General features: G+C 69.3%; 39 protein-coding genes and 1 tRNA gene. 25 read left to right on the plus strand and 15 right to left on the minus strand.

Annotated features, from left to right (window positions below; translation table 11 throughout):
• Positions 1-63: 63 nt before the first annotated feature.
• Positions 64-1,224 carry an esterase-like activity of phytase family protein gene (locus D5S19_RS05830; RefSeq protein WP_120022331.1) on the minus strand — a complete coding sequence of 387 codons (1,161 nt, stop codon included), beginning with the start codon at positions 1,222-1,224 and terminating at the stop codon, positions 64-66.
• 65 nt (positions 1,225-1,289) lie between these two features.
• Between D5S19_RS05830 and D5S19_RS05835 the strand changes: the two genes are divergently transcribed.
• Complete coding sequence (locus D5S19_RS05835; RefSeq protein ID WP_120022290.1) at positions 1,290-1,712, plus strand: SdpI family protein; 423 nt, start codon at positions 1,290-1,292, stop codon at positions 1,710-1,712.
• 94 nt (positions 1,713-1,806) lie between these two features.
• On the opposite strand, the gene D5S19_RS05840 is transcribed toward D5S19_RS05835, so the two are convergent.
• The gene (locus tag D5S19_RS05840; RefSeq protein WP_170069778.1) at positions 1,807-2,388 is read right to left on the minus strand and encodes a YqgE/AlgH family protein; all 582 of its coding nucleotides are present in this window, start codon (positions 2,386-2,388) and stop codon (positions 1,807-1,809) included.
• A gap of 357 nt (positions 2,389-2,745) precedes the next feature.
• Between D5S19_RS05840 and D5S19_RS05845 the strand changes: the two genes are divergently transcribed.
• The 4 genes from D5S19_RS05845 to D5S19_RS05860 all read left to right on the plus strand — a co-directional run bounded on the left by D5S19_RS05845 (position 2,746) and on the right by D5S19_RS05860 (position 8,693).
• On the plus strand, positions 2,746-3,054 hold the full coding sequence (locus D5S19_RS05845; protein WP_120022291.1) for a YbaB/EbfC family nucleoid-associated protein: 309 nt from the start codon (positions 2,746-2,748) through the stop codon (positions 3,052-3,054).
• Between the two features lie 12 nt (positions 3,055-3,066).
• Positions 3,067-4,449, plus strand: a complete 1,383-nt coding sequence (locus tag D5S19_RS05850; protein WP_120022292.1) for a TNT domain-containing protein — start codon at positions 3,067-3,069, stop codon at positions 4,447-4,449.
• A complete protein-coding gene (locus D5S19_RS05855; protein WP_120022293.1) occupies positions 4,450-6,687 on the plus strand; it encodes an ADP-ribosylglycohydrolase family protein in 2,238 nt (745 codons plus the stop codon). It abuts the gene before it with no gap.
• Between the two features lie 107 nt (positions 6,688-6,794).
• Positions 6,795-8,693 carry a TNT domain-containing protein gene (locus D5S19_RS05860; RefSeq protein WP_120022294.1) on the plus strand — a complete coding sequence of 633 codons (1,899 nt, stop codon included), beginning with the start codon at positions 6,795-6,797 and terminating at the stop codon, positions 8,691-8,693.
• On the opposite strand, the gene D5S19_RS05865 is transcribed toward D5S19_RS05860, so the two are convergent.
• The 3 genes from D5S19_RS05865 to D5S19_RS05875 all read right to left on the minus strand — a co-directional run bounded on the left by D5S19_RS05865 (position 8,679) and on the right by D5S19_RS05875 (position 12,419).
• Entirely contained in the window at positions 8,679-9,533 is an 855-nt protein-coding gene (locus D5S19_RS05865; protein ID WP_120022295.1) for a methyltransferase domain-containing protein, read from the minus strand. The two genes, D5S19_RS05860 and D5S19_RS05865, sit on opposite strands and share 15 nt — an antisense overlap.
• On the minus strand, positions 9,518-10,843 hold the full coding sequence (locus D5S19_RS05870) for a sensor histidine kinase (protein ID WP_120022332.1): 1,326 nt from the start codon (positions 10,841-10,843) through the stop codon (positions 9,518-9,520). Before D5S19_RS05870 ends, D5S19_RS05865 begins: the two co-directional genes overlap by 16 nt.
• A gap of 130 nt (positions 10,844-10,973) precedes the next feature.
• Complete coding sequence (locus D5S19_RS05875; RefSeq protein ID WP_120022296.1) at positions 10,974-12,419, minus strand: CCA tRNA nucleotidyltransferase; 1,446 nt, start codon at positions 12,417-12,419, stop codon at positions 10,974-10,976.
• Between the two features lie 101 nt (positions 12,420-12,520).
• Between D5S19_RS05875 and D5S19_RS05880 the strand changes: the two genes are divergently transcribed.
• Together D5S19_RS05880 and D5S19_RS05885 are read left to right on the plus strand one after the other, a co-directional pair.
• On the plus strand, positions 12,521-13,027 hold the full coding sequence (locus tag D5S19_RS05880) for an NUDIX hydrolase (protein ID WP_120022297.1): 507 nt from the start codon (positions 12,521-12,523) through the stop codon (positions 13,025-13,027).
• Positions 13,028-13,041: 14 nt separating this feature from the next.
• Positions 13,042-15,213 carry a DUF6049 family protein gene (locus D5S19_RS05885; protein WP_120022298.1) on the plus strand — a complete coding sequence of 724 codons (2,172 nt, stop codon included), beginning with the start codon at positions 13,042-13,044 and terminating at the stop codon, positions 15,211-15,213.
• Positions 15,214-15,329: 116 nt separating this feature from the next.
• Here the strand turns inward: D5S19_RS05885 and D5S19_RS32350 are convergent, their stop codons facing one another.
• The gene (locus tag D5S19_RS32350; protein ID WP_199730366.1) at positions 15,330-15,731 is read right to left on the minus strand and encodes a hypothetical protein; all 402 of its coding nucleotides are present in this window, start codon (positions 15,729-15,731) and stop codon (positions 15,330-15,332) included.
• A 265-nt stretch (positions 15,732-15,996) separates the two neighbouring features.
• Between D5S19_RS32350 and murJ the strand changes: the two genes are divergently transcribed.
• From murJ to D5S19_RS05925, 7 genes are all read left to right on the plus strand, one after another.
• Positions 15,997-17,781 (plus strand): murein biosynthesis integral membrane protein MurJ, encoded by a 1,785-nt coding sequence (gene murJ, locus D5S19_RS05895; protein WP_233573743.1) that lies wholly within the window; start codon positions 15,997-15,999, stop codon positions 17,779-17,781.
• An 82-nt stretch (positions 17,782-17,863) separates the two neighbouring features.
• Positions 17,864-19,456 (plus strand): protein kinase family protein, encoded by a 1,593-nt coding sequence (locus tag D5S19_RS05900; protein ID WP_120022299.1) that lies wholly within the window; start codon positions 17,864-17,866, stop codon positions 19,454-19,456.
• A gap of 31 nt (positions 19,457-19,487) precedes the next feature.
• A complete protein-coding gene (gene sigM, locus D5S19_RS05905) occupies positions 19,488-20,150 on the plus strand; it encodes an RNA polymerase sigma factor SigM (RefSeq protein ID WP_120022300.1) in 663 nt (220 codons plus the stop codon).
• Positions 20,147-20,938: a hypothetical protein gene (locus tag D5S19_RS05910; RefSeq protein WP_120022301.1), complete on the plus strand. Its 792-nt coding sequence runs from the start codon at positions 20,147-20,149 to the stop codon at positions 20,936-20,938. Before sigM ends, D5S19_RS05910 begins: the two co-directional genes overlap by 4 nt.
• An 83-nt stretch (positions 20,939-21,021) precedes the next feature.
• A complete protein-coding gene (gene trxB, locus D5S19_RS05915; RefSeq protein ID WP_120022302.1) occupies positions 21,022-21,987 on the plus strand; it encodes a thioredoxin-disulfide reductase in 966 nt (321 codons plus the stop codon).
• 51 nt (positions 21,988-22,038) lie between these two features.
• Complete coding sequence (gene trxA / locus D5S19_RS05920; RefSeq protein WP_098512426.1) at positions 22,039-22,362, plus strand: thioredoxin; 324 nt, start codon at positions 22,039-22,041, stop codon at positions 22,360-22,362.
• Between the two features lie 273 nt (positions 22,363-22,635).
• Positions 22,636-23,784: an N-acetylmuramoyl-L-alanine amidase gene (locus D5S19_RS05925; protein ID WP_098512425.1), complete on the plus strand. Its 1,149-nt coding sequence runs from the start codon at positions 22,636-22,638 to the stop codon at positions 23,782-23,784.
• Positions 23,785-24,677: 893 nt separating this feature from the next.
• Here the strand turns inward: D5S19_RS05925 and D5S19_RS05930 are convergent.
• A complete protein-coding gene (locus tag D5S19_RS05930) occupies positions 24,678-25,322 on the minus strand; it encodes a GNAT family N-acetyltransferase (protein ID WP_120022303.1) in 645 nt (214 codons plus the stop codon).
• A 190-nt stretch (positions 25,323-25,512) separates the two neighbouring features.
• On the opposite strand from D5S19_RS05930, the gene D5S19_RS05935 reads away from it, so the two are divergent.
• Positions 25,513-26,832, plus strand: a complete 1,320-nt coding sequence (locus D5S19_RS05935; protein WP_120022304.1) for an aminotransferase-like domain-containing protein — start codon at positions 25,513-25,515, stop codon at positions 26,830-26,832.
• Positions 26,833-26,862: 30 nt separating this feature from the next.
• Entirely contained in the window at positions 26,863-27,813 is a 951-nt protein-coding gene (locus D5S19_RS05940) for a D-alanine--D-alanine ligase family protein (protein WP_120022305.1), read from the plus strand.
• 139 nt (positions 27,814-27,952) lie between these two features.
• Here D5S19_RS05940 and D5S19_RS05945 read toward each other — a convergent pair whose 3' ends face one another.
• The 8 genes from D5S19_RS05945 to rpmH form a co-directional block, all read right to left on the minus strand.
• Positions 27,953-28,963, minus strand: coding sequence for a ParB/RepB/Spo0J family partition protein (locus D5S19_RS05945; protein WP_120022306.1), 1,011 nt, complete (start codon positions 28,961-28,963; stop codon positions 27,953-27,955).
• Complete coding sequence (locus D5S19_RS05950; protein WP_120022307.1) at positions 28,960-29,886, minus strand: ParA family protein; 927 nt, start codon at positions 29,884-29,886, stop codon at positions 28,960-28,962. Before D5S19_RS05950 ends, D5S19_RS05945 begins: the two co-directional genes overlap by 4 nt.
• Before the next feature lie 86 nt (positions 29,887-29,972).
• The gene (gene rsmG, locus D5S19_RS05955; RefSeq protein ID WP_120022308.1) at positions 29,973-30,653 is read right to left on the minus strand and encodes a 16S rRNA (guanine(527)-N(7))-methyltransferase RsmG; all 681 of its coding nucleotides are present in this window, start codon (positions 30,651-30,653) and stop codon (positions 29,973-29,975) included.
• A 259-nt stretch (positions 30,654-30,912) separates the two neighbouring features.
• Positions 30,913-31,464, minus strand: a complete 552-nt coding sequence (locus tag D5S19_RS05960; RefSeq protein WP_120022309.1) for a Jag family protein — start codon at positions 31,462-31,464, stop codon at positions 30,913-30,915.
• A gap of 30 nt (positions 31,465-31,494) precedes the next feature.
• Complete coding sequence (yidC, locus tag D5S19_RS05965; protein WP_120022310.1) at positions 31,495-32,682, minus strand: membrane protein insertase YidC; 1,188 nt, start codon at positions 32,680-32,682, stop codon at positions 31,495-31,497.
• Between the two features lie 4 nt (positions 32,683-32,686).
• The gene (yidD, locus tag D5S19_RS05970) at positions 32,687-33,013 is read right to left on the minus strand and encodes a membrane protein insertion efficiency factor YidD (protein WP_120022311.1); all 327 of its coding nucleotides are present in this window, start codon (positions 33,011-33,013) and stop codon (positions 32,687-32,689) included.
• Between the two features lie 6 nt (positions 33,014-33,019).
• Positions 33,020-33,451, minus strand: a complete 432-nt coding sequence (rnpA, locus tag D5S19_RS05975) for a ribonuclease P protein component (protein ID WP_120022312.1) — start codon at positions 33,449-33,451, stop codon at positions 33,020-33,022.
• Between the two features lie 20 nt (positions 33,452-33,471).
• Complete coding sequence (gene rpmH / locus D5S19_RS05980) at positions 33,472-33,615, minus strand: 50S ribosomal protein L34 (protein WP_120022313.1); 144 nt, start codon at positions 33,613-33,615, stop codon at positions 33,472-33,474.
• 596 nt (positions 33,616-34,211) lie between these two features.
• On the opposite strand from rpmH, the gene dnaA reads away from it, so the two are divergent.
• From dnaA to D5S19_RS06025, 9 genes are all read left to right on the plus strand, one after another.
• Positions 34,212-35,885 (plus strand): chromosomal replication initiator protein DnaA, encoded by a 1,674-nt coding sequence (gene dnaA, locus D5S19_RS05985; RefSeq protein ID WP_120022314.1) that lies wholly within the window; start codon positions 34,212-34,214, stop codon positions 35,883-35,885.
• A gap of 1,016 nt (positions 35,886-36,901) precedes the next feature.
• Positions 36,902-38,035, plus strand: a complete 1,134-nt coding sequence (dnaN, locus tag D5S19_RS05990; protein WP_120022315.1) for a DNA polymerase III subunit beta — start codon at positions 36,902-36,904, stop codon at positions 38,033-38,035.
• A 45-nt stretch (positions 38,036-38,080) separates the two neighbouring features.
• Positions 38,081-38,971 carry a phosphogluconate dehydrogenase (NAD(+)-dependent, decarboxylating) gene (gene gnd / locus D5S19_RS05995; RefSeq protein ID WP_120022316.1) on the plus strand — a complete coding sequence of 297 codons (891 nt, stop codon included), beginning with the start codon at positions 38,081-38,083 and terminating at the stop codon, positions 38,969-38,971.
• Positions 38,972-38,992: 21 nt separating this feature from the next.
• A complete protein-coding gene (gene recF / locus D5S19_RS06000; RefSeq protein ID WP_120022317.1) occupies positions 38,993-40,147 on the plus strand; it encodes a DNA replication/repair protein RecF in 1,155 nt (384 codons plus the stop codon).
• 181 nt (positions 40,148-40,328) lie between these two features.
• Complete coding sequence (locus D5S19_RS06005; protein WP_120022318.1) at positions 40,329-40,898, plus strand: DciA family protein; 570 nt, start codon at positions 40,329-40,331, stop codon at positions 40,896-40,898.
• 197 nt (positions 40,899-41,095) lie between these two features.
• Positions 41,096-43,063 (plus strand): DNA topoisomerase (ATP-hydrolyzing) subunit B, encoded by a 1,968-nt coding sequence (gene gyrB, locus D5S19_RS06010; protein WP_120022319.1) that lies wholly within the window; start codon positions 41,096-41,098, stop codon positions 43,061-43,063.
• Between the two features lie 128 nt (positions 43,064-43,191).
• Positions 43,192-47,040, plus strand: a complete 3,849-nt coding sequence (gene gyrA / locus D5S19_RS06015) for an intein-containing DNA gyrase subunit A (protein ID WP_120022320.1) — start codon at positions 43,192-43,194, stop codon at positions 47,038-47,040.
• A 35-nt stretch (positions 47,041-47,075) separates the two neighbouring features.
• On the plus strand, positions 47,076-47,702 hold the full coding sequence (locus D5S19_RS06020) for a DUF3566 domain-containing protein (RefSeq protein WP_120022321.1): 627 nt from the start codon (positions 47,076-47,078) through the stop codon (positions 47,700-47,702).
• A gap of 50 nt (positions 47,703-47,752) precedes the next feature.
• Positions 47,753-47,826: transfer RNA gene (locus D5S19_RS06025), tRNA-Ile, on the plus strand.
• Positions 47,827-47,946 lie beyond the last annotated feature (120 nt).

Raw genomic sequence — 47,946 nt, forward strand, 5'->3', positions numbered from 1 at the left:
AGCTCAGCGCGGCCGGCCAAGGAGCAGCCGAGCCATGTTCATGGGTGCAGTCTAACGGCCAGGTCAAAGCCGTTCCGACGGGACCGCCACGGCGATGAGCTGAGTCACCTGAGACGCGGAGAAGTTGTTGTCGCTCACGAAGATCAGGCTGCGTTCGCCGCCGGGCAGCCGCGGCCCCCAGGTGAGTCCCTCCACGTTGTCCACCTTCGATACCGGCAAGCCGGACAAGTCGAGCAGCAGCTTCTTCTTGACCGGCTTGATCTTCGCCGTGGCCAGCGAAGGAGTGTGCACCACGTTCGTGGCGCCCTTCGTGTCCACTTCGAACACCCGTACCTTGTTGCCGAAGCCGGTCACGAAGGAACGCTCCATCATCAGGAACTTCGTGGGGTCGGCCTGGTCCACCGCGAGCATCGAGGACACCCCGGTGTCGGCGAACCCGTTGGCGGGCACCGGCGTGGCGAACAGCTTTTCCTGCGGATAGGCGTACTGCGCGAGCACCTGGCCGCCGCGGGTCTGCAGCGTCATCCGCGAAAGCGCACCCGACGTCGGCGTGGGCGGCGGGCCGTCCTGCAGCAGCGGAGCCTCGACCTCGCTGGCCAGCAACGTGCCGAAGCCGGTGTAGGCGAGCCCTTCGAGCACGTAGTTGCGGCGCGGGCCGGCGTCCGGGGTCATCCGCTCGTTCGCGGGCAGCGGCAGATCCCGCAGGTAACGGCCGTCGCTGGTGGCTTCCCGGATGGACGGCTGGATCAGGTTCGGGGGATCGGTCAGCCGGTCGCCTTCCTGCGACCACACGTAGTGCCCGGTCCACGGGTCCACGCGCAGCTCTTCGGGGTCGATCGTCTGCTCGTTCTGCGGCGCGGACGGGTCGTTCTGCGCCAACGGCGGGTAGGGCGTGCCGTCCGGGCGCAGCAGCGGATGGGTGCCGGTGAAGGTCATCGGGCCGAGGCCATGGCGGTTGACGGAGAACTTCGCGGTGTAGAAGCGCGCGGGATTGATCGCGGAACGGTCGTCGCAGATGAACGCGTACTCGCCGGTCCGCGGGTCGTAGTCGATCGAGGACAGCCCACCGACGGTGGTGCCCTGGAACTGGAGGTTGTGCGGCACGATCTGCTCGCCGAGCAACCGGATCGGACGTTCGGCGGCGCTCGCCGCGGGAGCCGTCAGCAGCGCGCCGGCGAGCAGCCCGGCGGTGACCAGCGCCCGGCGGCGCGTGGAGGAGGACATGGTCTGCAGCACAGCCGACGAGGGTATCCACCACGTTGCCAGGAGGTCACGCTTATCCTTTGCGGGTGTTCGCAATCGCGCTCGTCCCGATCGTGCTCGGTGCCGTCGTCGGCTGGGGTGGCTTCCTCGGCGTCCGCGAACGGCTGACCCGCGCCGGTGGGACCGGCGTCCGCACGGCGGCTTCGCTGCGCAGCGAGGCCGCGTTCAAGCTGGCGAACCGCGTGGCCGGCATCCCGACGCTGGCCGGCGGCGCGGTCGCGATCGTCGCCGGGCTGGCCGGGCTGGCCATGCCCACCACCGCCGGGCTCATCGCGGCCGCCGTCGTGGGCCTGCTCGGCCTCCTGGCCATGGTCGTCGCCGGTGCCCGGCTCGGCGCCCGCGCCGCGCTGAGCGTGCCCGCCCCCGCGCCGGCCACCCCGGCCGGATGCAGCGGCTGCGCCTGCGGTGCCGGCGGCTGCGGCGTCCTGTCGAAAACCGACGGATCCTGAGTTCCTCGGGATCCTGAGTTCCTCGAAGTTCCGTGAAGGGTCCCTTCACGGAATCAGAGTCCGTGAAGGGTCCCTTCACAGCCTTGTGACGAGGTCAGTTGCGCTGGAGGTCGCCGGGGTGAGTGGCCAGCAGCGCCAGCGGGACGCCCTGCCGACGCAGCACCTGTCCCCACAGATCGTGGTCCGGCGAGGCGAGGATGTCGCTGGGCAAGGCGGGCACGATCACCCAGTCCTCCCGTTCGATCTCGCTCGCCAGCTGGCCCGAGTCCCAGCCCGCGTAGCCGGCGAACACCCGCACGCCACGCACCTTCGGCACCAGCACGTCGGGGTCGGTGTCCAGATCCACCAGCGCCACCGGGCCGCGCACCGCGATCACCCCGGGCACGCTCGCCGCGGTCTCGCCGGTCCGCAGCGCGGCCAGGCACAGCGCGGTCTTCTTCTCCACCGGCCCGCCGACGAACACCGACTGCGGCTGGGCGACGTGCCCGCCCCAGCCGGGCAGCACGTCGTGCACCGGGACGTCACTCGGGCGGTTCAGCACCACCCCGAGCGTGCCCTCGGCACGATGATCGATCACGAACACCACGGTCCGCTTGAAGTTCGGGTCGAACATCGTGGGGGCGGCGACCAGGAGCGTTCCCGGTTCGACCTCGGCGTCCGCTGGCACGCCTGCCATGATCCCACTCCCGGTGCCGGGAAATCCGCCCGGCACGGGAACACCAGCCACATCGGCCTCGTTGGGCACAGTGGACCGGCGCACTTCGTGTCCCCCGGGCTCACTGAAGAACCGCCTTTGTGGAATACCGTCCGGCTGGAGCCACACTGCGCAAAGCCGCCGAGAGGCGATCGAGTGCGTCGGTTCGCCTTCTCCGGCCGCCCGCGGCCGGTCGGCGGCGCGGTGCCGGCGGAGAGGATTCGCTGCCGCAAACCGTTGGACCGGAGCCCGGGTCATGACCCGGTGCCAGGCCTTACGCTGACCGCGCCACTCGAAAGAGTGACAATCGGCCCAGTTGACCACACCCGAGGGGACGCCGTGACTACTGCGGGCGACGACCATGGGCACCTTGAGGTCACACCGCACGTGCTGACCTCACCGGACGGGTTGGTCCGGGCGACGGTGAGCGGGGTGGGCACGCTCGGCAGGCTCGAGTTCACACCGGACGCCTTCGAACGCACCACACCGGCGCAGCTCGCGGCCACCGTGCAGACACTGGTGCAGCAGCTGACCGGAATCCCGGACCGGCCGGAGAGCGGTGGGTACCCGATGCCCGCGCCACGGCCGACGCCCCGCCGGGTACGCCCGCGGGGGGCCGTGCCGCAGAATCGCCGGCGCGGTTCCTGAACCCTGATTCGCGTGGAATCGACACTCACCGAGAGCGAGCGGCACACCTTGCTGGCCGAGATCGGGCGGCTCGTACGCGCCCGGCAGTCCGCGCCGGCCACCCCGGCCGGCATCGGGTTCGCCCAGCTCGGCGACTACCTGGAGGTGCGGCCGGGCAACACCGAGGCGAGCACCGGGATCATCGAGCGATTCGCCATCCTGCGGGCCGGGATGTACCGGCACGGCCGCGGTACCTGGCTGCAGGCCCGGTACGTGCTGTCCCCGGACGGCTCGTTCGACTTCGACTTCTATTCCGACGTCGACCCGTCGTGGACAACCCCGCCCCCGTCGTCGGTCTACCGCGACGAGCTGGCCACGTTTCCGCGCGAGGACGCGTACATCCCGGACTGGTGGCGGCTGCGGGTCGGCTTGCCGCTCACCTTCGAATTCCGGCACGCCCGCCCCGCCACGGCCTTGATGCAACGCCCGGCGCTCGCGCCCGAGGAACGCCCGCTCGTGCTGCAGTACCTGGAACGCGAGGCCGAGGTCGGCGGGGGACACCGAACCGACGGCACCTGGATCTGGCCGGCCGAAGTGGCCGGCCAGCTTCGCCGGCACGGCATCCCGCCGGAACCGGCGTTCCTGACACACATGCGGGAGCAGGGCTTTCAGCCCCCGCATGTGGCGCCTTTGCTGCGCCGCACCGCGAAAGCGGATCTCGCCGGCCGTCCGCGGCCCCGTCCGGAGCCGGCCGAGGTGGCGCCGACCGCCGCCGATCTGGCCGCCGAGCTGGAGACGGACCCCGAGCCCGAGCTGACCGACGAACAGCTGCTGGCCCAGCTCGAAAACCGGCTCGACGCGCTCGGCGTGTGGCCGCGGGCCTACCGGATCGGGACGCCCGAGCCCGGCGCCTGGAGTCTGTACCGGGGCGGCTCCGGCTGGCTGGTGACCGCGCCGGACGGTGCCGCGCACCAGTTTCCGGACCTCGCCTCGGCCGCGCAGCAACTGCTCGGCGCGCTGCTGCTGTATCCGGCCCGTGCGACCGGCGGACGCGAGACCCCGCTGGAGACCGCGAAGGAAGTCGGCGACTGGCCCATCCAGCCCACCCCGGGTGACCCTCCCCTCACGCTGCTGAGAAACAAGAGACTCACCCGATTGGGGACAGGTACCGTCGTCCTGCGATTCGGGGAAGAGCCCGGCAACCTGGTCCATCAGCAGGAGGTACGGTTCGCCACAACGTCACTGCCACTCGAACGAGAGCGAGTGACCACCACTTTTCGGCTTCGACGATCACTTTACGTGATTACCGGAGTCACGGTGCCCTGGGCGAACCTGCCGGGTGGCGCGGTGGCGTACGTACTGCCGAAGCCGATCGCGGAGCACGAGTCCGACGGGAGCCTGGAAAGGATCGAGTAGGTGGAAGCGGCGGAAGCGATGGAGAAGGTCGGCGACTGGCTGCGCGCCGTGCACGGCCCCACGGTCGCCGGCCCCGGTGGCCTGCGCGTCGACCACGACCGCGTGCTGCGGGTCCCGGAAGGCTGGTCCATCCCTTACAACACGGTCGCTTTCCTCGACGACGGCCGTCCGGACAAGGAACTCTTCCCAGCGCCGTCGGTGGTCGTGCGCGAGCCGGACGGCGAGCTGCGCCAGGCACATCCGTCGCCGGGCGGGCTCAGCACCCCGGTGGCCTATCCCGGCCAGGAGAGCTGGCGCGAGGTGGTCGACCCGGAGTACGTGAAGGCCGGATTCGGTGAGCTGGGCGTGCCGCTGCCCGCGGTGGCCGGCTGGGTGAAGGTGGACAACGACGGCCAGCAGACCGGGCAGGAACGGGAGAACCCCGCCTACCGCGCCGGGCCGATCCGCCGCGGTTACCCCAAGCCGGAGAACATCCTGGAGACCCTGCTGGCCTTCGCCGGCGTCGGCTGGCTCTCCCGTGAGCAGCTGCTGATCGGCCTGTTGCGCTGCACCGTGTACGTCCCGCTGGACGTCGAGACCGGTTCCACCGACCGGTTCTACTTCTCCGAGGAACGCAACGAGCTGCGCGTGTTCAGCTCGACCCGGCACCTGCCCGCCCGGGAACACGCCTGGTGGCACGTGGATCTGGCCACCCTCGCCGAGTTCGAGCACCCGCCGAACCTGGTGATCAACGGCGGCCCGGCCACCTTCGAGGACGTCACCGGGCCGGAACTCGCGGACGTGGCCCGGCGTTTCCCGCGCGGCGAACCGCGGGTGGACCGGCACGGCCGCTGCCCGGAGGCGGAGGAGGACCTGGCACGGCTGGCCGCGGACACCGCGGCGCAGATGGGGCTGGCCGCGCCGGTCGATCCGCCCACCACCGCCGCGGAACGCGCCCGCCGGCACGGTTTCGAGCTGACCACCGAGGAATGCCGCCGGACGGTCCTCGGCCAGTCCTGGCTGCGGCGGCTCGAACAACCCGAGCCGGTGCCCGGCACGCCGAACGAACTCGGCGCCGACGGACTCGCCCCGTGCTGGGACAACGAGGGCCGGGTCGTACCGCGGTTGGACACCTTCGGCAAGTACCCGCTGCCGGAGCTGGAGAACTTCCGCTACGGCTGGCAGCGCGTCGTCGGCGCGTACGCCGGGTTCGCGCTCGGCGAGGCGCTGGGCACCGCGGTGGACCGGATGCGGCTCGACGAGCTGGTCGCCCGGTTCGGCCCGGACGGCGTCACGGACCTGCCGATCGCGTTCGACCAGCCCGGCCGGATCGGCTCGCTGACCCAGCGGCTGCTGTTCTACACCGAGGCGGTGATCCGCAGCCCGCACCGGGAACAGCCGGAATCGCGCAACATCGAGCAGCTCTTCCCCGGCGTCGTGCGCGGTGCGCTGCTGCGCTGGCTGCACACCCAGGGCGCGCCTCTGGAGCACACCGACGGCTGGCTCGTGAAGGTGCCCGACCTGCACGTCCGCCGCGGTGCCGACGACGCCGAGCTCAACGCGTACCACGCACTGGTCACCCAAGCACCACAGGCCGCTCCGATGGTCGGTCCCGCGGCGCTGATCGGCGCGCTGCCCGCGGTGCTCACCGCAGCCGGACCCGGCACCGGCTTCAGCGGCGGCGTCGCGCAGGTCGTGTACGACTTGGTGACGGTGACCCACCGGCAGGAGGAGGACCTGGCCGCGGCCACCTTCCTGGCCTGGCTGTTCGAGCTGGCGCTGACCAAGGACTCGTTCAGCTACCCGGTGTGGAACCTGACCCGGGAGGTGCTCACGGATCACCCGCAGGCCGGTCCCGGCTGGGCGGCCGTGCAGGCGATGGTGGCCGAATCGGTGCCGTTCTTCGGCGAACACGGCCTGCCGGACCTGCGGATGCCCGAGCTGATCGGCGACGGGCTGGGCACACTGGCGGTGCTCGGCCGCGCGTTCGCCGCGCTGTCGGGCTTCGAGAACTACCCGGAACAGGCGTTGCTGCGCGGGGTGAACCACTCCGGGCGCAGCGCGCTGACCGGGGCACTCACCGGGGCGCTGCTCGGCGCCCGGGTCGGCATCCCCGGCCTGCCCGCCAAGTGGATCGAGCAGCTGGAGCTGCATCACCTGATCGAACAGCTGGCCACCGACGCGCTGTGGCATTTCGACCGTCGATCGGCCTTGCAGCAGCTCGGCACGACCTGGTCGCAGCGCTACCCGAGGCACTGACCCGCGCACCGGCGGCAGCCGCCCGATTCGACCACCTCGTCGGCGTGCGGCGGCGGACTCGGCTAAGTTCGAGGCCGCTCACACTGGGGTTTCGGGGAGGAAGCAGAGTGCGCTACCGGGTAGAGGCGAGCGAACGCCCTGACGGTCTGTACGTCCAGCTGGAAGATCGCACTTTTGCGGCCCAGCGGTCGACCACCGACGGGACGCTGCTGCTGACCGTGCTGCCGGACGAGGAAGTACCCGAGGACTTCGACCGCGACCACGAGGGACGTCCGGCCCGGCTGGTGCTCGCGAACGAGGTGCCCGCGACCTTCGATCTGCGCAGCCACGGCGAGTACGAGGACGAGCTGTTCGAGATCGCGCCGGGCGACCAGACCGAGCTGACCCTGCGCTGGACGCGGCACGATCCGGCGCGCGCCGCGCAACTCGGGCTCACCGAGTTCTCGGTGACCGTGCCCGCGAAGCGGCTGACCGGCCTGTGGCAGACCCGGCACGACTACGCGGAACCGCAGCCGGCGACCGAGGGCGGCGACCACACGAAACTGCTGCGCGCGATCGGCCGCACGCTGCGGGGGGTGCCGGGCGGATGGACCAAGGTGGCCGCGCAGTTCCGGCAGGTCGGCTCGTACGCCGAACTGGAGGTACGCGCGGTCGGCGACGAGAACGGCCCGGTGTCGGTGGCGCTGTCCGCGTCACCGCGGCTCAGTTCGCTGTTCGCGCAGTTGCGCGCGGCGATGTACCAGCCGGACAGCGGAACCTGGTTCCAGGGCACCTTCACCCTCGATGCCGAATCGCAGTTCGATTTCGACTTCGACGCCGACCGCGAACCCGACTGGCGGCTGCCGCCGATCGACGGTGACCGGCCCGCGCAGCAGGCCTATCAGGCCGAGCTGACCCGGTTCCCCCGCACGCCGAAACACCTGCCGGACTGGCTGGCCACCAAGGCCGGGCTCCCGCTGGAGCACACCTTCCGCCAGGCCCGCGTGGTGGACGGGCACAACGAGGGGGAGCGGCCGGTGATCAACCGGCCGCCGGTGCCGCCGGATCAGCTGCGCGGAGTGCTCGACTATCTGTTCCGCGCGCCGGTCGTGCTGCACCGGCCTGCCCCGCAGGCGGACCTGTTCGCCCCGCCCGGCGCCCCACCGGACGTACCGCAGGCCTTCCACACCGACGGCAGCTGGATCTGGCCCGCCGCGGTGCCGCACTACCTGCGCAAATACGGCGTGCCGCCGGAGCCGGAGCTGGTCGAGCACATCCGCGCCACCGGGTTCCGTCCGCCGCTGGTGCGGGAACTGGTGCGGGCCACCGCCGAGGCGGATGTGCTCGGCAGGCCGCGGCCACCGCGTTCGACGGCCGACCTGCCGGACGACAGTCGGCTCGCCAAGGCGCTGCGAGAAGGCGACCCGGCGCGGCCACTGCGTGCGGCCGAGACCCTGGTCCTGCTGGAACAGCGGCTCGCCGAGTACGGGGTGCCCGCGTCGGCTTACCGGATCGGCGCGAGCGAGGTGCCTGCCGAAGGGGTGTGGACCCTGCGGCGAGCGGACAACCGCTGGGAGGTTTCCCGTCCGCCGTCGGTGGAGCCGGTGCCGTTCGGCACGCTCGCGGATGCGGCGCGATACCTGCTCGGCACGCTGCTGCTGCTCCCGGTGCCAGGCACCGACGAATCCGACCAGCCCGCCGACTGGCCGATCCTGCCGTTGCGCGGGGAGCCGCCGCTTTCGTTCTACCGAGCCAAACGGCTGGTCGCACTGCCCGCGGGTACGAAGGTCGTCCGGTTCGGCAATGAGCACGGCAACCTGGTGCACGCGGCGGACACGCGGTTCGTGGAGACCTCGCTGACCGCGGACCGGGAGCGCGAACGGCACGAATACCGCATGCAGCGCACGCTCCGGGTGCTCACCGGAGTCACCGCGCCCTGGGGACCGCAGCCCGGTGGCGCGACCGCGTACCTGCTGCCGCGGCCGATCGCACAGCACGCGGAGGCCGGGGCGCTATCCCGACTGTGAACCGCGGGCGGTGAGCAGCACCGCGGGCGACCACCAGTAGTCCGAGAGCGGGGTGATGGTCACCTCGGTGAACCCGGCGGCAGTCAGCTGCCCGGCCCAGTCCGTGGCCGGGTGCTCCCAGTTCGTGCGACTCTCCCCGGTCACCACACCGAGCAGCACGGGCAGCAGAAACCCTTGCGCGACAAAGGAAGCCTGATCGGTGTACTCGGCGAGGCCCCGTTCGTACCGCTCGGCCAGGGAACGCAGGCGCCCCGCCTGGTCGGCCGGTTCCGCCGGGACGTCGAACTCGGCGAGCAGCAGCCGGCCGGTTCGCGGGCACAGGGCCCGCAGCACGTCCGCCCGGTCGTCCGGCGGGATCGACTGCAGGGCGAAGGTCGATTGCGCAAGGTTCCACGTGGAACCATTCGCGGCGAGGAACTCCTGCGCGGTCGCCGCGAACCGGTGCGCACCAGGCACTTCGACCGCGGACAGCAGCGTCGCCGAGGGCTCGACCAGGTCGATCCGCGACGGCCGGAACCGCGTGCGGGACAACGCGGGCGAGACCGCGAGACCGTCACCGCAGCCGAGATCCAGCACCGCGGCCGGGCGCAGCTCGTCGTACATCGTGGCCAGTTCCTCACTCAGCCGCTCGTACAACCGCACGTTGCCGCCGCCGCGGATGAACGCGGTGAACGCCGCGGGCTGGTCGTAAACCGAACCGGCCCCGACGCGGCCGAGGTAGTGCGCCAGCTCGGCCCCGAGCCGGGTGCCGGACCGGCCGGCGAGCCGCGCGGCCGTCATCGGATCCCCGTCGCGACAGGCGGCCAGCGCACCGGCGACCCCGCTCAGTTCGGCACCCATAACGTCACCCTCGTTCCGCTGCCCGGACTCGATTCCACCCCCGCGGTGCCGCCCACCTCGGCCAGCCGGGCGGTGATCGACTCGCTGATACCGAAGCCAGCGGGCCGGTCCCGCGCGCTGAACCCGGTGCCGTGGTCCCGGATGATCACCGCGATCCCGCCGTCGCGTTCCTCGACCCGGACCACCACCTGGTCGGTGCCGGAGTGCTTCATCGTGTTGCGCATGGCCTCCCGGACCGCGTCGCGGATCGCGATCTGCCGGACCTCGGACAAGGTGTCCTCATCCAGTTCCGAGACCACCAGCTGTGCCCGCAGCCCGTCGCGCGCCATCTCCGCGGCCAGCGCGGTGAGCTTCGCGCCCAGCGGCCGCGAACGCTCCTCGGTCTCGTGCGCGGCGGCCGCCTCGATGGCCTGCCGCAGCTGCATCGCCTGCACGCGGGCCAGCCGCTGCACCTCGGCCAACCGGCCCGGCGCGTCGCCCGGACCAAGTGAGATGGCCTCCAAGGTCTGCAGCACCGTGTCGTGCAGCATCCGATGCTGCCGCGCGCGTTCAGCGAGCCGCCCGTTGCGGATGCCGTAGGCCAGCGCGAGCCGTGTACCGAGACCGAGCATGATCAGCGCGCCGGCCGCGGTGAACAGCACCCCGAGCATCGGCGGGTACAGCGATCCGGCCTGCGCGAGATCCGCCGTCCCGCTGTTGATCACGCCCACCAGCAGCCGCACCGGGAAGCTCAGCACAGCCAGCCCCAGCCCGGCCGGAATCCCGAGGGCGAGCGTCAGCAACGCGATGTTGCCGAGGAGGTGCTTGTCCGCGACGGCGAGCGCGTCGTGGAACGCCCCGCTCGGCACGGTCGCGCCGATGACCAGCTCGAACACCAGCGTGGCGACCAGATCCCCGGCCAGCAGCCAGGCGGTGCGGTCGCTGCGGAACGGCGCTCTGCGCAGCATCCAGTAGACGCCCAACAGGCTCAGCGCGACCGAGCCGGCGGTGACCACCGCGACCGGTGCCAGCCCGGCCGAGCCGCGCGTGGCGAGGTAGCCGAAGAACTGCCCGGACACCGCGATCAGCCGATAGGCCAGCGGGACCAGCGCCACGTAGCGGGCCGCGCGCAGCAGCAGGTTGTCCTGGAAACCGGGATCGACCGGACCGGCCATCCGGGAGATCCGCCGCAAGGCCCGCACCGGGGTCGGATCGGCGACCTCGTCGGACAGCCCGGTGGTCGCGGTGGCCAGCGCGGGCGTGCCCCGGCGCAGCAGGGTGACCAGGAAACTCGGGCCACCATCGGGCCGCTCGCGCTCCTGCGCCGTCATCGATTCCCCCCGATCGCCGGGCACCCCCGGCCCGCCGGACGAGCAAGTATCGCCGGTGCGCGAGGCAGCGACCAGGGCCGAACGGAGATCGTGCGCCATCAGCCACCGGCCGCTCATCCACGGCCGGGAGTCAGCCGGGCGGGGTGATGCCCTGGTCCCGCGCCCACTTCTTCAGCTCGGCCACCGCGTCGTCGTGCTCCAGCGGACCGCGGTCCAGCCGCAGCTCCTTGAGAAACTTCCAGGCCTGCCCGACCTGCGGACCGGGGGAGAGCCCGAGCAGCCGCATGATCTCGTTGCCGTCGAGATCCGGGCGGACCCGGTTGAGGTCCTCCTGCTCCTTGAGCCGAGCGATCCGCGCCTCAAGCTCGTCGTAAGTGGCCTGCAGGGCGGCCGCCTTGCGCCGGTTGCGCGTGGTGCAGTCGGCACGCACGAGCTTGTGCAGCCGGGGCAGCAGCTCACCCGCGTCGGTCACGTAGCGCCGCACCGCCGAATCGGTCCACTCACCCCCGCCGTAGCCGTGAAACCGCAGGTGCAGGAACACGAGCTGGGCGACGGCCTCGATGGTTTCCTTCGGGTACTTCAGCGCCCGCAAACGTTTGCGGGCCATCCGCGCACCGACCACCTCGTGGTGGTGGAAGCTGACCCCGCCACCGGGCTGGAACTCGCGGGTGGCCGGCTTGCCCACGTCGTGCAGCAGCGCGGCCAGCCGCAGCACCAGGTCCGGCCCGGAAACAGGCTCGTGCCGCTGTTCCAGGTCGATCGCCTGGGCCAGCACGGTGAGCGAATGCTGGTAGACGTCCTTGTGCTGGTGGTGCTCGTCGATGGCCAGCCGCATCCCGGGCAGCTCGGGCAGCACGTGCTCGGCGAGCCCGGTGTCCACCAGCAGCTCCAGCCCCGGCCGCGGATCGGCGGCGAGCAGCAGCTTGGACAGCTCGGCCTGCACCCGCTCGGCGGTGATCCGCTCGAGCTGCGCGGCCATCGAGGTCATCGCGGCGACCACCCGCGGGGCCGCGGTGAAGCCGAGCTGCGCGGCGAAGCGGGCGGCCCGCAACATCCGCAGCGGATCGTCGGCGAAGGACTCCTGCGGGGTCGCCGGGGTGTCGAGCACCTGGAGCCGCAGCGCGTCCATCCCGTCGTGCGGATCGATGAAGGTCTTGGTGACCAGGTCGATGGCCATCGCGTTGACGGTGAAGTCGCGGCGCAGCAGATCACCCTCGATGGTGTCGCCGAAAGTGACCTCGGGGTTACGGCCGACGCGGTCGTAGCTGTCCGCGCGGAAGGTGGTGATCTCGAGCGTCATGCCCTTCTTGGTGACGCCGACCGTGCCGAACGCGATGCCCACGTCCCACACCGCGTCGCCCCAGTCGTTGACGATCGCCAGCACCCGGTCCGGCCGGGCGTCGGTGGTGAAGTCGAGATCGGCCGACAGCCTGCCGAGCAGCGCGTCGCGCACACTGCCGCCGACCAGGTACAGGCTGTGGCCGGCGCGCGCGAAACGTTCCGCCAGCTCATCGGCAAGAGGGGACACTCGCATCAGTTCCGTCACCGCGTTCTGCTGGGCGACCAGGTTGCTCACTTGAATCCCACCACGAAACGGGTACCACTACTACGGGCACCACCGGACACGGACACGGAGAGCCAGAGTACCCGGGCAACCGTTTGCTCTAGCATCGCAGCATGTCTGGATCCGCCGGCCGGGCCGGAGCGCCGAAACCGCGCAAGCGGCGCCGGCGCCCGCGCGGCAGGCGGCTGACCACGGTCGACGAGACCTCGGCCGGTGGGCTGGTGCTCGACCACGAGCGGGAACACGCGGCGCTGATCGGCCGGCTCGACCGGCAGGGCAGACTGCTGTGGTCCTTGCCGAAGGGGCACATCGAGGACGGTGAGACAGTGGAGCAGACCGCGGTGCGCGAGGTGAAGGAGGAGACCGGTATCTCGGCACGGGTGCTGCGCCCGCTGGGCACCATCGACTACTGGTTCGTGGCCCAGCAGCGAAGGGTGCACAAGACCGTGCACCATTTCCTGCTCGAGGCCACCGGTGGCGAACTTTCCGACGAGGACGTCGAGGTCACCGAGGTGGCCTGGGTTCCGGTGGCCGAACTGGAGACCATCCTCGCCTACGCGGACGAGCGCAAGCTGGTCCGCAAGGCGGCTGACCTGATCGCCCCCGACAAGCTCGCCTGAGACGGAGCACCCGAGTGAAGCGGCCCGCCGCGTTCTTGCTGTCCTTGCTGGTCCTCGCCGCCGCCGCACTGTTCGGCGCACCGGCGCAGGCGCAGCAGGAGCCGTCCCCGGAACCGCCGCGGCTGCGGGTCGACCTGGACCACCTCGCCCCGCGTGTGCTCACCGGCACCAGCACGCAACTGCAGGTGTCGGGCACGGTGACCAACATCGGCGACCGGCGGATCGACCGGCCGCAGGCCCGCCTGCAGGTCGGCGACCGGATCAACGGCACCCGGGCGATGTCCGGCGTGCTGAACGGGGAGCCGGTCCAGGACATTCCGCTGACCGACTTCACCATCCTCGCGCCGGCCCTGGAACCCGGCCAGAGCACCCGGCTCGACCTGCAGGTCCCGCTCACCGGGCAGCGGGCCGGGGTGTTCGCCCGGCCCGGCGTCTACCCGCTGCTGGTGAACGTGAACGGCACCCCGGAGTTCGGCGGGGCCGCCCGGCTCGCCGCGGTGAGCCTGCTGGTGCCGGTGCTGTCCGGCCCCGGCCGCGGTGGCAGCGCGACCCCGCGGAACGCGAAGGTCACCATGCTGTGGCCGATCGCCGACAGCACGGTGCACGTCGCCTCGGCCGCATACGGCAGGCAGCTGAACCTCACCAACGATTCCCTGGCCAAGGAGCTTGCTCCGAACGGACGGCTGGACGCGCTGGTCTCCGCGGCGCGCGCGGCGCAGTCGAACCCGGTCGGCAGCTCGCTGTGCTTCGCCATCGACCCGGACCTGCTGCGCACCGTCGATACGATGAGCCGCGGCTACCTCGCCGCTGGTGCGCAAGGCACCGGCGCGACCGTCGCCCGTGACTGGCTCAGCTCGCTGCGTGCGCTGGTCAAGGACCGCTGCGTGGTGCCGATGCCGTTCGGCGACGCCGACCTGACCACGCTCGGCAAGGTCCGGGACGCGGCCGGCAATCCCGATGCCGGGCTGATGACCACCGCGCTCGGCGGCGCGTCGGCGATCAAGGATCTGCTCGGCGTCGAACCCCAGGCCGACGTGCTGTGGCCGGGCGGATCACTGGACGATCAAGCGCTGTCGGCGGCATCCGCGGCGGGCTATCGCACCGTGCTCACCGACGGGTCCCTGCTGAAGGCGAGCCGTGACGCGGGGACCCTCAGCGGCGCGGTGACGCTGCCCGGCAACGTCCGGGCGCAGCCGACGGACGGGATCATCGCGAACGCGCTCGCCGGGTTCACCCCCGGCCCGCAAGCGCCGACCACCCTCAGCGGTGCGACACAGCGTGCGGTCGCCACCCAGAACGGGCTCGCCGCGATCGCCTTCGAGGCCGGGCTCGGCCGTACCGAAGCGGCGAACGGGGTCAGCCTCCTGGTCGCCCCGCCTCGCCGGTGGGATGTGCCGGCCGAGGAGCTGAACACCTTCCTCACCGGACTCGGCGAACTGGACGGCCACCAGGTCATCAACAGCTCGTCACTGAACCAGCTGCTGCACGTGACACCCACCGGATCCGCGTCCTTCGCCACCGAACGGCACGCGCCCGGGGACGGCGGGGCCGCGATCGCCGAGCAGCTGTCCGGCCTGAGCACGAAAGCCACCCGGATGATGTCGGCGATGCGGATGGACACCACCCACCGCGTCGAACCGAAGTCGATCATCGCACCGGTTCGCGACGCCCTGGTCCGCGGCAGCTCGACGGTGTTCGACGGTTCGCCGCCGGCCTCCGCCGCGGCGAACGCCACCTCCGAACTCGCCGCGATCAGCGATCAGGTCACCGTGGAACAGCCGAGGCAAACGATTGCGCTTGCCTCCGGTGCCGCGCCGCTGCCGGTGTACGTGAGCAATGAACTGCCGGTCGGCATCACCGCGCGGATCTCGCTGACCGACAGCATCGGAGTACGGGCCGATCCCTCTCAGCTGCAGAATCGGTCTTTTCCGGCAAAGGGCGGGAAGAACGAATATCTGCAGATCGAGGCACTGCGAGCGGGCAAACTCAGCGTCGATGTGTCCTTGACCACCCCGGCGGGTGCCGTGCTCGGCTCGACCGCGCGTTTCGAGATGACCTCCACCGAGTACGGCTCGATCACCATCATCGGCACCGTCGTGGCTGGTTGCGCACTGCTGCTGCTGTCCTCCCGGCGCATCTACCGGCGGGTCAAGGAGAGCCGGGCGGCACGCGGCCGTTCGGGCTGAGTACCGGCCGGGCCGGGTGCATCCGGCCGTTCCCGCCTACCCTGAGCAGACGCTGCCACAATGACAGCGGACCAGGGGTAGTCGAGGATTGGGCGCGCGTTGGACAAAGAGCCGGGTCAACCACCCGAGCGTGCGGGCCGTCCTCGGCGTGACGGTGCGCCGCCCCGGCGCGAGGAGCGCGGCGGCCAGCCGCGCCGCGCGGTCCGCGACGCACGGCGCCAGCCCCCGCCGGAGGGTCCGGCCTCCGGTGAACTCCGCCAGCCCCCGGCCAGCGGCACACGGCGGATGCCGGTGTCCGGCCAGCCCTCCGGCGAACGGCCGATGCCCACCGACCGTTCGCAGCGCCGCCAGCCGCCGCCGAACGGACGGCCGCAGTCCACCCGCAACGGGGTGCCGCCGAACGCGGCGCCCGCACGTCGCAGGCCGTCGCCGACGACACAGCAGCCGATGCCGCCAACCGGGCCGCACACGTCGCCGCCCGGCGGACCGCATACCCCGCCACCGGGTGGGCAGCGCACGCCCCCTCCAGGTGGACCACATACCCCGCCGCCCGGTGGGCCGCATACTCCGCCGCCGGGCGTACCCGGTGGGCCGCACACTCCGCCGCCGGGCGTACCCGGTGGGCCGCACACTCCGCCGCCGTCGGGCCGTTCGCCGTTGCCGCAGCCGGGCACGCCACCACCGGCGTCCGCCCCGGCCTCCGGCCCGCAGCAGATCCCGCCGGTGCACCGCGGCCGCGGACCGCGCCCCGGCGCGCCGATCCGGCCGTGGCAGGAAGAGGCGATGCGGGACCCGGAGGCCACGCGGTTCATCCCGCGCACCGCCGGGGTACCGATGCCCGCCTCGCGCTGGCCGACCGCCGACCCCGACGTGATGCGCCCGTACGACGCGCTGGCCACCCAGGTCATGCCGCGGATCAAGGACCTGGCACCGGCCCGTCCGGCCGAACCGGGCGAGGCCGAGCAGCCGGCTCCGGCGAAGGCGCCGTCGGTGGCCAAGGCCAGTGGCCGGATGGCGATCGCGTCACTGATCAGCCGCATCACCGGCTTCCTTTGGAAGCTGCTGCTCGCGGTCGTGATCGGCACCGGCGTGGTGAACGACTCGTTCAACGTCGCCAACACGATGCCGAACATCATCTTCGAACTGCTGCTCGGCGGCGTGCTGACCAGTGTGGTGGTGCCGCTGCTGGTGCGCTCGCAGGACGATCCGGACAAGGGGCAGGCTTATGCGCAACGGCTGCTGACCGTCGGGGTCACCGTGCTGCTGGGCGGCACGATCATCGCGGTGGCGGCGGCGCCAGCGTTCACCTCGCTCTACATCGACTCGTCCGGTCAGGCCAGTCCCGGCCTCACCACCGCGCTGGCCTACCTGCTGCTGCCGGAGATCTTCTTCTACGGCGTGTTCGCCCTGGTCTCGGCGATGCTGAACGCCAAGCACGTGTTCGGCCCGACCGCCTGGGCCCCGGTGATCAACAACATGGTGGTCATCTTCACCATCCTGGTGCTGTGGGTGATGCCGGGTTCGATCGACGCGGAGCACCCCTCGATCACCGATCCGAAGGTGCTCACGCTGGGCATCGGCGTGACCGCCGGGATCGCCGCGCAGGCGCTCATCCTGATCCCGCCCCTGCTGCGCTCCGGCTTCCGCCCGCGCTGGCGCTGGGGTCTGGACAAGCGGATGAAGGAGTTCGGCGGCCTCGCGCTGTGGGTCGTCGGGTACGTCGCGGTGAGCCAGGTCGGCCTCACCATCACCACCCGGGTGCTCACCAAGGGCACCGCGGGCGGTGTCACCGCCTACAACTACGCCTGGCTGCTGTTCCAGCTGCCCTACGGCGTGCTCGGGGTCTCCCTGCTGACCGCGATCATGCCGCGGCTGAGCCGGGCGGCCGCGGACGGGGACACGAAGAAGCTGATCGGCGACCTGTCCTACGCCTCCCGCATCTCCACGGTGACGCTCATGCCGATTTCCGCGGTGATGACCATCGTCGGCTCCTCGATCGGTGTCGCGATGTTCACCCTCGGCAAGGGCTCGCTGGAGAACGCCGAGCGGCTCGGGCAGGCGCTGGCCATCTCGGCCTTCGCGCTGCTGCCCTACGCGCTGGTGATGCTCCAGATGCGGGTCTTCTACGCGATGAAGGACGCCCGCACGCCGACGTTGATCATGATCGTGATGACCGTGGTCAAGGTGCCGCTGCTGTTCCTGTGCCCGGTGGTGCTCAACGGGGACAGCGTGGTGCTCGGCGTGATGATGGTCAACGCGCTGACCTATGTGATCGGCGCGATGCTCGGCCAGGTCTGGCTGTGGTTCACCCTCGGCAACCTGCGCAGCAAGCGGGTGATCGGGGTGATCCTGTTCACCGTCGTGGCCAGCCTGCTCGGCATCGGCGCGGCGTGGCTGGCCGGGCAGGTCGTGCCCGGCTCGCTCGGCCCGACCCTGAGCGCCTGGGTGAAGCTGATCCTGCAGAGCCTCGTGGGGACCGTGGTCTCGTTCGGGGTACTGATCGCGCTGAAGGTCGAGGAACTCAAGCCCGCCACCTCGCGGTTGCAGCGGTTGATCAAGCGCGGGTAACGATTGATGCACGACTCACGACCCTTCCCGCGGGCCTGATCCGGGTACCCTCGGTTCCGGGATCGCGACGCAGGAGAGAAGCGTGGACACGAGACGAAACGTTCAGGCGGGGGAGGCGGACCGCGCGGGCATCCGTGCCCGGGGCGGCTCGCTGGCCCCTGGGCGGGTCGTGGGAGACGGCCGGTATCGCCTGCTCGCCCAGTTCGGGGTGGACGAACGGGCCGCCGCGCATCTGTGGCGGGCCCGCGACGGGCAGCTGAAACGGGATGTGGCGCTGACCCTGCTGGTCGGCGATCCGGCGGATCCGGAGGCGGCCCGGCAGGCCCGGCGCACGCTGGAGCGGGCGGCGCACGCGTCCAAGTTCGGCCACGGCGGGGTCGCCCGGGTGCTGGACGTGCTCAGCCTCGGCAGCGGGGTCACCTCCGGCGAGGGGCTGCTCGGCGTCGTGGTCGCCGAGTGGACCAAGGGCAGTGATCTGGTCGATCTGGTCGCGCAGCGGCCGGTCGCACCGGGTGCGGCCGCACGCATGGTGCAGGCGCTCGCCGAGGCGGTCGACCATGCCCACCAGAACGGTCTCGTGCTCGGTCTGGACCATCCGCAGCGGCTGCGGCTCACCCCGGGTGGTGCGCTGAAGCTGGCGTTTCCCGGACCGTTGCCCGAAGCCACCCTGCGCGACGACGTCAAGGCCCTCGGCGCGGTGCTGTACCTGCTGCTCACCGGCCGGTGGGCGCTGCCAGGCGGACCACCCGCCATCCCGGCCGCACCGCTGACCCCGCAGGGCCACGTGGTCCCGCCGCGGTCGCTGGTGCCCACGGTGCCGGCGGAGCTCTCGTCGCTGGCGGTGCGCACGATCGAGGACGGCGGCAGCGGCGGTATCCGTACCAGCTCGGCCATCCTGCGGGTGCTCGACCAGGTCGCCGAGAACGAGGAACGCACCCAGCTGATCCAGGCCGTCGGCCAGCCCGAGGGCGAGTCGGACGGCACGATCTGGACCACGAAGAAGCCGGTGAAGGACGTCGCGCGGCGACGGAAGCTCGCCTTCGGCGTCACCGTGCTGGTCGTGGCGACCGTGGTGATCCTGGCCTGGGGCGGGTTGATGCTGATCAACCTGTTCCAGGGGGACAACAAGGCCGCCGGGCCCACCCTGAACGTCGCGGCCACGCCCACGACCAGCGCCCCGGCGCCGAACCAGCCGGCGCCGCCGCCCTCCTCGCCCGCCGCGCCGAAGGTGGGCGATCCGGTCAAGCCGGATTCGGCGAGCGTCTACAACCCGGAGGGCCAGGGGGACAACCCGGGCCGGGCGAAGAACGCCATAGACGGCGACCCGGGCACGGTCTGGCGCACCGACGTGTACCAGCAGCAGTTCCCGGCGCTGAAGCCCGGCGTGGGCATCATGGCGTCGTTCGGTGACCCGGTGAAGCTCGCGCAGGTGAAGATCACCGCGGACAGTCCGGGCACGAAGGTGGAGATCCGCAGCGCGGACAGCAAGACCGCGAAACTCGCCGACACGAAGGTGGTCGGCAGCGGCGAGCTGAAGGGCACCGAAACGAGGATCGACCTGCAGCAGCCCGCGGAGGGCAAGTTCTTCGTCGTCTGGATCACCCAGTTGGGGCAGAACGACGGCAAGGGCTTCCTCAGCGAACTCGGGGATGTGAGCTTCCTGCCTGCACAGTGAGCCTGCGGCGGGACTCAGTAGGCTCTCGCGGGTGACGGCTGCAGCTCCCACGGATGCGGACCTGATAGCGGCGCATGCCGCCGGTGATCCGCAGGCGTTCAGTGAACTGGTCCGACGGCACCGGGACCGGATGTGGGCGGTCGCGCTACGCACCCTGCGTGATCCGGAGGAGGCCGCGGACGCCTTGCAGGAGGCGTTCATCTCGGCCTTCCGCGCGGCCGGCAAGTTCCGCGCCGAATCGCAGGTCACCACGTGGCTGCACCGGATCGTGGTGAACGCCTGTCTCGACCGGATCCGGCGCCGGCAGGCCCGCCCGACCGTGCCGTTGCCCGAAGCCGGCTTCAACGAACCGGCCGCGCCCGGCGATTCGATGGCGCAACGGGAGACCAGCCTGCTCGTGCGGCAGGCGCTCGACCAGCTGCCCGAGGATCAGCGCGCCCCGATCGTCCTGGTCGACGTGGAGGGCTATTCGGTGGCCGAGACGGCGAAACTGCTCGGGATCGCCGAGGGCACGGTGAAGAGCCGGTGCGCGCGCGGAAGGGGCAAACTCGCGAAGGTTCTCGGGCACTTGCGGAACCCGGATGGCGCGGCAGGCGTCTCAACTAACGAAAGCAAACGCAAGCACGCCACTTCGGAGGAGTCCCGAAGTGCCGGGCGGGCCAAGGGCTCACCGGGGAACGGGGAGGGACGATGACCGACGAGAGCCGGGGAGCAGGGGGGATCGTCGGGCCGCCCTGGTCCGTGGACCTGCTCGCCGACCTCCACGCCGGGGTCCTGACCGAGGACGAGGCGGCCCTGCTGTGGCCGCGCGTCGATGCCGACCCCGAGGCGCGCGCGATCATCGAGGCACTCGAAGCGACCACCGCGGACCTGTCCGCACTGGCCACCGAGCCCGTGCCGCCGATGCCTGCGGAGTACGTGGCCCGTCTGGACGCCGCGCTGGCCGCGGAATCCGCCACGCACCGGCACCCAAGCGGCGAAACCCCGGCGGGAGCCACGTTTCCGGAGCCCGCGGCGGTTGCCCCGGTGGTGGACCTGTCGGCGGCCCGGCGGCGGCGCAACCGGCGGCTCGGCTGGGCAGGCGGGGTCCTGACCGCGGCCGCCGCCGCAGTGGTCGCGGTGGTGGTCGCCGTGCCGGGCTCCGAGAGCGGCACGCCGAACGTGGCCACACCGGCGGCGAGCGGCCCGTCCGTGTCCGGCGACGGCGGTGGAGCCGAGGCTTTGCTCGGCGGTGGCGTCGGGGTCCGCGATTTCGGCCCGTTGCACGACGAGCAGCGGCTCGACACGTGCGTCGCGGCAGCCGGGCTGGACCCGAAGGTGCGGCCCGAGGGCGTCCGCCCGGTGAATGTGGCGGGCAAGGCGGGGGTGCTGGTCATCTACACCACCGGCAAGCTCGCCCAGTTCCGGCTGGTCGCGTTCGGCGCGGACTGCGGACCGGCGCGTCCGGACAAGCTGTTCGACCGGATCGTCGGCGGCCGGTAGTAGCGGGCGTCACCGCCGGGAACACCGGCCCCTACCATCGTGTTGAGCCAGAAGCACTGGTCGCTACGAGCGGAGGTTGACGGGTGGCGGGCGAGGAAATCAGGGACCTGATCATCGTGGGTTCGGGTCCGGCCGGATATACCGCCGCGGTGTATGCGGCGCGGGCCGAGCTGGCCCCTTTGGTGTTCGAGGGCACCCAGTTCGGTGGTGCGCTGATGACCACCACAGAGGTCGAGAACTTCCCCGGCTTCCGCGATGGCATCCAGGGCCCGGATCTGATGGAGGAGATGCGCAAGCAGGCCGAGCGCTTCGGCGCCGAGCTGCGTGCGGAGGACGTCGAGTCGCTGGAGCTGACCGGCGACGTGAAGTACGTCGTGTCGAACGGCAAGCGCTACGCGGCGCGGGCAGTGATCCTGGCGATGGGCGCGGCCGCGCGGTACCTGAACGTGCCGGGCGAGCAGGACCTGCTCGGCCACGGCGTGTCCGCGTGCGCGACCTGTGACGGCTTCTTCTTCCGTGACCACGACATCGCGGTCGCCGGCGGCGGCGACTCGGCGATGGAGGAGGCGACGTTCCTCACAAAGTTCGCCAAGTCCGTGACGATCGTGCACCGGCGGGACGAGTTCCGGGCGTCGAAGATCATGCTTGAGCGCGCGCGGGCGAACGAGAAGATCAAGTGGCAGCTGAACACGCAGGTGACCGGCGTCGAGGGCGAAGGCACCGTGCGTGGCCTGCGGGTGGAAGACACCAAGACCGGGGAGAAGAAGACCCTTGAGGTCACCGGTTTCTTCCTGGCCATCGGCCATGATCCGCGCAGCGAGCTGGTGCGCGGGCAGGTCGAGGTGGACGAGGACGGGTATGTGCGCACCCAGGGCCGCACGACCTACACGAACCTGCCCGGCGTGTTCGCGGCCGGCGACCTGGTGGACCGCACCTACCGGCAGGCGATCACGGCCGCGGGTTCGGGCTGCAGCGCCGCGATCGACGCGGAGCGATGGCTGGCCGAGCACGCAGAGGTGCCCGAGCTGGTCGGCAGCGGCGAGCACTGACCTTTCGCAAGTTTTCCCCCACTTCCCACCGCAGGCGAAGGAGACAAACCCATGGGCAATACCGTCAAGGTGACCGACAAGTCGTTCGTGGACGACGTGCTGACCAGCGAAAAGCCGGTCCTGGTGGATTTCTGGGCGACCTGGTGCGGACCGTGCAAGATGGTCGCGCCGGTGCTGGAGGAAATCGCCGCGGAGAACGGCGACAAGCTGACCGTCGCGAAGCTTGACATCGACGAGAACCCGAACACAGCGCGTGACTACAAAGTGATGTCGATCCCTACGCTGATCCTCTTCCAGGGCGGCAAGCCGGTCAAGGAGATCGTGGGCGCGAAGGCGAAGGCCGCGCTGTTGTCGGATCTGTCCGACGTACTCTGAATCGACCATCCGGTGAGAACCCGGGCCTGCGGGAACCAGCCCACAGACCCGGGTTCTCACCCGTTCGAGCGGCCCCCACATGGTGATGATCACGCAGACGTGCCAAGGGTCTCTCCCCCACGGGGGCTCCCCCACGAGAGCGGCATACCGGCCGGGCCTACGTCCTCACCCAGAGTTCGCAGGGCACAATGGATGCCTGGGCTTACCCCCCAGCCACAGATTTTTGTTTTCGCATCGAGTCTGTTTCGGTGCCCGAGGAAGAGCGAGGAGTGCATGCGGGTACTCCGCCGCGGTGACACCGGTTCGGAAGTCGCCGAGATCAGGTCGATTCTCGCCGGGATGGACCTGCTGCCGCCGGTGGCGGGGACCGACCGTTATGCGACCTTCGACGGTGCCGTGGAGCAGGCCGTGCGGGCCTTTCAGCAGCGACGCGGGCTCATCACCGATGGGGTGGTGGGCGCGGCGACCTTCCAGGCGATGAAGGGCGCGAGCTATCACCTGGGGAGCCGTCCGCTGCAGTACCTGCTTTCGTCCCCGGTCAACGGGGACGACGTGTTCGCGTTGCAGGAGCGGCTCACCGAGCTGGGTTTCGATGCCGGGCGGCCGGACGGCTACTTCGGCCCGCAGACCGAACGCGCACTGCGTACCTTCCAGCGCGACATGCGGCTGACCCCCGACGGCATCTGCGGCCCGGCGACCATTCGTGAGCTGCACCGCCTGTCCTCTCCGCGCGCCCGCGGCGGCCGCCCGGTGTTCCTGCGCGAGCAGGAGCAGGTACGCCGCGCCGGCCCGCGCCTGCGCGGCAAGCGCATCGTCATCGACCCCGGTCATGGCGGCGAGGACCTCGGCGTGGTCGCCGGCGGCCTGCGCGAGGCCGATATCGCCTGGGACCTGGCCCGCCGCCTGGAGGGCCGGATGCAAGCCACCGGCATGGAAGCCCTGATCTCCCGCGGCCCCAACCACAGCCCAAGCGATTTCGAACGCGCCCGCTTCGCCAACGACGCCGGCGCCGACCTGTTTCTGTCCCTGCACAACGACGCGAACCCGTCTCCGCGGGCCCAGGGCATCGCCAGCTTCCACTTCGGCACCGGCAACGGCACCACGTCGACGGTGGGCGAACTGCTGGCAGGCTTCATCCAGCGCGAGGTAGTCGCCCGGACCGGCCTCCGAGATTGCCGCACGCACTACAAGACGTGGGAGATCTTCACCCGCACCCGCTGCCCCGCGGTCCGCGTGGAGATCGGCTACCTGACCAACCCGGACGACTCCGGCAGGCTGGCTTCTCCCGCTTTCCGTGACGTCGTGGCCGAAGGCATCCTGATCGCCGTCAAACGCCTCTACCTCCTCGGTGAAGGCGACCAGCCGACCGGCACCTTCACCTTCGCCGACGTCCTGGCCCACGAGCTGGCCCGGGCTGAATAGCCGGCGCTCTCGGGCGTTTGTCCTGGGTTCCGGTGGGGCCCGTTTCGGCTTTGGCCTGCATTCGCCGGGGGAGCTGCTGGTCTCAGGGCGGCTCGGGCTTGGCTGGCTCTCGGCCTCGGTGGTCGAGCGGCTTCGGTCCGTCCTGGTGGCTTTCGGCCAGTCTTGGCTCAGAGCTACTTTTTCGCAGCTACGTTTCGGTACGGCTAGCTCCGGCGCAGACGTCTCGGCGCACCTCAGTTCTGCAACGCGGGCAGTGGACAACTTCTGCTCGATACGCGAGGGCTCTGCACCACCGGCGGTGGGCTCAGGGAGTTGACCACCGCCTGTCTCCTCATCCTCACCGGCCTCCCAGCCCGATTACCCAGAGCAACAATCCACCACCCCGCACCCCACGCAACCTGCCCAAGAACCCCGACCTCCACCCCAACATCCACACCCCACCAAGCCCCCACCCAACCAGAGTCCTTCCACCACTTACCCGCCCTCACCACCCAGCCACAACCGCTTGCGCCCCACCACTCCGACACCCACCACACCTGGTGGCAGCCCCCACCCACCACGGGGGGCGTCCCCGAACCCAGTCTAGTCGTCCACAGGTTTTCCGCGGCGCCTATCAGCGATCTGTGGATAACTTCGGGGTTCATCCACAGCTGTGCACAGGTGCGGGATTGTGGGTATTGCGGGGTGGAGGGGGACCTGCGCGAGTGAGGTTGCGGACAGGTTGGGTGCTGCGTGGGTGGGGGTGGGTTGACCTCGGGCGATACGGGTGGGCAGCACGAGAAAAGGAGGGGAGGCAGGGCGTGGCGGGGGAGGGTTTCGGAGGCATGGGGGTAGCGGGATGGCGAGCACGGAGAGTGACCGAGCAGCGGGGGTGGCGGCTGGGGAAACCAGAGTCAGGCGCGGCCGAGGCTGGGTTCGGCGGTGGTGATGGTTACCTGGCCCAGGAGGCGTTCGAGGGCGGCTTCGACGTCTTCTTTCCAGGTGATCGCCGAGCGGAGTTCCAGGCGGAGGCGGGGGTACCGCGGGTGCGGGCGCACGGTTTTGAAGCCGACGCTCTGCAGGAAAGCTGCCGGGAGGACGCAGGCATGGCCGCCCAGTGGGTCCGGGTCGTCGGGCTGGGCGTCGCCGAAGGCCTCGATGGCGCGGACGCCTCGTTTGGTCAGGTCCTTCGCCACGGCCTGGACCAGCATCCGGCCCAGGCCGCCGCCGCGGAATTCGGGGAGGACCTGGAATGCAGTGAGCAGGACAGCGTCGGCGCTGGGCGGCGACGTCGGGAAAGCCAGTGCGCGGGGGACCGCGTTCGGCGGCGCGTAGAGCACGAAGCCGACCGGGAGCGTGTCGCTGTAGACGATCCGGCCGCAGGAGCCCCATTCCAGCAGCACGCTGGACACCCAGGCCTCTTTCTCCACCTCAGTGGCGCCGTACTCCTCGGCCTGTTCCTTCAGGTGCGGCGCGACTTCCCAGTAAACGCACTGCCGGCAGCTCTTGGGCAGGTGCTCAAGGTTGTCCAGTGTGACGCCCACCACGCGACGCGACACCCGAAACCTCCCTTGACCCTGTTCGGAGCACGAATCCCGTCTCGACGCCGGCGAGAGCGCAGGCGGCACCGGAAGAACCACCACGAGGATAGGCCGATGTGACAAGAGCCGGAAGACCGGGGATCCGGAAGAGGTCGCCGTTACACTCGATGGATCTACCAGCAGGTACCGCCGAGCCCTCAGGTGTCCGATGACCGAGAACCGCCCCGCCAAGCCGCAGACCGGCCGTCACAATCTCGACCCGCACCTCGAGCGGTACGCAGCACGCACCGCCGGGATGACCGCATCCGAGATCCGCGCGCTCTTCGCAGTGGCCAGCCGACCGGAGGTCGTCTCGCTCGCCGGTGGCATGCCGAACCTGGCCGCTCTTCCGCTCGACACGCTGTCCGCGCAGGTCGGCGAGATCATCGCGGAGGAGGGGCTCGTCGCGCTGCAGTACGGGTCCGCGCACGGTGTGCCTGCGCTGCGTGACCAGATCTGCGAAATCATGGCGCTCGAGGGCGTCAAGGCACACCCGGACGACGTCGTGATCACGGTCGGTTCCCAGATGGGCCTGGACATGGTGACCCGGCTGTTCTGCGATCCGGGCGACGTGGTGATCGCCGAAGGCCCTTCGTATGTCGGCGCGCTCGGTTCGTTCTCCGCGTACCAGGCCAACGTCGTGCACGTCGCGATGGACGATCAGGGGCTCGTGCCCGAGGGGTTACGGGAAGCGCTGCGGCAGGCGGAAAAGGCCGGCCAACGGGTCAAATTCCTTTACACCATCCCGAATTTCCACAATCCGGCGGGCGTCACGCTGGCCATCGAGCGGCGGGCGGAGATCGTGGAGATCTGCCGCGAGCACGGTGTGCTGATCGTCGAGGACAACCCGTACGGGCTGCTCGGCTTCGACGGGCAGATCTACCCCGCGCTGCGTTCGCTCGACCCCGACAACGTGGTGTACCTCGGTTCGTTCTCCAAAACGTTCGCCTCGGGGCTGCGGGTCGGCTGGGTGCTCGCTCCGCACGCGGTGCGCGAAAAGCTCGTGCTGGCAGCGGAATCGGCCACACTGTGCCCGCCGACGTTCAACCAGATGATCGTGTCCCGCTACCTCGCGTCGCACGATTGGAAGGGCCAGATCAAGAAGTTCCGCGAGAACTATCGCGAGCGCCGCGACGCGATGCTGTCCGCGCTGCAGCAGTACCTGCCCGCGGGCTGCTCCTGGACGCAACCTGAAGGTGGCTTCTACGTCTGGGTCACCGTGCCGGAAAGTGTTGACACCAAAGCAATGCTGCCGCGGGCGGTCACCGCGCGCGTGGCGTACGCGTCGGGCACCGGCTTCTACGCCGACGGGCTCGGCTCGCGCCAGATGCGCCTGTCCTACTGCTACCCGACGCCGGAGCGGATCCGGGAGGGCGTGCGACGCCTGGCCACGGTGCTGGAGTCCGAAATGGACCTTGGCCGCACTTTCGGTAGCGTGAGGGCACGCACCATCCCGGGCCCCGAGACCCCGTCTCCGGACACGGTCTGACCGGCCCCGCAACACTAAGGAGTTCCCACGGTGGTCGACCGTACCGTTGCCGTGCTCGCCGGCGGGCTTTCCCACGAGCGGGACGTCTCGCTCCGTTCCGGACGGCGGCTGTCGGCCGCGTTGCGTGCCGAAGGGCTCACGGTGGACGAGTGGGACACCGACGCCGGGTTGCTGGAGCGGCTGCGCACCCAGCGGCCGGACGCCGTGGTCGTCGCGCTGCACGGCGGGGAAGGCGAGAACGGTTCGGTGCAGACCGTGCTCGAGATGCTCGACGTGCCGTTCGTCGGCACCAGCTCGCAGGGTTGCCGCCGGGCCTGGGACAAGCCGACCGCGAAGGCGTTCGTCCAGCAGGCCGGGTTCGCCACACCGGAGTGGATTGTGTTGCCGCACAGCACTTTCCGGGAGCTGGGTGCACAGTCGGTGCTCGACGCGATGGTGGACCGGCTCGGGTTGCCGCTGATTCTGAAGCCCGACCAAGGTGGTTCGGCGCTGGGCACGCAGGTCGTACGGGAAGCCTCGGAGCTGCCGGCCGCGATGGTGGGCTGCTTCGCCTACGGCGACACGGTGCTTGCCGAGCGGTTCATCGACGGCGTCGAGGTGGCTGTCACGGTCATCGAGGGCGAGGACGGAGCCGAGGCGCTGCCGGCGGTCGAGATCGTGCCGGAGAGCGGCATCTACGACTACGCCGCGCGCTACACCGCCGGCCTCACGGATTTCTTCACACCGGCCAGGATCTCCGACGAGGCGGCAAAGGCGGTCAGCAAACTCGCGGTCGCCGCGCACCGGTGGCTCGGGCTGCGCGACATCTCCCGCACGGACGCTGTGATCACTTCGGACGGCACCGTGCACTTCCTTGAGGTAAACCTGTCACCCGGGCTCACCGAGACGTCCACGGTCCCGATGGCGGTCGAGGCGGCGGGCAAATCGCTCGGCTCGGTGTTCGCAGACCTCGTTGCGCGCGCGGTCGCGCGGAGCCACTGACCCTGACGGCACGACGGAACTAGTCCGTCGTCCCTCTGCTCCGGGGCCGAATTTCGCGACCACCGGAGCAACCACGCAGCGTGTTGCCAGGCGCGTCGCTGCGCAATCATCACCGTGACGAAATGACCGTGGGTGTTCCCTAGTCGGTTTTCTCGTCCTTTTTCGCCGGTTTTTCCCGCGAGTTCGCATCGATGAGCCCGACGATGCGTTCGAGATCATCGACCGAGCCGAACTCGAGCACGATCCGGCCCTTCCGGCGGCCGAGGTCGACCTTCACCCGAGTGTCGAAACGATCCGAGAGCCGGTTCGCGAGTTCCTGCAATCCGGGCGCCTGGATCGGCTTGCGGGGAGCGGCCTTCGGTTTGGCCGGCTTCTCGCTCTTCTTCAACGTGACGGCTTCTTCGGTGGCACGCACCGACATGCCTTCCGCAACGATCCGGGCGGCCAGTTCTTCCTGGCTTTCCGGATCATCCAGGGACAGCAAAGCCCGAGCATGCCCGGCCGACAGCACCCCGGCGGCCACCCGCCGCTGGACGGGCAAGGGAAGCTTGAGCAACCGGATGGTGTTCGTGATGACCGGACGGCTCCGCCCGATCCGGCCAGCCAGCTCTTCGTGCGTCACCGCGAACTCGTCGAGCAGCTGCTGGTACGCCGCCGCTTCTTCGAGTGGGTTCAGCTGGACCCGGTGGATGTTCTCCAGCAACGCGTCGCGCAGCATCGACTCGTCGGCGGTCTGCCGGACGATCGCGGGGATCGCCTCCAGCTCCGCCTGCTGCGACGCACGCAGCCGCCGCTCGCCCATGACGAGCTCGTACTCGCCGTCGCTGAGCTCGCGCACGACGATCGGCTGCATGAGCCCGAACTCCCGGATGGAGTGTTCGAGCTCGGCGAGCGCTTCCTCGTCGAAAACCTGGCGGGGCTGCTTCGGATTCGGTTTGACCGAGCTGACCGGGATCTCGCGGTAGACCGCACCGGCGACCTCGCCGCCGTGCGAACTCGCCGCGCCGTTCGCCGCGAACCAGCCCTTGTCCTCATGGGACTCTGGTGCGGCGGCAACGGCCTTGTCACCGGGGGAGGGGGCCGGGGTAGGCGGCCCGGTCGGGATCAGGGCCGCGAGGCCACGCCCGAGCCCTCCTCTGCGCTCAGTCATGCGCTGGTACTCCTCTTCTCATTCGCGCCACGCTCCGCGAGTTCCTTCGCCGCATCGAGATAGCTCATCGCCCCCCGCGAGCCCGGGTCGTACGAGAGCACGGTCTGGCCGTAGCCGGGCGCCTCGGACACCTTCACGCTGCGCGGGATGACGGTCTTCAGCACGGTCTCCCCGAAGTGGTTCCGGACCTCGTTCGTCACCTGGTCGGCCAGCTTCGTGCGGCCGTCGTACATGGTGAGCAGAATCGTGGAGACGCTGAGTTCACGGTTGAGGTGCTGCTGCACGAGTTCGATGTTGCTCAGCAGCTGCCCCAGACCTTCCAGCGCGTAGTACTCGCACTGGATCGGGATCAGCACTTCTTGTGCGGCCACCATCGCATTGACGGTGAGCAGGCCAAGGGACGGCGGGCAGTCGATGAGGACGTAGTCGACGCCGATCTGGTCGAGCACCTCCGCGGACAGCGCTTCCTTCAGCCGGGTCTCCCGGTTCGCCATGGAGACCAGCTCGATCTCCGCGCCGGCCAGATCGATCGTCGCGGGGACGCAGAAGAGATTCGGCGACTGCGCACTGTTCGCGGCTGCCTCGGCGAGCGACACCTCACCGATCAGCACCTCGTAGATCGACGGCGTTCCGGACCGGTGGTCGATGTCGAGCGCGGTGCTGGCGTTGCCCTGTGGGTCGAGGTCGATCACGAGCGTCTTCAACCCGTGCACCGCCAGCGCGGCGGCGAGATTGACGGTGCTCGTCGTCTTGCCGACGCCGCCCTTCTGGTTGGCGACCGTGAGCACCCGGCGACGTGCGGGTCGAGGGAGCGCGCCCTCCTTGGGGTGCAGCACGCTCGCAGCTCGGACGGCTTCCTCGGCAATCGGGGTCCAGCCCAACTCATGGCCGGTCTCCGCGGGGTCGGACGGCGGGGGATTCACCGGTCTCGACACCTCCTCCTGATAGACGATTCGTGGGCGTTCGAACCGCGTTGTTTCACGTGGAACTTCGCGGCTGTTCTCGTTCGCTAGCGCCGCCTGCCACGTGGCCGAGTCGGCTTCGGCGATAGACGACGAATGAGCACCACCGTGCTGGGCACCTCAAGTACTGCTTTCCCGCACTCGGCGAGCACTGGTTCGGCACCGCCGGCCTTACGTACTGCGTCGCGGTCCCGTTCGATCTCTTCGGCAGCGCTGGCACCTTTGAGGGCGACCAGCCTGCCTTCGGCTCGAACCAGGGGAAGGCACCAGCCCGCAAGCCGAGCCAGAGGAGCGACCGCGCGAGCGGTGACGACGTCGGCGCCGTCCAGCTGCTCGCGCACGGATCGTTCCTCCGCGCGTCCACGGACGATGGTGATCGGGAGTTCCAGCTTCTCGGCGACCTCGGCCAACCAGTCAACCCGGCGAGCCATGGGTTCCAGGAGAACGATAGCGAGGTCCGGTCGGGCAATCGCCAGCGGCACGCCCGGAAGCCCCGCACCCGAACCGACATCGACCACCCGGGCGCCCTCCGGGATGTGTTCACCGATCACAGCCGAGTTCAGCACGTGCCGATCCCACAGCCGTTCGACCTCGCGCGGCCCGATCAGGCCGCGCTCCACGCCGTGGGTCGCCAGCAGATCGACATACCGGGCGGCTTGGTCGACGCGCTCTCCGAACACCTCCACCGCCGCGGTCCGGACCGTCCCGGTGGCGCCGTCCAAGCTCACTACGTTCACTCCTCGCTCTGCGCGTTTCACGTGAAACGCACCCCGTTGATTGTCCCTGATGCCCGGGGCAAATCGAGCCGACAGACCGCATCTGTGGACAAGTCCACTCGGCGAGCTGAGCTGTCCACACCCGTTTCACGTGAAACACCATGCGTGTAATTCGCCTCCGCCGAAGCGACCGCGCCTGGTGCACCGAACACAAAGCGGCCCACCGGATTCAACCGGTGGGCCGCTTCGGCTCAGTGCTTCGCGCTGACGATCAGTCCTCGGGGAAAATCACCACTCGGCGCTTCGGGTCCTCGCCCTCACTCTCGCTCGTCACGCCGTCGACCGTGGCGACCGCGTCGTGCACGACCTTGCGCTCGAACGGGCTCATCGGCTGCAGGCGAACCCGCTCACCGTTCGCCTGCACCGACTCCGCCGTGGACCGGCCGAGCTCCTTCAGTTCCGCCCGGCGGTCGGCTCGCCAGTTCGCGATGTCCAGCATGAGCCTGCTTCGTGAACCGGTCTCCTGCTGCACCGCCAGCCGAGTCAGCTCCTGCAGCGACTCGAGCACGGTGCCGCGCGGGCCGACGAGCTTCTCCAGATCCTCACCGCCGTCGATGCTGACTATCGCACGTCCGGCTTCCACATCGAGGTCGATGTCGCCGTCGTAGTCGAGCAGGTCCAGCAAGCGCTCCAGGTAGTCCCCGGCGATGTCTCCCTCCCGCACGAGAGAGTCGTCGTCACCGCCCGGCTTGGCTTCGGCCGCTTCCGCCGCCTCGGCTCCGTCCTTCTGTTCGGCGTCGATCGTGTCGACCGTCTCCGACATCTTTCGTCTCCTCTCCGAACCGGTTCGGCGTCAGCGACGCTTCCGGCCCGACTTCTTCGTCGAGTTCTTGATGAGCCCGGGTGCGCCGTTCCCGTTGGCTCCGTTGGTCTGGTTCGCCGAGGTCTGGTCCGCCGGCTTTGCGCTGACCTTCGACTCCGAGGTCTTCTCCTCGGGAGTGCCACCGGTCGCCTTCTCCGCGGGCTTGGTGTTCGAGCCGCCGCCGGACTTGTCGCCGGAGGGCGCGGTCTGCGCGAAACCGTGCGCCGATCCGGCCTTGGTCACCTTGCGCTGCTGACCTGACTGCTGGCCCTTCTTCTGCTGCACCGGCTTCTGCCCGACCTTCGGTGCGGTCGGCTTCTGTCCCGGCTTCGGGCCGAGCGAGGCACGTTTCTCCGCTGCCTCCGCCTTGCGGGTCGCCTCTTCCTTGTCGATCCGGGTGTAGACCAAGCGCTGCTGCATGAGCGTCCAGCCGTTGTTCGCCAGCCAGTAGAAGAGCAGGCCGAGCGGGAAGAACGCACCGAAGACGAGCACGCCGAAAGGAAAGACGTACATCGTCAGCTTGTTCATGATCGCCGTCTGCGCGGTACCGGTGGCCGCGGCGCTCTGCCGGGCGGCCGAGTGCCGGGCGGTGAGGTGCGTGGCGATCGAGGCGATGATCATCAGCGGCAGGGCGACCGGAAGCACGTTCCAGTGCCAGCCGCCGTTGGCGATGCCACCGGAAATCGCGCCGACACCGTTGTTGACCGCTTCACCGAGGTTGACACCGAAGAGCTTGGCGCTCACATACGAGTTGACGTCGTGCTGGCTGAAGAAGTAGTTCTCGGTCTTCGGCCCGCCGCCGGGCGGAGGCATGGTGAACGCCCTCAGCACGTGGTTCAGGCCGATGAACACCGGGATCTGCAGGACCATCGGAAGGCAGCTGCCGAGCGGGTTCACGCCGTGTTCGCGCTGGAGCTTCTGCATCTCCTGCGCTTGGCGCTGCCGGTCGTTCGCGTACTTCTTCTGGATCTTCTTCATCTCCGGCGCGAAGTCCTGCATCTTCTTCATCGACCGGACCTGGTTCACGAACGGCTTGAACATGATGCCGCGGACGGTGAACGTGAGGAAGATGATGCCGAGGATCCAGGCGACCGCCGACGACTCCCCGAAGACGAACCCGAAGACCTTGTGCCAACACCACAAGATGAAGGACACAGGGTAGTAGATGAAATCGAGCACTGAGCTACTCCTCGATCGGTGTTTCAGGCTTGCGGCGTCGCCACGAGAACTTCTCGGGCACCGGGTCGCGGCCGGGCGGGGTCCACGGGCCGCAGCGCAACAACCGGCGCAGCGCGAGGTAGGAGCCGCGGGCCGCGCCATGACGGGTCAGGGCTTCGACTGCGTACGCGCTGCAGCTCGGGTAGAACCGGCAAGCTGGTGGGAGATACGGCGAAATCGCCTTGCGATAGAACCGGACGGGCAGGAGAAGCACCCAGGCGACCGGTCCGGGTCGGGGAGGGCTGGCCTCCTCGGTACCTCCGGTGGCGTCGTGCTCGGGGGTGGCGTGCATGGCCGGTTACACCGCTGATCCGTGTTCGGGGCCCGCGCCCTGCTGACGCGGCTGCCGGGGAGCACCATCCCGGGCCGGGCCGCTGGACGGCCCGAGGCCGAGCCGGCGCAGCGCCGCATCGAGATCGGCGCCGAGTTCCGCGCTCGAAGCGGACGCCGCCGGAGGTAATGCCCGTACGACCAACGTGCTGCCCTCGGGCAGGGTTCCGAGCCGGGCCGAAACGAGATGTCGCAGCCGGCGGGTGACGCGGTGGCGGACCACCGAGTTGCCGACGGCCTTGCTCACCACAAAACCCGCCCTGGCCACAGCAGGTGTGGCCACGGGCGGGTCCGTGGTCAACGCATGGACGACGAGGCGGCGTTTGCCTGCCCGGGATCCCCGGCGGAGGACGACCCGGAAGTCCGCACTCCGCCGCAGACGTGCGGCAGCGGGCAGCACGGCGCGTCTCGGCGGCCGGATCAGGCGGACAGCGCGGCGCGGCCCTTGCGACGGCGAGCCGCCAGGATGGACCGGCCCGCACGAGTGCGCATGCGCAGGCGGAAACCGTGGGTCCGCGCGCGACGACGGTTGTTCGGCTGGAAGGTGCGCTTGCCCTTGCTCACTGCTTCTCCTGTGTCTCGGCCGTCGGGCGACGGTCATTTCCCCGGCGCCCGGCATGTCGTGCGGGTCGCACGGCAGTCTCTGGTGTCTCCTACCAACGTGTGGCCTCGTCACGACGAGCGACGACATACGTGGGCACGCGAAACGCACCCGTCGCTTACGGGAGACCTTACGAGGGTACGCACCCCCTTCGAGAGTCATGCAGCCACCCCCTCCGCCACGCATTGCGACCAGCGCATCGCGCCAGGGCTCCGGCACACCGCGGTACCGAATGGCAACACGCCGTACACCGTGAAATGCTTGCGCGGCACCACGCCTTGTGGCAACGACGGGGGCTTGTTAGCGTGCCTCTTTCAGGCCGCCGGACGGGGTGAACGCCAGGTCGTCACCGACGCTCGGCGCCATGGGTGTGGAGGCACCCGGCGTGAACGTCGAGCCCGTAAGTGGCGTGGCTGCGGGCAGCCGTACATTAGTGCACAGCTGTGGACAACTATGTGGATATCGCTGTGCCGTCGTGCGGACCGGGCCAGGATGACGCTCGAGGGCGTGCTGGGGCTGGACCGGGCGTAACGCCGACGAGGGGAGGGGAGTCAGACCGGTGTCCGAGCACCAGCACAATCTAGGTGTCATCTGGGAGCAGGTGGTGCGGGAGCTGTCCGACGGCACGCTCTCCCCGCAGCAGCGGGCCTGGATGCGAGTGACCCGGCCGATCGGCCTGCTCGACGGCACCGCGCTGCTCGCCGCGCCCAGTGATTTCGCGAAGGAAGCCATCGAGCGCGCCCTGCGCACATCGATCACCGACGCGCTGTCGCGGCGGCTCGGGCGGCCCGTGTCGCTCGCGGTGAAGGTGGACAGCACCGAGACCGTCGCGCCCGCACCCCGCTATGTACCGTCACCCGCGAGGGTGGAAAACGAGACCAACGGCCATTTCGACGGTCCTGGCCCCGATCAGGTGCGCCTCGACAGCGTGCGTCCGGACAACGGGCGCGTCGACGCCGTACGCCCGGAGAGTCCCGCGCCGTCGGTGGTGCCGCCGCGCGCGCCGGTTGACGGGAATGGCCTGCCTCCGTCGCGGCACGAGCCGCCGAAGCCGTCCCCGGAGGACGCCGAGGACACCGACGAAGAAGTGGACGAAGAGGGCGAAGCCCTCGCCGCGGTGCACGAGATCTGGCCCACGTTCTCCGGGCAGCCGATCGCCGGGCAGCCCTACACCGCGCCCGCGCAGCCGCAGACGTCGAAGACGAAGTTGAACGAGAAGTACACCCTCGACACGTTCGTCATCGGAGCGTCGAACCGGTTCGCGCACGCCGCCGCGGTGGCTGTGGCGGAGGCGCCGGCGCGCGCGTACAACCCGCTGTTCATCTGGGGCGAGTCCGGGCTGGGCAAAACGCATCTGCTGCACGCGGTCGGGCACTACGCGCAGCGGCTGTTCCCCGGGATGCGGGTGCGGTACGTGTCCACCGAGGAATTCACCAACGACTTCATCAACTCACTGCGGGACGACCGCAAGGTCGCCTTCCAGCGACGCTACCGGGACATCGACATCCTGCTCGTCGACGACATCCAGTTCCTGGAGGGCAAGGAAGGCACGCAGGAGGAGTTCTTCCACACGTTCAACACCCTGCACAACGCGAACAAGCAGATCGTGGTCTCCTCCGACCGGCCGCCGAAGCGGCTGGAGACGCTGGAGGACCGGCTGCGTACCCGGTTCGAGTGGGGTTTGATCACCGACATCCAGCCGCCCGACCTGGAGACGCGGATCGCGATCCTGCGGAAGAAGGCGGCGCAGGACCGGCTCGCGGTGCCGGGCGACGTGCTGGAGTTCATCGCCTCCCGGGTCGAGGCGAACATCCGGGAGCTGGAGGGCGCGCTCATCCGCGTCACCGCGTTCGCCTCGCTGAACCAGCAGCCGGTGGACGTCGGTCTCTCCGAGATCGTGCTGCGCGAGCTGATCCCCGATTCGCACGCGCCGGAGATCACCGCGCCGACGATCATGGGGGTCACGGCCGAGTTCTTCGACGTGACGCTTGAGGATCTGTGCGGGCCGGGCAAGACGAAGGCGCTGGCCACCGCCCGGCAGATCGCGATGTACCTGTGCCGCGAGCTGACCGATATGTCGCTGCCGAAGATCGGGCAGACCTTCGGCGGCCGGGACCACACCACGGTCATGCACGCGGACAAGAAGATCCGCAAGGAGATGGCCGAGCGGCGGCGGATTTACGACCAGGTGCAGGAGCTGACCTCCCGGATCAAGCAGCGGGCTCGGCAGTAGCTCGCTGGTCGCTACTGAGCTGCTGGATCCGTCGTATACGGCTCCAGCAGCTCTTTTTTGTCCATGAGTCAGTAGCTCCGTAACCCGGCCGGCGGCGGCTGTGGTGACGCTTGACCGGTTCGATCTCAACCCATCCCCAGCGAGCGCCGTGTCATATCCGGCCGCCGTACGCGCGCCTAGACCTGTTGCAACTCGACGCGCCGTGAAGGCGCTTTTCCTTTGCTCACAACAGCTTCGTGCTGCGTACGTACACGAAACTGCGTACGCGCGCGTACGCAGCACGAATCAACCGGCCGAAACCCATTGATACACAAGGGGTTTTCCCCAGGGTGTGAGTAGATTGCCCACAGCTTCAACGGATCCGTCACCAGCACGGATTGAAATCCGTCCACATTGCACCCACACTGAATCCACAGGTTGTCCCCAGCTCTATCCACCGGGAATCCCCAGGTTGCCCACATTTTGTCCCCAGCTGTGGCCTGTCACTCACCAGGGCGATTCGGACCGCGGTGGACACCCACAGAGCCTGGGTACAACTCGGCACACACCTGGGGACAACCATGGGGACAACTTGGCCAGACTGTGGATGAATCGGGGGAGGCCCGAAACCATCCACCGGTCGGCCGATTCATCCACCGATCCACCACCAGGGAACTCCACAGCCCGACGCGCCCAGCCACCTGCGCGAACGAGCTCTGTCCACACAATCCACAGCCCCTACTACTGCTACTGCTCTTAGATCTTGTGAAAGAGAGAACAGAACAAAAACAGGCGATGGACGAAGTTGGGGACAAGTCGGCAGGGCTGTCGTCTTGTCGACAAAGTCAAGGGGAGGCCGAGGTGACGCGGGGCCTGGGGACGGCCTAACGTGGATGCCTGCAGCCGGTCCGTCCCACGCGTGGGGGCAGGCCGGACCGGAGGGGACCCGGTCGAGCACGCCTTCCGCAGGTGCTCCCGGCCGCTGACCCACCGACCCTTCACGAGCCGCGGGGCTCGGTTGCCGAAAGGATGCGCGCATGAAGATCCGCGTCGAGCGCGACGGGCTCGCCGACGCCGTCGCGTGGGTGGCCAGAAGCCTCCCGTCCCGGCCTCCGGTGCCGGTGCTGGGCGGAGTCCTGCTCGACGCGGGTGCGGACGGCGAATCCGACGTGCTCACCGTCTCCGGCTTCGACTACGAGGTGTCCGCCACCGTCGGCGTCCCCGCGACCATCGCCGACGGCGGACGGCTGCTCGTCTCCGGCAGGCTCCTGGCGGACATCACCAAGGCGCTGCCCGCCCAGCCGGTGGAGATCTCCGTCGACGGCGCCCGCGCCACCATCACCTGCGGCAGCGCGCGGTTCAGCCTGCCCACCATGCCGGTGGAGGACTACCCGCAGCTGCCGTCCCAGCCCGCGCACGCGGGTGAGCTGCCCGGCGATGTCTTCGGCCAGGCGGTGACCCAGGTCGTCACCGCCGCGGGCAAGGACGACACCCTGCCCATGCTCACTGGCATGCGGTTGGAGATCTCCGGCGAATCGCTGACACTGGTCGCCACCGACCGGTTCCGGCTCGCCATGCGCGAGTTCACCTGGAAGCCGGCCGAGGGTCTGTCGGACGCCGCGGTGCTCGTCCCGGCGCGCACCCTCGCCGAAGCCGCGAAGACGCTCGGTGGCACCGGTGCCACCGTGAAGCTCGCGCTCGCCAGCGGTGACGGCCTGCTCGGTCTGTCCGGTGCCGGTCGCTACACGACCACCCGGCTGCTCGACGCCGAGTTCCCGCCGTATCGCCAGCTGTTGCCGGCGAACCACACGTCGCGCGCGGTCATCGAGGTCAGTGCGCTCGCCGAGTCGATCAAGCGCGTCTCGCTGGTCGCCGAGCGCGGCACCCAGGTGCGGCTCGAATTCGGCGAGGGCACGCTGCGGCTGTCCGCCGGTGGCGACGACGAGGGCAGTGCCGAGGAAGAGCTGCAGGTCGACTACGAGGGCGAACCGGTGACCATCGCGTTCAACCCGGGTTACCTCGTCGACGGGCTCGGCGCGCTGCACAGCGACCGGGCCGAGCTGACCTTCACCACCCCGAACCGTCCGGCGCTGATCAAGCCCGCGGACGCCGAGGGCAACGTCGTCCCCGGGTACCTGTACCTGCTCATGCCGGTCCGGCTGCCCGGCTGACAGGCCCTCGCCCCGCGGATTTTCCTTACCAACCAAGGAGCTCTCATGGTTCAGCTGGGTCTGGTCGGCCTGGGCAAGATGGGTTTCAACATGCGCGAGCGGCTGCGCGCCGCCGGGCACGAGGTGGTCGGCTACGACCGCAACCCCGAGGTGAGCGATGCCGCCTCGCTGGCCGATCTGGTGGCCAAGCTGACCGGTCCGCGCATCGTCTGGATCATGGTGCCCGCAGGCGAGCCGACCCGGCAGACAGTCATCGAACTCGGGCAGCTGATGGCCGAGGGCGACCTGGTGATCGACGGCGGGAACTCGAAGTTCACCGACGACAAGCTGAACGCCGACCTGCTCGCCGCCAAGGGCGTCGGCTACCTCGACTGCGGGGTGTCCGGCGGGGTGTGGGGCAAGGACAACGGCTACGGCCTGATGGTCGGCGGCGCGGCGTCCGATGTGGCCCGTGCGATGCCGATCTTCGACACGCTGCGTCCGGAAGGCCCGCGGGAAGAGGGCTTCTCGCACGCCGGTTCGGTCGGTGCCGGGCACTACGCGAAGATGATCCACAACGGCATCGAGTACGGCATCATGCAGGCCTACGCCGAGGGTTTCGAGCTGCTCGAAGCGTCGAAGGTCGTCGAAGACGTGCCGGCCGTGATCAAAGGCTGGCAGCGCGGCACCGTGGTCCGCTCCTGGCTGCTCGATCTGCTGGTCCGCGCGCTCGACGAGGACCCGGACCTGGACGACCTGGAAGGGTACGTCGAGGACTCCGGCGAGGGCCGGTGGACGCTGGAGGAAGCGGTCAACCACGCGGTGCCGGCGCCGGTGCTGTCGGCGGCGTTGTTCGCCCGGTTCTCCTCGCGGCAGAAGGACTCCTCCGCGATGCGTGCGGTGGCGGCGCTGCGCAACCAGTTCGGCGGCCACGCGGTGAAGAAGGCCGGGAGCTAGCCTCCCGCGCGGTCCCCTTCCGTGTATCTGCGACATCTCCAGGTCACCGACTTCCGGTCCTGGCCGCAGGCCGATCTCGCCCTGGAGCCGGGGCCGGTCGTGCTGGTCGGCCAGAACGGCCGGGGGAAGACGAACCTGCTCGAAGCGGTCGGTTACGTCGCGACGCTCGGCTCGCACCGGGTCGCGACGGATGCTCCGCTGATCCGTCATGGGTGTGAGCGCGCGCTCGTGCGGGTCGCGGTGGTCAACGAGGATCGTGAGCTGACGGTCGAGCTTGAGATCACTGCCGGCCGGGCCAATCGGGCGCGGGTGAACCGTGGCGCCGTGGGCAAACCACGTGACGTGCTCGGCATTCTGCGTACCGTGCTGTTCGCTCCGGAGGATCTCGCTTTGGTGCGCGGAGACCCGAGCGAACGACGTCGGTTCATGGATGAGCTTCTCGTACTTCGCGCGCCCCGGTACGCGGGTGTGCGCGCGGATTACGAGAAGGTTTTGAAGCAGCGCAACGCATTGCTCAAGACCGCGGGCAAGCGCCGTACCGGTCGCGAAGATCCGTACGCGCTGTCGACGCTCGATGTGTGGGACGACCATCTGTCGGTCGCAGGCGCGCAACTGCTTGCGGCGCGGCTGAACCTCGTCGCAGACCTTGCGCCGTACACAGCCGACGCGTACATGGGCGTCGCGCCGGACTCGCAGCCGGTGAAGATCGCGTACCGCTCTTCGCTGGGCGAAGCGATCCCACCGTCCTACGGCACGCCCGGTGGCGAGCGCGCGGAGCCTGAGGCGTTGCGTGGGCTGCTGCTGACGGCAATGGCGGACGTACGGCGTAACGAGCTGGAGCGTGGGATCAGTCTCGTCGGGCCGCATCGGGACGAGCTGGAGCTGATTCTCGGCGAAACACCGGCGAAGGGGTACGCGAGCCACGGTGAGTCCTGGTCGTTCGCGCTGGCGTTGCGGCTCGGTAGTTACGAGCTTCTGCGTGCCGAAGCGGGTGAGCCGGTGCTTTTGCTGGACGATGTGTTCGCCGAGCTCGACCGCAAGCGCCGGGCCCGGCTCGCGGAGGTCGCCGCGGGCGCTGAACAGGTGCTCATCACCGCGGCGGTCGACGAGGACGTCCCGGCGGAGCTGGCCGGCACCCGGTTCATGGTGGCAGACGGTGAGGTGACGCGTGGCTGATCGCACAGCACGACCACGCCGGGTGACTGGTGTCACATCGGGCGTCCATCGATCTGGGGATAAACCTGTGGACAGTGTGGATAAACCGGTGCCCGGGTTATCGCGGCGCGTGACGAACCGGCCGGATGGTGGTCTTGACAGCGCTGCCGCCGGGAAAAGTCCAGGTGACTCCGTCCGTCCGGTGACTGATGGTGAGGGTCCCGCTGGGCCGAACGGGCACGCGCCTGGGGAGCAACCTCGCACCGGCCGCGACCTGGCGCACGCCGCGCTCGAAGCGGCGAAGGCGAAGGCCCGCGAACGCGGTGCGCCCCCGAACCTGCGTCGTGGCCGGATCGGGGGCGGGGGCACCGGGCAGCACCCGCGCCGTCGCCGCTGGTCCGGGCCGGGTGCCGACGCCCGCGATCCACAGCCGCTCGGCCGGCTGGTCTCCCGGCTGATCAGCGACAGTGGCTGGCAGGACACGATGACCAACGCCCGAGTCTTCGGGCAGTGGGCGCGGCTGGTCGGCGAGGACGTCGCCGAGCACGCCCAGCCGGTGACGCTCAAGGACGGCGAGCTGACCGTGCGCGCGAGTTCCACCGCGTGGGCCACGCAGCTGCGATTGCTTCAGGGAAAGCTGCTCGCGAAGATCGCCGCGGGAGTCGGGCACGGGGTGGTCAAGCGGATGCGGATCCAGGGCCCGACCGCGCCGAGCTGGCGGAAAGGCCCGCGTCACGTGCCCGGCCGCGGCCCGCGTGACACGTACGGCTGACCGGGGTTGCGTCGCGGCCGGATGAGTTCCCCGAGAACCGCGTGACGACGCTCCGGATACGAGCGGACTAGGCCAGGGGTGATTTCGCGCCGCTGTGACCCGCTGAGGGGTGTCCTTGCCGCATGTGAGCGAGGGCGGCCAAGTACACTGGTGAAGTATCGAACGTCCGCTGGGCGAGACGAGGAGAAACAGCGCCGGTGACAGAGAACAAGAGCGAGTACAACGCGTCGTCCATCACCGTGCTCGAAGGCCTCGAAGCGGTCCGCAAGCGTCCCGGCATGTACATCGGTTCCACCGGTGAACGCGGTCTGCACCACCTTGTCCAGGAGGTGGTGGACAACTCCGTGGACGAGGCGATGGCGGGCTTCGCCACCAAGGTCGAGGTTACCCTGCTCGCCGACGGCGGGGTCCGCGTCGTGGACGACGGCCGTGGCATCCCGGTCGATCTGCACCCCAAGGAGCAGAAGCCGACCCTCGAAGTGGTGCTCACCATCCTGCACGCGGGTGGCAAGTTCGACAGCGACTCCTACGCGGTGTCCGGAGGCCTGCACGGCGTCGGCGTCTCCGTGGTGAACGCGCTGTCCACCAACCTGCTGGCGGAGATCCAGGTGGGCGGCCGCAGCTGGCGCCAGCTGTACACCGACCAGGTGCCCGGCCCGCTGGAGGACCTCGGCCCGGCCACCGAGACCGGAACCTCGATCACCTTCTGGGCGGACTCGGACATCTTCGAGACCACCACGTACAACTTCGAGACCATCTCGCGCCGGCTGCAGGAGATGGCGTTCCTGAACAAGGGCCTCACCCTGTCTCTGCGCGACGAGCGGGTGTCCGACGAGGAGACCGAGGCCGACGCCGAGGGAAAGCAGGCCCGGGTCAAGGAAAAGGTCTACTGCTACCCGGGCGGTCTGGAAGACTTCGTCAAGCACATCAACGGCAGCAAGGACCCGATCCACGCGAGCGTGATCTCCTTCGAGGCGAAGGGCCCCGGCCTCGAGATCGAGGTCGCGATGCAGTGGAACACCGGGTTCACGCCGTCGGTCTACACCTTCGCGAACACGATCAACACGCACGAGGGCGGCACCCACGAAGAGGGCTTCCGCGCCGCGCTCACCCGCGTGGTCAACGCGTACGCGCGCGACAAGAAGCTGCTTCGCGAGAAGGACGCCAACCTGACCGGCGACGACGTACGCGAGGGGCTCGCCGCGATCGTCTCGATCAAGCTGGCCGAACCGCAGTTCGAGGGGCAGACCAAGACCAAGCTGGGCAACAGCGAGGCCAAGACGTTCGTGCAGCAGCAGTCCAACGAATGGCTCGCGGACTGGTTCGAGCGCAACCCGACCGAGGCCAAGACGATCATCAACAAGTCGATCTCCTCGGCACAGGCCCGGCTCGCCGCGCGCAAGGCCCGGGATCTGGTCCGCCGCAAGGGTGCGCTGGAGATCGGCGGCCTGCCCGGCAAGCTCAAGGACTGCCGCTCGAACGATCCGGGCGAATGCGAGCTGTACATCGTGGAGGGCGACTCGGCCGGCGGTTCGGCCAAGGAGGGTCGCGACTCGATGTACCAGGCGATCCTGCCGATCCGCGGGAAGATCATCAACGTGGAGAAGGCCCGGATTGACCGGGTGCTGAAGAACACCGAGGTCCAGTCGCTGATCACCGCGCTGGGCACCGGCATCCACGACGATTTCGACCTCTCGAAGCTGCGCTACCACAAGATCGTGCTGATGGCCGACGCCGACGTGGACGGCCAGCACATCCGGACGCTGCTGCTCACCCTGCTGTTCCGGTTCATGCCGCAGCTGGTGGAACACGGCCATGTTTATCTCGCGCAGCCGCCGTTGTACAAGATCAAGTGGCCGCGGTCGGAGCCGGAGTACGCGTATTCGGACAAGGAACGCGACGGCATGATCCAGGCCGGTGCCGAGGCCGGGCGGAAGCTGCCCAAGGACGACGCGATCCAGCGTTACAAGGGGCTCGGCGAGATGAATGCCGAGGAGCTGTGGGAAACCACGATGGACCCGGCCAACCGCCTGCTGCTCAAGGTCACTCTCGACGATGCCGCGCAGGCCGATGACCTGTTCTCGGTCCTGATGGGGGAAGACGTCGAGTCCCGGCGTTCGTTCATCACGCGCAACGCCAAGGACGTGCGGTTCCTCGACGTGTAGGAGACCTCGATGACCAGGCTTGAACACTGCCCGGTGTGTTTCGGGACCGGCCAGGTTCGAGGAAAGACTTGTCCGCGATGCGGTGGGACCGGTGCCACCCGGCCGCCGAGTGAAGAGAAGAGCCCGTAGTGACCGAAACCTTGCCGCCGGAGCGCGATCGGATCGAGCCGATCGACATCCAGCAGGAGATGCAGCGCTCCTACATCGACTACGCGATGAGCGTGATCGTGTCCCGGGCGCTGCCGGACGTGCGCGACGGTCTCAAGCCGGTGCACCGCCGGGTGCTCTACTCCATGTTCGACTCCGGGTTCCGCCCGGACCGTGGGTACAACAAGTGCTCCCGCGTCGTCGGCGACGTCATGGGCAACTACCACCCGCACGGCGACTCGGCGATCTACGACGCACTCGTGCGGCTGGCCCAGCGCTGGTCGATGCGGTACCCGCTGATCGACGGGCAGGGCAACTTCGGCTCGCCGGGCAACGATCCGGCTGCCGCCATGCGGTACTGCCACCCCGCCGGCACGCGGATCAAACTCGCGGACGGAAGTACCGTCCGGATCGGTGACATCGTCCCGGATGCGAAGCCGAACAGCGACAACCCGATCGACCTCAAGGTGCTGGATCGCAATGGTGATCCTGTGCGGGCGGAGATGCTGTTCCACTCCGGTGAGCACCGGACACTGAAGGTCGCCACCCGTGAGGGCTACGAGGTGGCCGGGACCGTCAACCATCCGGTGCTCTGCCTGGCGAACGTCCTTGGTGTGCCGACTCTGCTGTGGAAGCTTCTCGGCGAGATACAGCCCGGTGACCGCGTGGTCCTGCAGCGCACCGAGGCGCCGTTGGACGACGGCACGGATGCCCGCGAATGGGCGGCGGGGATGCTGGCCGGCGCGTTCGTCGCCGAGGGGTTTGTTTCCGAGAACCGCGCTGGTTTCACCAACATCGACGAAGAATTCTTCGCGGCGGTGCTCGACGCGTATGACCAGGTCGTCGGTGGGCGCCGGTACGTGGCCAGGCGCCGGATCAAGTCCGGTTCGATGCTCCACGAGCTGGACATTCAGGACCTGACCGCACTGCGTGCCAGCGTGCTGGGCGAACTCGCCGGGCACCGCAGTGCGCAGAAGCGGGTGCCGGAGTTCGTTTGGAAGTCCGGACGAACGGTGAAGCAGGCGTTCCTCGTCGGGCTGTTCACCGGCGACGGTTCCTGCTCTGTCCTGCCGCGGGACACGGTGCAGATCTCGTACTCGACCCCCAGCGCCCAGTTGGCCCGCGAGGTGCAGCAACTGCTGCTCGAGTTCGGCATCGTTTCCCGGCGCACCGAGTATGCCGACGGTGAGTACAAGGTCTACCTCGGCAACCGGCGGGACGCCCGGCTGTTCGCCACCCGGGTCGGTTTCCATCGTGCCAAGCAGGAACAGCTGGAAGCGATTCTGGACCGGATCCCCGCTGACTCGCGTGCGATGTCCTCGGATCATGTGCCGTTCGTCGGTGCCTACATCCGGGAGCACGGCGCCGACCGCTGGACCGAAAAGGACTGGCTGCGCCGGCACAACGTCGACCGGGTTGCGCGCTGGGAGACCCGCCGCGAGGAGATCAGCGAGCGGATCAGCAATCCCGAGGTGCTCTCCGTAATCGAGCCGTTGGTGGACGGACGATTCTATTACGCTGAGGTCGAGTCGGTCGCCGACGCCGGTGTGCAGCCCGTTTACAGCATCCGGGTCGACACCGATGACCACGCTTTCGTCGCCGACGGGTTCGTCAGCCACAACACCGAGTCGCGCCTCGCGCCGTTGGCCATGCAGATGCTGGCCGACATCGAAGAGGAGACCGTCGACTTCCGCGACAACTATGACGGCCGCACCCAGGAACCGGACGTGCTGCCGTCGCGGTTCCCGAACCTGCTGGTCAACGGCAGTTCCGGGATCGCGGTCGGGATGGCGACCAACATCCCGCCGCACAACCTGCGCGAGGTCGCCGACGGCGTGGTGTGGGCGCTGGAGAATCCCGAGGCCACCGACGACGAGCTGCTGGCCGCGCTGCTCGTGCGGATCAAGGGCCCGGACTTCCCGACCAAGGCGATGATCCTCGGCACCTCCGGCATCGAAGACGCCTACCGCACCGGCCGCGGTTCCATCCGGATGCGTGCGGTGGTCGAGGTCGAGGAGGACGCGAAGGGGCGCACCACGCTCGTCGTGTCCGAGCTGCCGTACCAGGTGAACCCGGACAACCTGGTGGAGAACATCGCGCACCTGGTGCGCGACGGCAAGGTCGTCGGTATTTCGGACATCGCGGACGAGTCCAACAGCCGGTCCGGTATGCGGATCGTGATCACGCTGCGCCGCGACGCGGTGGCCAAGGTGGTGCTGAACAACCTCTACAAGCACACCCAGCTGCAGCAGAACTTCGGCGTGAACATGCTGGCCCTGGTCGATCAGGTGCCGCGCACGCTGCGGCTGGACCAGGTCATCCGGCATTACGTCAATCACCAGATCGACGTGATCGTGCGGCGGACCCGGTTCCGGCTGCGCAAGGCCGAGGAACGCGCCCACATCCTGCGTGGCCTGGTCAAGGCGCTGGACATGCTCGACGAGGTCATTGCGCTGATCCGGCGTTCGCCCTCGGCCGACGAGGCCCGGCCCGCGCTGATGGAGCTGCTGGAGGTCGACGAGATCCAGGCCACCGCGATCCTGGACATGCAGCTGCGCCGGCTGGCCGCACTCGAACGGCAGAAGATCATCGACACCCTGGCCGAGATCGAGCTGGAGATCGCCGACCTCAAGGACATCCTGGCGAGGCCGGAGCGGCAGCGCACCATTGTCCGCGACGAGCTGACGGGGATCGTCGACAAGTACGGCGACGACCGGCGTACCCAGATCATCCCGTTCGACGGCGACGTGTCGGTCGAGGACCTGATCGCGCAGGAAGACGTCGTCGTCACGATCACCCGCACGGGGTATGCGAAGCGCACCAAGACCGACCTGTACCGCTCGCAGAAGCGTGGCGGCAAGGGCGTGCAGGGCACCGCGCTGCGGCAGGACGATATCGTCCAGCACTTCTTCGTGTGCTCCACGCACGACTGGATCCTGTTCTTCACGAACAAGGGCCGGGTCTACCGCGCGAAGGCCTACGACCTGCCCGAGGCCAACCGCAACGCGCGTGGCCAGCATGTGGCGAATCTGCTGGCCTTCCAGCCGGACGAGCAGATCGCCCAGGTCATCGAGATTCCGAACTACGAGGTGGCGCCGTACCTCGTGCTCGCCACGCAGCGCGGGCTGGTGAAGAAGACCAAACTCACCGACTTCGACTCCAACCGCGCCGGCGGCCTGATCGCGATCAACCTGCGCGAGGGCGACGAGCTGATGGGCGCGGTGCTCGCCGCGGCCGAGGACGACCTGCTGCTGGTGTCCGCGGGCGGCCAGTCGATCCGCTTCCACGCCACCGACGAGGCGCTGCGCCCGATGGGCAGGCCGACCTCCGGCGTGCTGGGCATGCGGTTCAACGACGGTGACGAGCTGCTCGCGATCGGCGTGGTCAAGGAGGACAAGTACCTGCTGGTCGCGACCGAGGGCGCGTACGGCAAGCGCACCTCGATCGAGGACTACCCGGTGCAGGGCCGGGGCGGCAAGGGTGTGCTCACCATTCAGCACGACAGCAAACGTGGCAGGCTGGTGGGGGCACTCATCGTCGACGAGGACGACGAGCTGTTCGCCATCACCTCCAGCGGCGGAGTCATCCGCACGCCGGCGCGTGACGTGCGCAAGGCCGGTCGGCAGACCAAGGGCGTGCGGCTGATGAACCTCGGGGAGGGCACCACTCTTCTCGCGGTGGCACGCAACGCCGACGAGGGCTCGGACGTCGCCACCGATGGTGAAGAAGGTGCCGCGGAACCCGGCGGTGAGGCCGCCGTCGCGACCGGGGAACCTTCGACCGAGAACGAGCCGACCACAGTAGAAGACGGGACGGCGCCGGAGCAGTGAGCGGCGCCCCACGCACGGGTAAGGACTGACTCAACGTGGCACCATCCGACAAGTCCGACGGCAAGTCGGCCACTCCGCCCTGGCAACGCACCGCCAAGGACGGCGGCGACTCCGAGGCCACGGTCTCGACCGGGGTCGCCACCTCGGATGCGACCTATGCGGAGCAGGAGCAGGACCACTCGGCCGCCGGCCATGCGGCGGCTCCGCTCTTCGGCGACCAGCCGGCCGGCGGCGACGTGCCGCCGGCCGGGCGCACCCGTCCCACCCCGAGCGCGCTGCGCCGCCCCGGCCGCGGCCCGCGGCGGGCCAGCCTGCAGATCAAGCGGTTCGACCCGTGGTCGGTGCTGAAATTGGCGCTGGTGCTGGGCGTCGCACTGTTCTTCGTGTGGCTGGTCGCAGTCGGCGTGCTGTACACGGTGCTCGACGGTATGGGCGTCTGGGACAAGCTGAACGGCACGTACTCGTCGCTGGTCGGCGGCGAGGGCGCCAGTGCCCCGGCGGACCCTCTGATCAGTGCGGGCCGGGTGTTCGGCATCGCGGCGATCCTCGGCGCGATCAACATCGTGCTGATTTCCGCGCTGGCCACCGTGAGTGCGTTCATCTACAACGTGTCGGCAGATTTGGCGGGTGGCCTGGAAGTCACCCTGTCCGAGCGGGAGTAACCCGGTTGCGGGCGCCGAACAGGCGTCCGGTAGAGTCCATTCCGTTCGACGGGCCCATAGCTCAGGCGGTTAGAGCGCTTCGCTGATAACGAAGAGGTCCCAGGTTCAAGTCCTGGTGGGCCCACCCGATTGGCCGATCCCTGCTTGTTGCTGGCGTAACTTCGCGGGGATCGGGTGGTGATTATTCCCGGGGGGTGACCCCCGGACCCCCAGGCGGGGGGCGTGGCCCGGTTCGCGTGTGTGT

The organism is Amycolatopsis panacis, assembly GCF_003600245.1.
Lineage (GTDB): Bacteria > Actinomycetota > Actinomycetes > Mycobacteriales > Pseudonocardiaceae > Amycolatopsis > Amycolatopsis sulphurea.

What these genes read in the sequence shown, in the direction of transcription:
- dnaN (WP_120022315.1), top strand. Translation starts at nt 36,902, where the DNA reads ATGAAGATCCGCGTCGAGCGCGACGGGCTCGCCGACGCCGTCGCGTGG.
- yidD (WP_120022311.1), bottom strand. Translation starts at nt 33,013, where the DNA reads ATGCACGCCACCCCCGAGCACGACGCCACCGGAGGTACCGAGGAGGCC.
- D5S19_RS05925 (WP_098512425.1), top strand. Translation starts at nt 22,636, where the DNA reads ATGCGGGTACTCCGCCGCGGTGACACCGGTTCGGAAGTCGCCGAGATC.
- D5S19_RS05945 (WP_120022306.1), bottom strand. Translation starts at nt 28,963, where the DNA reads ATGACTGAGCGCAGAGGAGGGCTCGGGCGTGGCCTCGCGGCCCTGATC.
- D5S19_RS05830 (WP_120022331.1), bottom strand. Translation starts at nt 1,224, where the DNA reads ATGTCCTCCTCCACGCGCCGCCGGGCGCTGGTCACCGCCGGGCTGCTC.
- murJ (WP_233573743.1), top strand. Translation starts at nt 15,997, where the DNA reads ATGCGGGACCCGGAGGCCACGCGGTTCATCCCGCGCACCGCCGGGGTA.
- D5S19_RS05935 (WP_120022304.1), top strand. Translation starts at nt 25,513, where the DNA reads ATGACCGAGAACCGCCCCGCCAAGCCGCAGACCGGCCGTCACAATCTC.
- trxA (WP_098512426.1), top strand. Translation starts at nt 22,039, where the DNA reads ATGGGCAATACCGTCAAGGTGACCGACAAGTCGTTCGTGGACGACGTG.
- D5S19_RS05870 (WP_120022332.1), bottom strand. Translation starts at nt 10,843, where the DNA reads ATGACGGCGCAGGAGCGCGAGCGGCCCGATGGTGGCCCGAGTTTCCTG.
- D5S19_RS05865 (WP_120022295.1), bottom strand. Translation starts at nt 9,533, where the DNA reads ATGGGTGCCGAACTGAGCGGGGTCGCCGGTGCGCTGGCCGCCTGTCGC.
- D5S19_RS05880 (WP_120022297.1), top strand. Translation starts at nt 12,521, where the DNA reads ATGTCTGGATCCGCCGGCCGGGCCGGAGCGCCGAAACCGCGCAAGCGG.
- D5S19_RS05840 (WP_170069778.1), bottom strand. Translation starts at nt 2,388, where the DNA reads ATGGCAGGCGTGCCAGCGGACGCCGAGGTCGAACCGGGAACGCTCCTG.
- D5S19_RS05910 (WP_120022301.1), top strand. Translation starts at nt 20,147, where the DNA reads ATGACCGACGAGAGCCGGGGAGCAGGGGGGATCGTCGGGCCGCCCTGG.
- D5S19_RS05960 (WP_120022309.1), bottom strand. Translation starts at nt 31,464, where the DNA reads ATGTCGGAGACGGTCGACACGATCGACGCCGAACAGAAGGACGGAGCC.
- gnd (WP_120022316.1), top strand. Translation starts at nt 38,081, where the DNA reads ATGGTTCAGCTGGGTCTGGTCGGCCTGGGCAAGATGGGTTTCAACATG.